This window comes from Vibrio lamellibrachiae (assembly GCF_050337265.1).
Lineage (GTDB): Bacteria > Pseudomonadota > Gammaproteobacteria > Enterobacterales > Vibrionaceae > Vibrio > Vibrio kyushuensis.
Genome location: NZ_JAKJSU010000013.1, coordinates 1 through 57671, shown reverse-complemented (window position 1 = coordinate 57671; position 57671 = coordinate 1). Strand labels below are relative to the sequence as shown.

46 protein-coding genes (1 of these 46 running past the window's edge) are annotated in these 57671 nt (G+C 41.4%); 14 read left to right on the top strand and 32 right to left on the bottom strand.

From position 1 onward, the window contains the following. The 3 genes from L4C54_RS20155 to metA form a co-directional block, all read right to left on the bottom strand. Nucleotides 1–411, bottom strand: partial view of a putative bifunctional diguanylate cyclase/phosphodiesterase gene (locus L4C54_RS20155; RefSeq protein WP_428809563.1) — the 5' portion only. The gene continues 1494 nt to the left of window position 1, outside the view; only the first 411 of its 1905 coding nucleotides appear in the window; the start codon lies at nt 409–411; its stop codon lies beyond the left edge, outside the window. 506 nt (nt 412–917) lie between these two features. Continuing rightward, a complete protein-coding gene (gene pilW, locus L4C54_RS20150; RefSeq protein WP_428809562.1) occupies nt 918–1643 on the bottom strand; it encodes a type IV pilus biogenesis/stability protein PilW in 726 nt (241 codons plus the stop codon). 180 nt (nt 1644–1823) lie between these two features. Continuing rightward, a complete protein-coding gene (gene metA, locus L4C54_RS20145; protein ID WP_428803384.1) occupies nt 1824–2765 on the bottom strand; it encodes a homoserine O-succinyltransferase MetA in 942 nt (313 codons plus the stop codon). A 131-nt stretch (nt 2766–2896) separates the two neighbouring features. Between metA and L4C54_RS20140 the strand changes: the two genes are divergently transcribed. Next, nucleotides 2897–3289 carry an ATP-binding protein gene (locus L4C54_RS20140; protein ID WP_428809561.1) on the top strand — a complete coding sequence of 131 codons (393 nt, stop codon included), beginning with the start codon at nt 2897–2899 and terminating at the stop codon, nt 3287–3289. Next, the gene (locus L4C54_RS20135) at nt 3268–3690 is read left to right on the top strand and encodes a DUF3859 domain-containing protein (RefSeq protein WP_428809560.1); all 423 of its coding nucleotides are present in this window, start codon (nt 3268–3270) and stop codon (nt 3688–3690) included. The genes L4C54_RS20140 and L4C54_RS20135 overlap by 22 nt, the downstream gene beginning before the upstream one ends. A 3-nt stretch (nt 3691–3693) precedes the next feature. Here L4C54_RS20135 and L4C54_RS20130 read toward each other — a convergent pair whose 3' ends face one another. From L4C54_RS20130 to L4C54_RS20010, 25 genes are all read right to left on the bottom strand, one after another. Next, nucleotides 3694–5205 carry an EAL domain-containing protein gene (locus L4C54_RS20130; protein WP_428809559.1) on the bottom strand — a complete coding sequence of 504 codons (1512 nt, stop codon included), beginning with the start codon at nt 5203–5205 and terminating at the stop codon, nt 3694–3696. 316 nt (nt 5206–5521) lie between these two features. Beyond that, nucleotides 5522–7048 carry a tripartite tricarboxylate transporter permease gene (locus L4C54_RS20125; protein ID WP_428803388.1) on the bottom strand — a complete coding sequence of 509 codons (1527 nt, stop codon included), beginning with the start codon at nt 7046–7048 and terminating at the stop codon, nt 5522–5524. A 14-nt stretch (nt 7049–7062) separates the two neighbouring features. Then, nucleotides 7063–7560 (bottom strand): tripartite tricarboxylate transporter TctB family protein, encoded by a 498-nt coding sequence (locus L4C54_RS20120; protein ID WP_428803389.1) that lies wholly within the window; start codon nt 7558–7560, stop codon nt 7063–7065. A 286-nt stretch (nt 7561–7846) separates the two neighbouring features. Beyond that, on the bottom strand, nt 7847–8818 hold the full coding sequence (locus tag L4C54_RS20115) for a tripartite tricarboxylate transporter substrate binding protein (protein WP_428803390.1): 972 nt from the start codon (nt 8816–8818) through the stop codon (nt 7847–7849). A 281-nt stretch (nt 8819–9099) separates the two neighbouring features. Beyond that, a complete protein-coding gene (locus L4C54_RS20110; protein ID WP_428809558.1) occupies nt 9100–9837 on the bottom strand; it encodes a protein kinase domain-containing protein in 738 nt (245 codons plus the stop codon). A 10-nt stretch (nt 9838–9847) separates the two neighbouring features. Beyond that, nucleotides 9848–13231, bottom strand: coding sequence for a type VI secretion system membrane subunit TssM (gene tssM, locus L4C54_RS20105; RefSeq protein WP_428809557.1), 3384 nt, complete (start codon nt 13229–13231; stop codon nt 9848–9850). Between the two features lie 25 nt (nt 13232–13256). After that, nucleotides 13257–14477 (bottom strand): type IVB secretion system protein IcmH/DotU, encoded by a 1221-nt coding sequence (gene icmH, locus L4C54_RS20100; protein WP_428809556.1) that lies wholly within the window; start codon nt 14475–14477, stop codon nt 13257–13259. 4 nt (nt 14478–14481) lie between these two features. Further along, nucleotides 14482–15813, bottom strand: coding sequence for a type VI secretion system baseplate subunit TssK (tssK, locus tag L4C54_RS20095; RefSeq protein WP_428809555.1), 1332 nt, complete (start codon nt 15811–15813; stop codon nt 14482–14484). Between the two features lie 86 nt (nt 15814–15899). Then, nucleotides 15900–16382 (bottom strand): type VI secretion system lipoprotein TssJ, encoded by a 483-nt coding sequence (gene tssJ / locus L4C54_RS20090; protein ID WP_428809554.1) that lies wholly within the window; start codon nt 16380–16382, stop codon nt 15900–15902. Next, nucleotides 16379–17347: an FHA domain-containing protein gene (locus tag L4C54_RS20085; protein ID WP_428809553.1), complete on the bottom strand. Its 969-nt coding sequence runs from the start codon at nt 17345–17347 to the stop codon at nt 16379–16381. Before L4C54_RS20085 ends, tssJ begins: the two co-directional genes overlap by 4 nt. 88 nt (nt 17348–17435) lie before the next feature. Further along, complete coding sequence (locus L4C54_RS20080; protein WP_428809552.1) at nt 17436–18173, bottom strand: ABC transporter substrate-binding protein; 738 nt, start codon at nt 18171–18173, stop codon at nt 17436–17438. After that, nucleotides 18163–19173 (bottom strand): ABC transporter substrate binding protein, encoded by a 1011-nt coding sequence (locus tag L4C54_RS20075; protein ID WP_428809551.1) that lies wholly within the window; start codon nt 19171–19173, stop codon nt 18163–18165. Before L4C54_RS20075 ends, L4C54_RS20080 begins: the two co-directional genes overlap by 11 nt. Beyond that, on the bottom strand, nt 19170–21725 hold the full coding sequence (locus L4C54_RS20070; RefSeq protein ID WP_428809550.1) for an MFS transporter: 2556 nt from the start codon (nt 21723–21725) through the stop codon (nt 19170–19172). The genes L4C54_RS20075 and L4C54_RS20070 overlap by 4 nt, the downstream gene beginning before the upstream one ends. A gap of 63 nt (nt 21726–21788) precedes the next feature. Next, nucleotides 21789–24407: a type VI secretion system ATPase TssH gene (gene tssH / locus L4C54_RS20065; protein ID WP_428809549.1), complete on the bottom strand. Its 2619-nt coding sequence runs from the start codon at nt 24405–24407 to the stop codon at nt 21789–21791. Between the two features lie 33 nt (nt 24408–24440). Then, complete coding sequence (locus tag L4C54_RS20060; protein WP_428809548.1) at nt 24441–25373, bottom strand: type VI secretion system baseplate subunit TssG; 933 nt, start codon at nt 25371–25373, stop codon at nt 24441–24443. A gap of 61 nt (nt 25374–25434) precedes the next feature. After that, nucleotides 25435–27186: a type VI secretion system baseplate subunit TssF gene (tssF, locus tag L4C54_RS20055; RefSeq protein ID WP_428809547.1), complete on the bottom strand. Its 1752-nt coding sequence runs from the start codon at nt 27184–27186 to the stop codon at nt 25435–25437. Then, nucleotides 27179–27601: a type VI secretion system baseplate subunit TssE gene (gene tssE / locus L4C54_RS20050; protein ID WP_428803403.1), complete on the bottom strand. Its 423-nt coding sequence runs from the start codon at nt 27599–27601 to the stop codon at nt 27179–27181. The genes tssF and tssE overlap by 8 nt, the downstream gene beginning before the upstream one ends. Continuing rightward, on the bottom strand, nt 27601–28995 hold the full coding sequence (locus L4C54_RS20045) for a type VI secretion system contractile sheath domain-containing protein (protein ID WP_428809546.1): 1395 nt from the start codon (nt 28993–28995) through the stop codon (nt 27601–27603). Before L4C54_RS20045 ends, tssE begins: the two co-directional genes overlap by 1 nt. 39 nt (nt 28996–29034) lie before the next feature. Continuing rightward, complete coding sequence (gene tssC, locus L4C54_RS20040; RefSeq protein ID WP_428803405.1) at nt 29035–30513, bottom strand: type VI secretion system contractile sheath large subunit; 1479 nt, start codon at nt 30511–30513, stop codon at nt 29035–29037. Then, nucleotides 30513–31016 carry a type VI secretion system contractile sheath small subunit gene (tssB, locus tag L4C54_RS20035; protein WP_428803406.1) on the bottom strand — a complete coding sequence of 168 codons (504 nt, stop codon included), beginning with the start codon at nt 31014–31016 and terminating at the stop codon, nt 30513–30515. The genes tssC and tssB overlap by 1 nt, the downstream gene beginning before the upstream one ends. A gap of 16 nt (nt 31017–31032) precedes the next feature. Then, nucleotides 31033–31554: a type VI secretion system tube protein Hcp gene (locus L4C54_RS20030; protein WP_248010241.1), complete on the bottom strand. Its 522-nt coding sequence runs from the start codon at nt 31552–31554 to the stop codon at nt 31033–31035. Nucleotides 31555–31584: 30 nt separating this feature from the next. Then, on the bottom strand, nt 31585–33030 hold the full coding sequence (locus L4C54_RS20025) for a type VI secretion system protein TssA (protein ID WP_428809545.1): 1446 nt from the start codon (nt 33028–33030) through the stop codon (nt 31585–31587). A 207-nt stretch (nt 33031–33237) separates the two neighbouring features. Then, nucleotides 33238–33537: a PAAR domain-containing protein gene (locus L4C54_RS20020; protein ID WP_428803408.1), complete on the bottom strand. Its 300-nt coding sequence runs from the start codon at nt 33535–33537 to the stop codon at nt 33238–33240. Between the two features lie 2 nt (nt 33538–33539). Beyond that, a complete protein-coding gene (locus L4C54_RS20015; RefSeq protein ID WP_428809544.1) occupies nt 33540–34100 on the bottom strand; it encodes a DUF6931 family protein in 561 nt (186 codons plus the stop codon). Beyond that, nucleotides 34100–36079 carry a type VI secretion system Vgr family protein gene (locus L4C54_RS20010; RefSeq protein WP_428809543.1) on the bottom strand — a complete coding sequence of 660 codons (1980 nt, stop codon included), beginning with the start codon at nt 36077–36079 and terminating at the stop codon, nt 34100–34102. The genes L4C54_RS20015 and L4C54_RS20010 overlap by 1 nt, the downstream gene beginning before the upstream one ends. 380 nt (nt 36080–36459) lie before the next feature. Here L4C54_RS20010 and L4C54_RS20005 point away from each other — a divergent pair, with 380 nt between their 5' ends. The 9 genes from L4C54_RS20005 to L4C54_RS19965 all read left to right on the top strand — a co-directional run bounded on the left by L4C54_RS20005 (nt 36460) and on the right by L4C54_RS19965 (nt 50873). Further along, nucleotides 36460–39642 carry an HD domain-containing phosphohydrolase gene (locus tag L4C54_RS20005; protein ID WP_428809542.1) on the top strand — a complete coding sequence of 1061 codons (3183 nt, stop codon included), beginning with the start codon at nt 36460–36462 and terminating at the stop codon, nt 39640–39642. A gap of 376 nt (nt 39643–40018) precedes the next feature. Beyond that, complete coding sequence (locus tag L4C54_RS20000) at nt 40019–40717, top strand: GntR family transcriptional regulator (RefSeq protein ID WP_428809541.1); 699 nt, start codon at nt 40019–40021, stop codon at nt 40715–40717. Between the two features lie 33 nt (nt 40718–40750). Beyond that, nucleotides 40751–41647: a methylisocitrate lyase gene (gene prpB / locus L4C54_RS19995; protein ID WP_428809540.1), complete on the top strand. Its 897-nt coding sequence runs from the start codon at nt 40751–40753 to the stop codon at nt 41645–41647. 117 nt (nt 41648–41764) lie between these two features. Next, on the top strand, nt 41765–42910 hold the full coding sequence (gene prpC / locus L4C54_RS19990; RefSeq protein WP_428809539.1) for a bifunctional 2-methylcitrate synthase/citrate synthase: 1146 nt from the start codon (nt 41765–41767) through the stop codon (nt 42908–42910). Nucleotides 42911–43047: 137 nt separating this feature from the next. Then, nucleotides 43048–45663 (top strand): Fe/S-dependent 2-methylisocitrate dehydratase AcnD, encoded by a 2616-nt coding sequence (acnD, locus tag L4C54_RS19985; protein WP_428809538.1) that lies wholly within the window; start codon nt 43048–43050, stop codon nt 45661–45663. 9 nt (nt 45664–45672) lie between these two features. Continuing rightward, nucleotides 45673–46851, top strand: a complete 1179-nt coding sequence (gene prpF, locus L4C54_RS19980) for a 2-methylaconitate cis-trans isomerase PrpF (protein ID WP_428809537.1) — start codon at nt 45673–45675, stop codon at nt 46849–46851. 38 nt (nt 46852–46889) lie between these two features. After that, a complete protein-coding gene (locus L4C54_RS19975; RefSeq protein ID WP_428809536.1) occupies nt 46890–48806 on the top strand; it encodes a propionyl-CoA synthetase in 1917 nt (638 codons plus the stop codon). Nucleotides 48807–48915: 109 nt separating this feature from the next. After that, a complete protein-coding gene (locus L4C54_RS19970) occupies nt 48916–49389 on the top strand; it encodes a GNAT family N-acetyltransferase (RefSeq protein ID WP_428809535.1) in 474 nt (157 codons plus the stop codon). A gap of 68 nt (nt 49390–49457) precedes the next feature. Continuing rightward, nucleotides 49458–50873 (top strand): NUDIX domain-containing protein, encoded by a 1416-nt coding sequence (locus L4C54_RS19965; protein WP_428809534.1) that lies wholly within the window; start codon nt 49458–49460, stop codon nt 50871–50873. 99 nt (nt 50874–50972) lie between these two features. Here the strand turns inward: L4C54_RS19965 and L4C54_RS19960 are convergent, their stop codons facing one another. Then, nucleotides 50973–51785 carry a Cof-type HAD-IIB family hydrolase gene (locus L4C54_RS19960; protein WP_428809533.1) on the bottom strand — a complete coding sequence of 271 codons (813 nt, stop codon included), beginning with the start codon at nt 51783–51785 and terminating at the stop codon, nt 50973–50975. A gap of 210 nt (nt 51786–51995) precedes the next feature. Between L4C54_RS19960 and queE the strand changes: the two genes are divergently transcribed. Both queE and queC read left to right on the top strand, forming a co-directional pair. After that, nucleotides 51996–52646 carry a 7-carboxy-7-deazaguanine synthase QueE gene (queE, locus tag L4C54_RS19955; protein ID WP_428809532.1) on the top strand — a complete coding sequence of 217 codons (651 nt, stop codon included), beginning with the start codon at nt 51996–51998 and terminating at the stop codon, nt 52644–52646. 79 nt (nt 52647–52725) lie between these two features. After that, nucleotides 52726–53415 carry a 7-cyano-7-deazaguanine synthase QueC gene (gene queC / locus L4C54_RS19950; RefSeq protein WP_428809531.1) on the top strand — a complete coding sequence of 230 codons (690 nt, stop codon included), beginning with the start codon at nt 52726–52728 and terminating at the stop codon, nt 53413–53415. Between the two features lie 75 nt (nt 53416–53490). Here queC and L4C54_RS19945 read toward each other — a convergent pair whose 3' ends face one another. From L4C54_RS19945 to L4C54_RS19935, 3 genes are all read right to left on the bottom strand, one after another. Further along, complete coding sequence (locus L4C54_RS19945; protein ID WP_428803423.1) at nt 53491–53856, bottom strand: DUF2750 domain-containing protein; 366 nt, start codon at nt 53854–53856, stop codon at nt 53491–53493. A gap of 140 nt (nt 53857–53996) precedes the next feature. Next, nucleotides 53997–54608, bottom strand: a complete 612-nt coding sequence (locus L4C54_RS19940) for an OmpA family protein (RefSeq protein WP_428809530.1) — start codon at nt 54606–54608, stop codon at nt 53997–53999. A 1-nt stretch (nt 54609) separates the two neighbouring features. Further along, nucleotides 54610–55878, bottom strand: coding sequence for a TolC family outer membrane protein (locus tag L4C54_RS19935; protein WP_428803430.1), 1269 nt, complete (start codon nt 55876–55878; stop codon nt 54610–54612). A gap of 401 nt (nt 55879–56279) precedes the next feature. Here L4C54_RS19935 and L4C54_RS19930 point away from each other — a divergent pair. After that, nucleotides 56280–57671: VCBS domain-containing protein (locus L4C54_RS19930; protein WP_428809529.1), on the top strand; the 1392-nt coding region annotated here is incomplete at its 3' end.

The window sequence follows — 57671 nt, the reverse complement described above, 5'->3', positions numbered from 1 at the left end:
ACGAGTGAATGAATCGTTAAAGCTAATGGTACTTCCATCAGCATCAAATAAAATAGAGTTATCGGAGTGCTCGCTAAAAGCTAGTACCTCAGCAAGCATTGCTTTCTCGCCATTTTCTAAATCTATACCCGAGAAATTAAACAAGATTTTCTTAACTTTGTTTTTTGGAGAGAGGTGCCACCAAGTTTGTATAGATTCGCCTTTTTCGAATAAAGAGCGATAGTACAGTAACGTAGCTGAAACAGCCTCTGACATTTCGCCTTTAAGATCTCTAGAGTAAAGTTCTTCACGGCAGTCGGACTCCCAAACGTCTAAAGCTGAGTCATTAGCCCAGATTACACGCCCATCGCTTATGCTGTATATCCAAATAGGTGTATGTAATTTTTGAGGTAGCTGAGGTAATGAAATCACGATGGTCTGCCTGACGTACTTTCAGCAAAGTATTACGACTACAGCACTTTGCTAATTTTTATTAATTGGAAAGAAAGGTATAAATATAACCAAGATCTATAGGTGCTTTAGTGCTTATGATTAGTGTTATATCACTCAGTAACAAAGAACTTTTTGGCCATATCTATGGTAGAGATTATCAATTTATATCGTTTAAAATAAGGTGCAGTTTGATTTTTTAGCCGGTGTATATGTAACGTGATATTTCACTTATAAGATGCCTCTTTGATTGAACATTCAAAGAGTTCTTGAGACGCTCTCGGTGCATTGTGTAGTACGGTAGCGTTTTATTAATAGTAAGTTGTTGTTCGTATACTGGATATCAGAGTTCTAAGCCACTCGTACGCGAGTGGCTTATGAAAGAAAGGTAGTTGAAGCTGAGTTGCTATTGAGTATGGTGCTCTTTGATAAATGCGAGTACATCGCTTCTATATCCTAGTAATACCTGAAATTCAAATTGCGTAATTTTATGATTCTCGTTCGATTATCTGCGCTAGTTGACGTTGGTACTTTTCAACCAATGCCGCATTTCCTGCTTTAGTTTCGAGCTGTACAAGTAATGACAAAGATGGCTGCCGTAAACCGTAACGTTGGTGGAACTTCATTAATCTTATTCGCGCATCAGTAAATTCGTTTTGTTCGATTTCGATTTTGGCTAACTGTAGTGTTGATCTTACTCGGTTCGGGTCGTGATCAAGTGTTCGCTCAAAATAACCTTTAGCTTTAGCGATATCTCCTGCCTTTAAAGAACAAAGAGCGGCGTTTTCATAACTGCCAGAAATCAGGTAGTAGTATGGCTGCTTTATGGCTCGATTAAAGTAGTCATCGGCTTGTTTGAAGCTTCCTTGTTTGCACAAAAAAGTACCGTAGTTATTGAGTATATTGCCGTTGTTCGGTTCTAGGCGAAGCGCACGCTTGTAAGTTTTTTCTGCGGCTTGTGGCTCACCGACTGATTCATAATAGTGCGCCATGCTTAATTGCGAGCGATAGTAGTTGGGTGCGTGTTGAAGTGCTTTTTCAAAATTCTCTCGAGCTTTGATCATATTACCTTGCTCTAGGTAACCTAATCCTAAAGCTACGCGTGTCTCAGCCATTTCAATGGTTGATGCTTTGGTAGGCGGTTCACCACCATCAGTCACTGTAATACAGCCTGCTAGTGACAGCAGTGATATCGCAGAAAATACCTTCTTCATTGAGCGCTCCTTATTAGCAAGCTCATAATATTCCGAATACTTCTACGATGATTGGTTAATAAAAAACAATGCGATCAAGTTTGCAATCATAAAAAAACGGCCACATTCGTGACCGTTTTGTCCATTAGTTACTAACTAAATACTTAATAAGTAACAGCAGGTTACAAGATAAATCTAAGACTAATCATCTTTGGTAAAGTGGTCTTCACTAAACTTATCAAGATCGTAAGGTGTTTGTTGGTAAACACAATAATTAAGCCAATTTGAAAACAACAAATGACCATGACTTCGCCAACTCGCACAGGGTTTATTATCCGCATTATTATTCGGATAGTAGTTAATTGGCATCGCTGGTTCCATGCCTTCTCCTAGATCACGAATGTACTCATGATGCAGTGTTAAAGCATCGTATTCAGGGTGACCAGTAACAAAAACATTTCTCTTATCTTTTGTTGCTGCCAAATAAACGCCTGCAATGTCAGAGCTTGCAAGAATATCTAGGTCGGTATGTTCTTCTAAAAATTCTGTCGAAAAGTCCGCATAGCGAGAGTGAGGGGCTAAGAAAGTGTCGTCAAAACCACGTAAAACAGGATGATAAGGTTGATGAATTTCATGGTGATAAACACCCGATAATTTATCTTTCCGGGTTCGTTTAGGTAAGTCGTAGAGTAGTTTTAGTCCAGCTTGCGCAGCCCAGCATACGTATAACGTTGATGTTACATGGCTTTTTGCCCAGCTCATTATCGTTTTAAGATGATCCCAATAAATCACATCTTCAAACTGTACGAGACCAAGAGGAGCACCGGTAATAATCAGCCCATCGAAGTTACGGTTTTTTACCATCTCAAATTGACGATAGAAATTATCAAGGTGCTCGGTCGGCGTATTTTTACTTGGGCGGTCATCAATGCGCAACAGCTCTACATCAACTTGAAGTGGACTGTTTGATAATAGGCGCAAGAATTGAGTTTCAGTCTCAATTTTCTTAGGCATAAGATTTAAGATCAACACCTTTAGAGGACGGATCTCCTGAGTAGAGGCGCGAGATTCCGGCATGATAAAGATGTTTTCTTCTCTTAAAACATCGGATGCAGGCAGTTGATCGGGGATCTTAATCGGCACAGCTTTTCTCCCTTAGCTATTGTTTTAGACGTCTATACATCCAAACTTAGCGCAATCGGAATGAGATGTCGATAGCAAATTCAATCTAAATTGCGTTACTATTCATACTTGCTCGCTATGAAATATTAATCATGACTCAGACGTTGACTCTTATCCGTGGCTTACCTGGCTCAGGGAAATCTACACTTGCACACTCAATGAATATTCCACACTTTGAAGCAGACATGTACTTTGTAAACGCTAAAGGTGAATACCGTTATGATGCAGAGCTGATTTCAAAAGCGCATCAGTGGTGCTTTAACCAAGTTGAACAGGCTGTGCTAAATGGTGAAAGTGTCGTTGTATCCAATACGTTTGTACGCCGTTGGGAGATTCAACCGTATTACAAATTGGCCATTCAGCATGGGATTAAGTTTGAAGTGGTTGAATGTACGGGAGCGTATGAGAATATTCATGGTGTGGACAAAAAGACAATTCTTAAAATGAACAAACGGTGGCAGCAATGGCAAAACGATCGCCAGTAATCGAAATAACGTCCTATGGAATCTATACTCAATGGGATTCTCGCTCAAAACACTTACCAAAAATCCAAGAGTTTACAACCGATGTGCCTGCTGAAATTGATGTTGAGTTTGGCCTTATTATCAATATCAAAAAAGCCAAAGGTGAAAAGTTTTCATTCTGCATAGATCACCCGGGCATATTGAGCAAAAAAGGAGAGCCTCTAGAGCCGTTCACCGGTGAAGAGTATATCAATAGTAACGACTATGACTTTTACCTAGGTGATACCGTCTGGGAGCCTTTGGAAGATAAACTGGGTAAGTGGCGCATGACTATCGAATTACAAGGCCGTGTAGTCGCAGAGAAAACGTTCCACTTGACGGCAAAAGACGAGCAACAGTTTTGGAAACATCGCGGATTTTAAGGACTAACTTGCCTTCTCTTCAAACAAGCGTTTAAGTTTAGGCAAAGGTAGTGGTTTATAGAAGTAGTAGCCCTGTAGAACAGCAACATTTTGATCAATCAAATAGTTTACTTGATGTATTGATTCAACTCCTTCAGCAACGATGGTTACTCCAAGTCTATGGCCCAAATCGATAATGGCGTTTAATACTGGTGCACTAACTGATTCGATGCCAATGGTATCAATAAAGCACTTATCCACTTTTAAGTAATCAAAATTAATGGATTGAAGAACAGAAAGTGAAGTGTGCCCTGTACCAAAGTCGTCGATAGACACCTTAATACCTTTTGTTCTTAACAGTTTAATAGTATCTCGGCCAGTTTCATCTAACATCTGCCTTTCAGTGACTTCTATTGTTAGTATGTATCCAATCTTAAGAAACTTCTCTCTGTATGAATCTAGTAAATCAATGCACTTGTGTTGGTGCAAGTAACTTGGTGGAACGTTAATCCCTAAGTGAATAAGCTTGTCACTTGGAAGTTCAGATAAGTCTTGCAACGCTGTTTCAATTACATAATCAGTGATTCTATTAATAAGACCTTGCTGCTCAGCAAGTGGAATGAATACGTCTGGTCGAATTAAGCCTAGCTTTGGGTGATTCCATCGAATTAGCGCCTCTACGCCGGCAATATTTTGATCGGCCGAATTAATGAGTGGCTGGTAGCATAGGAAAAACTCATGACGGACTAATCCTTTTTTTAGATCATCCACTAGAGTTGAACGCTTACGAAAACCTTTCATTGAGAGGAAGATAATCAAAGATACTAGCAGAGATACCGCAACGGCTCTGATACATGCAAGTACTAGATTATTGGCCACGTAAGAAGAGTTCGCTTCAACTAACACATCAAAATTAAATTGCTCAGATCGACTGTATGCGTGGGTATTCTTAGGGGAGAAAGAACTATGATGTGGATAAAACTTATTTCGGAACTTTAATGTTACTGAGCTAGATTGGCTATTTGCTACCGTTGTAAACTTTTCAAGTAGGTGATTTGTATTTACTATCGAGAAAATACCAGAATGTTTATCATTAACTTCAGTATTGACAACAAATAAGGTTCGCTGCGAGGGATCTTTATTTATATCAACGAACGCGGCACCATCATCGTTACCCTCTGCTTTTATAAATGGACTTAAATCAATATTAATAATACCGCGCTTAGAAGAGCAAACCGCAATATCATTTTTTACTACGATAAGTTCTCTTGATGTATTTTCAAACATCAGATTTTCCTGCATTTCGTTGCAATCAATTGGCTCGTTTATTGCGGCAAGATTATCGGATTGAAGATCGCTAATCGTACTTACTAATAACAGTTGGTAAGCCTTAGCGTTATCGTTCATTTCTTGTTGAATCGAGTTCATAGTAACAACGATAGACGTTGATGTAATAGCCACCAAAGGCAGGATAACAATAAGTAAAAAGTGCTTAAGCGGAGTGGGTATGACTAACGATGATAAATTAATGGTCATAACGCCTGCTGGACTGTGTGGTGAGAGAAGAATGCGTGTTACTAGGTGACAGTATAGTAAGAGAAATGACAGAAAATAATAGTAGGGAGAAATTATTCTGACACTATTCTCACTTTCGCTTTGAACTAAGATCTCATTTTTTAAGGTGTTAGTTAATTTTATGCAAAAATAGGTCGTAGCGAGTCAGGGTTAGGGTGATACAGGTGATGCAACTTGTTGATTAATAAATTGGTTATTTAAGATAACATGTAAATAAAAACAAAGGAGCGTATATGCTCCTTTGTTTTTATGCTTACTTGTTTTTATGAGTACTTATTTATTGTTCTACTTCTTTTGGTGTTGCTCTTAACTTATTAATGAAGCTGATAACTATTGGGCTAACAAGCACAAGAGCTGCAATTATAGTGAATGAGAGTGTAATAGGGCGCTCCCACAAGAAACTTAGCTCACCGTCACTGATCATTAGCGCTCGACGTAAATTCTCTTCCATTAGACCACCTAATATGAAGCCAAGTAGTAAGGGCGCTAGTGGAAAATTGGCCAATCGTAGTGCTATCGCTGCCATAGCGATGATTAGCATGATGAACACGTCCATGGTATTAAATGAAACTAAATAAACACCGGTGATTGAGAAAAACAGAATCATTGGAAGAAGAACCGTCCTTGGTACTGCCAATAACTTTGAAATATATGGAATCAGTGGAAGGTTCAAAATAACCAATACAATGTTACCAAAGTACATTGAAATTATAACTGACCAAAATACGTCTGGGTGATCAACAAATAAACGTGGACCAGGTTGGATACCATAAGAGATTAAAGCGCCAAGCATAATAGCGGTAGTACCTGAACCAGGAATACCAAGAGTCAGTAGCGGAACAAATGAACCACTTGACGCGGCGTTGTTTGCTGATTCTGGTGCAACTAAACCGCGAATGCTTCCTTTACCAAACTCTTCTTTCTTATCTTTTGGAGCGAAACTACGTTCCATTCCATAGCTTAGAAAGGCTGCGATTGTCGCGCCAGCACCGGGAAGAACACCTGTAAAGAAACCAAGAATAGAAGATCGGATTGAAACAGGAGCGACTTCTTTAAACTCTTCCTTAGTTATCTTCATGCTACCAATATCAGCCATGACCTTATTTTCTGCATCACTTGTGTCTTTTTGTGGCTTTAATATGCCCATTAAAGTTTCACCAAGAGCGAAAGTTGCCATTGCTAGAAGCAAGAAGCTAAAGCCATCCATCAAATCAGTTAAGCCGAAAGTAAATCGCTCTACACCGACGCCTTTATCAATACCAACCGTAGATAGCATTAAACCAAGAATGGTCATCATCCACGCTTTAATTACCTGACCTGGGCCAGCGAATGCGGCAACGGCAGATAAACCAAGTATCATCAGTGCAAAGTAATCAGAAGATTGAAAACTCAATGAGACACTAGCTAGTGCGGGTGCTGCGATTAAAAGCATGATTGCTGATAACGTGCCACCAGTGAATGAAGAGTAGGCAGCTAATGCTAATGCTTTTCCGGCTTGACCTTTTTGCGCCATTGGATAGCCATCAAATGCTGTCACCACGGTGGATGAACAACCCGGAGCGTTGATTAGTATCGATGAAGTAGAACCACCGAAAACCGCACCGTAATAAACACCGGCCATTAAGATTAAACCTGAAGAAGGGTCTAAGCCGTATGTAATAGGGATCATTAAAGCGATGGCTGAAATTGGTCCAAGACCGGGCAGCATTCCAATAAAAGTACCGACAAAACAACCAACTACCACCATCATGATGTTCATTGGCATTACTGCGGTAGAGAGTCCTTGTAAAATTCCGTCTAACATAATGTTAATCCTAATTACCAGATAATGAATAGCAGACCAGGCTCAAGATATACATCAAGAGCTTCTGTCAGAAGTAGATAAAAGGCGATTACAAAAGGAAAAGATGCGCCAAGTAATACTGATTTCCGACGTTCTCCGAGCAAGTAAAACCCTGCAAGCAGAAATAGGCTGGTTGCAAGAACAAACCCTAGGTAAGTTAGCCCAACGCCATAAAGAGCCATCAAGCATAAAAATGCGATAAGCAGTTTCCAGTCAAAATCAGAAACAGCGCCGCTATCTTGGTCTTTTTGTCCTGTAACTAAGAGGATCAACGAAAGTCCAATACCAGCAAATGTGAGTAGAGTGGGTAAGGTTCTAGCCGTGAAAGGTTCATATTCGTCCCCGGGGAAAAGGGGAATGAGAGTGCTTTGGTAACCATATACTAGGCAGACCAAAAGGAAAATAATCGCCCCGACTCTATCGCGACATAGTAAGTTTTCTTTACTGAAAAAATTAGTTGGCGAATCCGACATATCCAACTCCATTTGCTTGAGGAAATAAAAGGCCGCGTACGAGCAAGTTAATGAGTAGCTGTCAGCTATACTGAAGACCTAAACACTAACGAAAAAGTAAGCTGATTGCTGCTAGTCAATTGGGCTTACATGTTTAAATACATAAACAACAATGTAATAAACAAAGGAGTTTTGGGGTTCAACTCGTACACGGCAAAACTGGGTGTTATGAAGGGCTATAGCGAATATAGAGTCGCATGCAGCCCTTATATAGTAGTGCTAAATACTATTTTCTTAAGGAAAGCAGTTACTTCAGGAAACCAAGCTCTCGCATTAGGTCGCCCATCTGTTTCTCTTGATCTTCTAGGAATGAATAGAAGTCTTTGTCTGCTTTGTAGTTGTCAATCCAACCATTGCGGTCACGAACCACTTCCCATTGCTCTGTTTTGTACATCTTAGTTAGAGCCTTGTTCCATTCGTCGATCTTCTCTTGGCTAGCGCCTGGTGCTGCGAAGAAACCACGCCAGTTAGCAAATACAGTTTCGTTGCCATATTCTGTTAGCGTTGGAATGTTTGGAGCTGCAGCAAGACGCTCAGGAGCCGTCACTGCGATGATTTTAACTTGGCCAGACTTAGACATTTCTAATACTTCGCCTAAACCTGTAGATAGAAGCTGAGTTTCGCCAGATAACAATGCTGCCATTGCTTTACCGCCAGCATCGTAAGCGATGTAACGGACTTTCTTAGCATCAAAACCTTCACCTTTAAACGCAGCTGCGACAACGAGGTGATCCATACTACCGCGAGCAGAACCGCCGGCGATTTTAACTTTACGAGGGTTTGATTCGAATTCTTTAACGACGTCTTCCCATGTGTTGTATGGAGAATCAACCGAAGCAACGATAGCACCGTAATCGGCAATTGTGGCTGCAACAGGTGTTAGGTCACGGAAAGATTGTGGGAAAATACCAGTCAGTGAACGAACTACGATAGGTGTTGAGTTCACCATCAAAGTGTCTTCTTGACGCTCTGCTGTTTCGATAAGGTGTGCAATTGCTTTACCGCCACCGCCACCAGATAGGTTTTGGAAAGATACATTTTCAACAATGTCAGATTTAACTAGAACATCTCCTGTACCACGTGCAGTCATATCCCAACCACCACCAGCACCACCTGGGATGATGAAGTGGATTTTTTCCATATCAGCGGCCATAGCGCCAAAAGAAAATGATGCAGCGATGATCGATGCCGCTAGTGTTGGTTTTAATACCTTAAACATGTTTCACGTTCCTTATGTAGGTGCACGAATCGAATAGAGACGTACTTATCGTTATGTTTTTCTATATCGTTAGGAGGAATAACAATGTAGATGTGATTAAGGTTACGTGTATGTTAATTTTTTGTCTGCAATGTGTGGATAAAAAGAATATCGGTCATTTAGAGGGTTTTGTTCATAAAGTTCACGAAAAAAGGTGATCTGGCGCTTGGTTGGGTTTATTGGGAATTATATTTTTGGGGTGGCGTAGAGTGTTGACTATTAAACACAAAATGTAGTGCTTGTTAGCGTGTTAGGAAGTGGTAGCGACTCGGTAACGATTGAACCGGTACAGTAGAGTGCTCTAATAGTTTTGAAAGTGTTGCGCGAACTGAATACCAATCATCAGTCGTTGTGATGATCTCTGATGAATGAGGATGGTCCGGGTTGTAATGAGTTGTACTTTTTTGATGGGGGAGGTTAGAACGCGGTTTTGAAAACTCAGGGCTATAGAATTGGAAAGCGAGAGAGTGCTGTTCTGTTCCTATTACAGTGACTGAAGAAAAATCTAAAAGCATTACCTCTTGAGATTCCAATAGCAATATATTGCTTGGTTTGATATCGCAATGTACATAGCCATATTTGTGAATTGAATACACCGCTGATTCAAGTGAATTGAGTCTATCTGTTGAAATGCTCTCTCCTTCGGTGCTCGTATCGGCCATACCATTTAATTGCTCGGTTAATGTCTGGCCCGCGATGAAAGGGTAAATAATCCAATCAATTTGCTTGTGTCCATTGTATTCAAGTAGTAAAGGCCAATATTGAGATGGAAAGCGTGTTAGAAACTCTGCAGCCTGCTTTAAGCCATGTCGGCTAGAGACGCTTGACGCGAACTTGATGACCACGTCACCGTATTGCTTACAAGAGGCAAAATAAACGTGCTCTCGAAGAGCACGTATAAATTGATAGCCAGATTTTTCCAGCAAGTTGGCCGCACTGATGTAGCGCTCATCGACGAGGGTATTCTCCTTGGTCGACATTACCAATGTGCTAGATTCCACTAGGTAAAGAAAATCCAGCGAAGAAGCCCGGCACAAATGGGTTCACTTGTCCTTGGGTTCGTATTGCTATGGTTACTTTACTGTCACCATAATCAAATTGGATTTGGGTTTTTTGTGACGTAGCTGACTTCACTCTAGGTTCTATTAATCTGAACCAATTCCAGTTCCCGGAAAACTCTTCTTGAGCTACTGATTGAGCTTGCGCACTTAACTTAACACCGAGCGCATCTTCAAGTTGTTCTTCTCCTGCCCACGTTAATTGGCTCCAAAATGTTGGCCCGTGTCGATAGGTAAAAATTGTCTGTTGATTGGTAATGGAAAACTCAGTCAAATCAGGGGTCATGTCTACCGCTTTAATCTGAAATTGGACAGAAACCTTACTTGGATCGGATAGAAATAGTGCTTGCTGAATATCCTTAGCTTTACTGATCATTTGCCATAAATCTGGGTCAAGTGCCAAACCAGAGCTAGGTAATAGCCCCGGTAAGAATGGACTAGACCCTTCTGTCTCAGTAAACATTTTGAGTTTTGTTGCGTAGAAAGTATCAAAAATCCCATTACTCGAGAAAAAGGCAAATACATCGGCGACGCTCGCATCATTCGATGATTTTCGGCTAAATGGGTAGAACGACGCCAAAGTCTGTTCGTACGGTTGATAGACTTCAGATGCCCACGAACTATTCAGGTACTCATGAGTCAGAGATAACAGCATTTCGTTACTTTGTTGACTGATGCCATCAAGGATCTGTTTCATCAACTCAGGTTGATCTGTTGCGACGGTTGCTAATGAACCGATTGGATTATCAGCTTTTAATGAGGCCGACAAGGTTTGAAATGCGAGGCTTTGTGGTTCATTACTCTTATAGAACTTGTCTAGCCAGACTTGAGTCTCTGCAATCGAGGCTAATATAGAATCGATAGGTTTGTTATTGGCTTTATCAACGGTAATTAAACCATGTACAGCAGTGAAGCTCAGTGATATTTGACGAGCAGCCTCTTTCTTATCCGTATCCTGCTCTGGGATGACCGCTTCTTCGCCCTCTACTGCAACGGGTTCGATTTCAACGGAAGTATACTTAGCAAGCGTGGTGTAAAGCAGTGAAAGTGGGTTTTCACTTGGATTTGCCAAAACGGTAAGGGTCCGATGTAGCTCACTTGGGTTGCTTATCGGTTTTACGTCGATGTTTTGAACAACCGAACGCCAATAGTTAATGTAATCCTGCTGGTACATCTGCTTTAGGTCACGGCTAATACGATACATTTCCAGTGCACTTGGTGCCGCTCCCGCAATCCCTTGGTATGCCTGAATAGCCTCTTTAACTAACGGAGAGTCAACCGATAGATCAATCTCGTTAAACCCGGATGGTGTGTATAAATAGGGAACTAAATAACCCACGAACTGAGGCGGGAAGCTAAAGACTTGGTCAAAGTTACTTCCAAGCTCAGTGGTTATGTCAACACGCTTAGAGAACCGATCTAGATTGACGATGTGCTCATAAAGCAACATCTCGACCCCAGTTTGATTGATGACTTTCTTCGCCAAAGACTCAAGAGCCACATTAGGTTTTACTGGAATTAGATTTTGTTCAAATGCATCATTAAGTAGACGAGAAAGCTGGGCGGTATTAACACTATCGGCTTCACCTTGTTCTTGGAGTGTGTGAATAAAATAGCTTTTTAGCTCTTCGACGTTAGTTCGATTTGGATTGAACAGCAATCGATAGTTATTAAGTAATGTTAGAGTCTTAGCTTGGTCTTCTAGGTTAACGTATACGAACAGATCCTTTTCAAGCGTGTTTTCCATTGAAGGAATAAGAACTTGTTTTAATTCATTAAAGTAGGCCTGCTCGACCTCTTTTTCAATCGTCGGTGAGGGTAGGAATGGAAGATTATACCAAGGCTTTGGTTCTAAATAGAGAGCGTAGATTCGATACAGTGAATATAAGTTAGGAACGTTGTCTGACATATTTTCAATGTCATATGGAGACGCTGAAATCGCTTCTTTGTAACGCTCGAGTAGTTGATCTGCTCTTAACTCACGCTGGCTTTGATCGTCAAAGTTGAACTTAATCAAAGTTAGAGTTGCGACCAAAAGCCCTGCCCAAAATAAGCTATAGAAAGTTTGAGCAAAAAGGAGAGCATTTTCTCTACGCTTATTGACTCCAACAAGTTCCTGTTCGTTTAGCACAACATGCGTCATTAAATGTTGTGAAAAAAGCGTTTGGTTAACAGGGAGTTGAGGGTTGGAAAGGTACTCATCGTTACCAAGTGAGTGATTGACAACACTCGCTAAAATGTCTTTTTGATTCTGTTCTGTACCATTATGAGTGAAGTAGAAACCTCTAAATTGAAGGCCGTCACTTAATTGTTCACCTCGATAAAGCCTTTGTAAGAACGTCCACAAGTGCTGTTTCAGTAGACCAAACTGGAAAGGCGCAGAGACAATAGAGTTCCTGAAATCTTGATTGAGCTGATTACCCAGTGCGGTATTTACATTGCTAATCAGTTGAGTAGTTAAGTGATCAAACTCGTCTGAAAACCAGTAGGAATCGATGCCACCATGTTTTTGGTATGGGAAGGTAGCGCCAAGTACGTCATTACGTTTTGATTCGTCGAATGAAGAGAAAAACTGACAAAAATCGCTGATACTGCCCATGTTAGTAATGACATTATAAATTGGTAAGTTTAAACCGAACGTGTGATTAAAGGTCTGAATCGTGGATTTCAATTCATCAGCATTTTGAGTGACTTGCTCTTCGTTAGTCAGCAGTGAAGCAATATCTGTTGTTAACAGCAAACCATTAATGGCCTGACGAGGACGCCATTTATTTAAACATTTACAAAGGGTCTTAATGTATTCGGGGTGTTGATCGTCGCCAAGGCTAATTGACATTAGTATAGAGTGTTCGCTTTGCCAAAATAGGATAGGGAACTCTATGTCATTTCCAAAATCATCCAACTTGTACGCTTCATACCCCATTTGACTGATTATTCGTTTGTCTTGTTGAGGGTTTTGACTCAATAAAAAGTAGATGGGTAAGTCGTAACGGCTTAAACGTAACTTCTTTCGACTTTGTATTCTCATCATTCGGTGAAAGTGAGTGATGAGAAGCTTTTGGCGTTTTTTAAGTAAAATTCGTTGTTGGTTATCGTCAGCTGTTTTCTTTTTAGGCCGTGACATTAACCAGAAGGTGAATAAACCAAATAACAATGCGATGAGCATACTTACAGAGATAACAGCCACCAAGTGAGCAAGCCAACTAAAGGCCCACGCAGTGACGCCACTTATAACCAAGACAAGTAGCGATACGATAAGGGAGATGATCACTCGCTTTGACTTGCTATTTTTCTGCGATGATTTCGTATCAGGCATAATAGATAAACTTCATCCTTAATTGTTATTGTTCGTTCTTTACGATGATGGCGTTGATGTTGTCGTTACTTTGATACCATTTCTTTATTGATTTCGCTTGTGTCGACGATGTCGCACTGACGATCACTCGAAAATAGCTTTTATATTCGTCGATAGTTGGCTCAAAAGTGGAGACTGATAGCTGTTTAATAAATGCGGATGCATTAGCTTTCGATGAAAATGTTGCGAGTTGAACTAACCAAGGTATCTCGCTACTGGCACTCTTAAACACGTTATCTGTGGGTTCAACGCTTGTGGTTTTTCTGTTACTTGCGTTAATGGCTTTCATGTCACTAACACTGATGGCTTTAATGGAATATTCACTTTGCTTGTCAATATCCTCCTCAGTGCTGATATAAATAATATCGCTGGTTTGGCTCGACAAAATATAGCGTTGGCTGAAATCTCCAAGGTAGGAAAAATCACGAGCTCGCTGTGGGTGAGTCTCGTTATACCAATACTGAGTAAGCCCAACGGTTGTCAAAATAAGCATTAGATAGAAGACAGTAGAGATAACGTAGCGGCTTTTTCTTGCGGGTTTACGTATCTTGGGTAATGACACTTTTGTGTGACAGTATATATGGCTGGATTGACGGTACTGACTAATCAACTGCTCTAACTGATGAATTGATGTCTTGAGTTGGTCGCTGCCATGCTCTCTGAATTGACCTTTGAAACCAATGCTTAAAAAGATGTAGATTATCTCAAGCAAATCGATCATTTTATGTGGTTGTCGAATCGCTTTTTCAGTGACGTTGAAAAACAGCTCGCCACCATTTCGCATACCGAACAATTCACTTAACAGAGTTTTGTTTTCCCATCCTTTTTGCTCGCCCCAGTCAGTGTAGATTATCAACTCATCAATGACGACTGCGTAAAGAAAGCAGAGTTTATCAATGACTGCAATGGGATAGCTGAGTTGGCTCGCTTGTTCTTTAACGTTGTTGATGTCATGAATGATCTCTTCTCGCAGAGAGGTAAGATCATACGGCTCTGGCATCGTCGATATTTTAAGAACCGTCGCAAGAAGAGAGCTGCTGATATTCAACAGCTGATTTTCCGCCTTATCAAAGTTCTGCAAAAAGGCCGTTTGATTTGAATCTGAATGAATTGGAACGCGTTGTGTCGGCGTATCTATATCCTCAGGCTTTGAAAAAGTCTGATTCGATTTATCCCAAACAAGCGTATCTTCGTCTACAAATTCCATATCATTACCTTAATGCGTAGAGCACGACTTCAAGTTCAGATATTCGGGCGTCGACGTGCATCGCGAGTGCATCTCGGTTGTCTAACATTTCTGTCCAGGTTTTATCAAGGCTATCTATTTCAAAATAGGAAACACCCTGAATCGGTTTCAGTTCGCTAGGAGCGAGCGGTAAAGGCGTAATTGTGATTCCAGATAATGAGTTCCGAACAATATCAACAATGCGCGTATTACTACTTAATTTGGCTGATACAGGGAACAGCTCGTTAAGGTCGCTACTATTGATATTGGACTTAACACTGAGTACTAAACGGCGATTGGATACGGCAGATGTATCTTTAATGATGGTTCTTAGTAAGCGACGTTTTTCAAATAACGACATATCCCAGTGATATTCCAATACAGAGTCTTGCTGCACAAGGGTGAGCATATTTCTAAGATTGGAAAATAACGGATTGAAGCATTCGTAGAGATCGTTCTGACTTAGAGGCTTACAGGTATCGGGTAGTGCTGGCGTAAGAGCCAATACCTGAGCTTCAAATTGCTTTAGCTTACTGTATAGCTCATGAGTTTGTAGCTTAGGATTTGCAATTGTTAAGTCAAACCACGGAAGCCATGAATTCAGAACCTGTAGCCATAGGTAGTCTTGCATCATTGACTGAGCGCTTTTCTGCCCTTGTCCTGCTTGTATACGTTTAATTAAGTTATTTGCTCGGTTATTTGTTAAGGCGTGGATCTCTTTGATGCGCTCAATTAAAAGTAGAGATGCCCCGTAATGCAGGCTCGCTGGTATAAACGAGCGGTCGAGAACTACATCACCGGATTCACTGCATTCAAGTACTTTAGCAACAGGGATTAAGGTAAAGCCAGATACATCGTCACTGTTAAACTTTAAGCTGATGTTGAGTAATGCTACATCTATTTCGACATTTGCGTTTTCAGAGGTAGAGGTATCAAAGACATTGATCGCTTGAGTTAGGTAACGGCTTTGGTCGCTGTTTTTCTGGCTGTAATCATTATTGCCTTGCAGTGAGATAGGCAATGCTAGATAAACGATGGTTTCAATTGTACCCTGCGGGATATCAATCACTATTTCGTTTAACAAATCGAAATGAGTACCATCAGGGAATAAACCGCTACAGTGTGATACTGATAGTTTACCTATTTTTAGTAGGTCATGGTTGATGCTTAACTCTGTCACACCATAAAATGGAGATATACCAGCAAGGGTTTCGACATTTTGGCGAATGTAGTTTTGTACATAACGATCCTGCTGCTGAAAGTGCTGAGGAGCGATAAACATTCCTTCTTGCCATACTACTTTTTTAAATGCGTCCACGCTATTTCCCTATGTCGTTGAGACAACTTATTTCTTTAAACTAACTGCTTCTTAGAGACTGTTTTTTTATTGATATTCATAGACTGTTACCACCATCCTGTATCAGGAGTAATAACCTCAAATTCTGCTTTGTTTCCCGATAAGTTCAGCTGTAAATATTGCTCTTCATCGGCAGGTAGTACGCTGACTACTTTAGGTTCGCTTTGTTGATAATCAGCAAACTCCACTAGCACGGCGAGAAACAATGTATTTTTGTTGATATCAATATCGATGGTGCTGGTACTCGTTGGCATTACAATTGGGAGCACTTGTTTTGAAATAAGGCTCGCTGATAGCACTTGTTCATCTTGGTTATAGAGTTCAATAAATTGAGCTTGTAAGAACGCCTGTTTTTCGTTTAGTTGATAAAGCCTAACCACGACTGGGTTGCCTTTACTGGAATTCGATGGATTGATCGTGTCATCTGCTCTTATTGCGAAACTATGCGATGTGTAAGTTGGAACTGGATCGGAAGAGCAGCCAAACATAAATATTGCTAAGAGTGCTAATGCTAACCACTGCGCTTTCAATTCTCTTCTCCCTGTTTTTGCATGTTCTCCATAAAGAGGGCTTTGAATTGACGTCGAAACTCACCGTTATCTTTTCTATGCTCAAAGTGCTTCGTGTATATACGCCAGTACTTTTTTTCTTTACTCGAGAACAATCCACCAGAGATATAATTATTAAACTGATGCTCTAACTGTTGAGGAGCAAACTCATTAAGGAACTGATCAACGGTTTTTTCTAAAGCTTCAAAAAGAATGTCATGTTGCAGAGGCGGGTTCTGCAAGTATTGTTGATTCTTTTCTGTTAACGAAACAAGTTTATTCAGTGTTTCCTCTAACTGCGTCGATTGGTCGCCACTACTAATTGGCAGATACTCTAAATCAGATGTTGAAGACTGGATCTCTTCTTGGCTCACCTCATGAATTTCGACATTTGCTTGAACATCAATGTGAGGTTCAATTTCAGCGGACGTGAAGTCTTCAAAAGGGTCAGAAGAAAACGGGTCGTCGCTCATTACATTCGTTTGGGAGAAACTGGCGTTACGCTGTTTTGCTGGAGGCTCACTTACTTGATCCAGAAAGTCGACATTATCATCTTTTAGATTCAGCGAAAATGCAGGCTCATTTAAATTGAAATCATCTGTTTGAGGTTGTTTTAAATCGTTATTACTTCTCATTAAGGTGCTTATCAACATAGTGTATTTTTCAATAACAAGGATGTCACCATCGTTAAGTGGATACTCCTTACCTGAAACTAATAGCTTGTCGTTCAGTGAAGATTGATTTTTACCTAGATTTGAAACGACATAACCTTTGTCGCCTAGAGAAATGCGACCGTGTACGCGAGAGATTCGCTTACTTTGGTCTGGCAAAGCAATATCACAAGAAGGAGAGCGGCCAAACTCACCTCCATTTTCAGGTAAGTAGACAACTCGTGATGTGACTACTTCATCTTCAGGAATAGAAATTAAATGAACACTAATAGTCATTAGTACTGTCTCTCATTCATATTGTCTCTCACTAATTACGGCCTCGCGTTGCCTGCTACTATTCTTTGCAGTTCTGTCTTTTGATTTGCTACTCTGCACACTTCGCAACGGCAAGGTTAAATTTATCTAGAAAACCGCTGTACTTACTTAAAAATCGATTTGAAAAATAGACGCCCATGGGTTTCGTCTCTAGCAATTCTGATTGAAAGTAATCAGTGGGTAATTGCGCTGTTTTTATCTCAGAATCAAAAACAAGCTTATCTTCTAAAGCTATATCGATTTCTCGGCTTTTTAGTAGCTTTAATAATACTTTAGCATCACGTGGCTGCTTTACGACGTTATATCCATTACGTTTTAGCCAAAACCACTTGTTTGACCCAAATTTTGCTGAAAATTTAAGGTTTAACTTCGAAAGCTCATCGATTTTTGCTGGGACACCAGGTCCGAAGTACCAATATAGTTTTTGCTCAGAAATCGCGTTTGAAAGAGTCGCATATTCGTCTCGTTCTTGAGTGTTTGTTGCGACGAAGAAACCATGCTGTGTTCCACTATGTACCTTTAGTTGAGCCTCTGACCACGAAGTCATTGTAATTTGGTAAGGCTGGCTCATTTTTCCCAGTGCGCATTTTACTTTACCAAGTGCTAAACCTTGCATTTGCCCATTTTTATACTCTTGGTATGGTGGCCAGTCCTGAGTTGTTAACAACAAGCGAGTAGGGCCAAAGTTATTTTGACCGAGGCTACTTTGGCTAGTCACACCTTCAGCGCTTAAATTATTTATCCCTAAAATATATAAGGATATCAATAAGGCAAACCTATTTATCATCACTGTTATTCCCTATAAGTTCAGATATTTTTAACACCGATACCGGAGGGTAATAGTCTAATTGTTTAGCTGCTCCAATGTTAACAATATATGAGTACTGACTTAATGGCTCAATAGGAATATCACTGATATTTCTGATATTAATGCTTGAAGTGAGAACTTGTTCGGCTTTGTAGGCGGTAAATTGACCAACATTATAGTAACGACTGACAATCCCGATTAACGCTTGGGAGTTTCGAATAGGTGTTTCAGTAGAAGAAAACGTCGGGATCTTATGACTATGCATAGTATTCACGATTCGTTTTGCTGACGAAATGATAAATGAGTCGGGCGGCAAATACGCAAGGTCGATACCATCGTTATCCATTTTGATTACGATATCGTCAATTGAACCTAAGCTAGGTTGCCCTTGATTAATGGTTAATGGATACAAAACAACACGCTTATTATATTGTTCAGATAACGCCAACATTTTTTCGGCGGTGACAACAGAGTTGTTTTCGAGTGGATTATAAATAATTCCAATTGCTTCTATTCCATCAAGTTTGCTGATGGATTTAAACTGTACGTCATGAGGGACAATGTGGCTTACGCCAGTGAAGTTTCTAGAAACCGATTTCTCAGAAACAATCTTTGAACCAATAGGGTCACTCACGATGCTAAATACCGCGGGAATATTACCTGAGCGGAATTTAGATGGAGATTCGATAGTGCCAAGAAGTGACAGCGTTACGGTTGTACCGAAGGTATAAACAAGATCCGCATCGAGTTTGTCGATAGAGCGAATATTTTCAGACAGCGCTGCTTTGTCACGATTGGCATCAAGAATTGTATACTCGACATCGACTTTACTAGATAGGTACTCCATAAAGCCTCTCTCAGCATCAGTCACGCCTCGCCATAGCAACATGACTACATGGCTCTTCTCTGAGGCTGAAACAATAGGAGAATATAGCGATGGCAGCACGATTAATACTATGGCTAACAGAGGTCGAATCATTGTGATGCCTCCAGCTGCTGTTTGTCTGACTTGGTAAACAGCGTATAGAGGCTAAGTAATACGATGGAACTTGTGAGTAGAGTCAAACCAAAGATCAGTATGGTCGTTTCAAAACCGAATAAGCTAAGAATAAAGCCTGCCAATATTGGCCCCGCCACATTGCCAATTCGTTCAATTAACCTGAAAATCCCGATTGTTTTTCCCTTGTCTATTCCTTGATGGCGAAGCAGCTCTATTACGAGTGGGATTTGAGGTGATACACAGATGCCATGAGCGACACCGATGAAAATTACGATCATTAAGAGACCATACGTCCCCGGCAGTATTAGAATATTGATTAGAGCGACCGCAGAAAGCAGACCTCCACAGACGATAAACACCATTTTGTTGCGATACTTATCAACGAGGGCTGCGCTAAGAGGGGAGATGACAATAAGTGAAAGCCCATAAGTCATCATAATTCGCCCTGAAACAGAGCTGCTTTCTCCCAAAAATTGTAAATAGACAGGGCAGATATAATAAAGAAAACCAGTCAAAACAATCTTTGCGGGGATTGCACTGAAAAGGCAGATAAGAGCGAAGTATTTATTACCTAACAGAACTTTAAAGTCAGATAAACGAACCGGTTTACTGCTGTTTTGAGATTCTCTTTGAGTGAAAAAGAACCAGACCAACAACGCACTCATTAGAGCAAGCATCGCGGCACATAAAAAGGTGGTAGAGAAACCTAACTTGTCAGCCATTATTCCGCCAATAGCTGCACCACACAGTGAACCAGAGAAGAATGCAGACAGGAAGGTTGCCATGCCCTTAGTTCTGTTTCCATCGTGTGTTGTATCGGTGACATAACCTTGCGCTGAAATAAAGACAATCCCGTACCCAACGGCTGTTATTGCTCTTGCAAACAGTAGTGTCAGCATATTAGGGACAAAAGCAGTAAGAGAAAGGCCGACAGCTGTGATGATAGCGCCAGTAATTAATGATTTTCGTCGACCTACTTTATCAGACCAGTAGCCAGCAAATGGAAGAGAAAGTGCCCAACAGAGCATAAACAAAGATATTGGTATACTGGTCTCTAGGCTTTTAGGTATCCAATCTAGGTTATTGGGTAAGCTAGAGACAAAATTTGGAAAAAACGCGAGTGAAGAGGCTTCTGCGAACACCAGTAAAAAGAGTGGTAGTCGTATAAAACGATAATCGAGAGCAAACAGATTTTTGTTTGGCTGATTTGGGTTGAGCTTTATAACACTGTTATTCAATTTCTTAAGTAACAACCCTATTTCGTCTTTTGAAATAATGGTTGCTAAGTGATTTACAATGTCACGGTTGACGGCCATGAAAACCTGCTTAAGCTGTTGCCAAGGCGCTAATATTAGAAAATGACAAGTAAAAAGGATGATCTCTATAACAACCAAGCAGGAAGCAATTAATACTGTCACCATATCCATAAAGCTTTCTTTAAGTAAGTTCAGGATTATGTTGTCATCAGTCACGACTTTTACGTATACATTATCGATGCTGTTAATTGGTGAAGTGTGTACGCTACCTTCACCGACAGAGTGCTCAGGATATTGATACGCACCTTGGCCATTGTTAATTAAAGATATTGAGAGAATTTCTCGATGACTATGGGTATAGATTGAAAATTCTTCTTCAAGACCGTTTAGCCTATTAAGTGGAATGTCATTGTTTACTAGGCGTTCGATGACACTAGAGAGGGTGTCGCCAATGAGGTTTGACTTTTGTTCTAGTTTGCTTTCATAGACTGATGAAAAAGAGTTCATGGATTGATAGGAGAGCCCTACATTAGCAACCACCGTTAAGCCTACGGTGATACTGATGATGACGATAGGAAAGTGTTTCGCTGTCCATCTTGCCCATTGTGAACGAGCCGCACTTGCATTAATGATCTGATGTGCTTTGGTAATGCTTACTAATGTTTGCGAGCTAGTCTCTTTATCATCGGATGACAGAGCAGACCGAGCTTGGCTCACCTTTTTCAAAAATACATCTAATAAGTTTCTAACCGCTATAAAGCCAAGACCTGCTGTTATGAAAAGCCAGAATGCAGCAATGAATATTTGCTCTTTTAGTAGAGACGTTTTAATCAAATTGAGTGGAGCAGTGTCGTAATGAAGTGACAATTCGCCTTCTTTAACATTGAAGGTGTTATAGATATCAAGCTTTAACTGACGTTCTGTTCGTTCGATCTTCGTTCCTGCACCGAAAAGTGTGTCACCTGACTCTGAAGTCACCGATATATGAGAAATTCCTTCAACCAGTTGAATTCTTCTCTCTAGCAGGTTTTGAATGTTGGTAATCGACGCGAGAGGTAAACCAAGGCTGATTGCTTGGTTTATGTCATTATGAGTTTCCTCAAGCACGATTTGGTAGGTTGAGTCTGAAGTCTCATTCAGTCTCTTTTCAAAGTTGAGATAGTTTAGCGTGGTGTTTAAGACGATAGAAAAGAGCAACACTGAAGTGATAGCAAAAATAAGCTTCACTTTGAGTGTTAGTCCCGTTTCTGTTGCATGCTTCTTTTCTACCGTCATTTACTGCTAATTCCCTATGCAATACTAAGTTTAGTTCTTGTTTGTTGGAGTTAATGTCTTTAACTAATTAATTGTTAATGTAAAACCTTCAGGGGAGCTACTGCCAATAACAGCGACTTCTGAAATTGGTTCATTTCTGCTTAATCGAGATATGCACTCTTCAGCCAGTTTTGGCATCAATGAGCGGTTAATGATCTGTTCGACTGCACGACCGCCTGTTGTTGGATCACTGTTACGATTGACAACGAACTCAATAAAGCTCTCATCCCAGTTAAAGGTTGCTTGGTACTGTTCTGCGAGTTTTTTCTTAATTCGGTTCAACGAGATTTCAGTGATTTTAGACAGCTCATCATCGTTTAGAGGGTAGTACGGAACAATAGTTGTACGCCCAAGGAACGCAGGCTTGAAGTACTGTTGTAAATCAGGTCTTATCGATTCTAACAACTCCGTGTTGTCGATGCGTTCTTCTGACTTCGCAACAACATCACATATTGCTTGGTCGGCGGCGTTTGATGTCATGATGATTATTGTATTTTTAAAATCGATTGAACGGCCTTCACTGTCTTTGATGCTGCCTTTATCAAAAATTTGATAGAACATATCGTGGACACCAGGGTGTGCCTTTTCCATTTCATCGAGCAGGAGAACAGAATAAGGATTACGGCGGATCGCTTCTGTTAACACGCCACCTTCACCAAAGCCCACATAACCCGCAGGAGAGCCCAGTAGCATTGAGATCTTATGCTCTTCTTTAAACTCCGTCATGTTGATAACGGTAAGGTCATTGCTTCCTCCGTACAGTTGCTCTGCAAGTGCCATGGCGGTTTCAGTTTTACCTACACCACTTGGGCCACACATCAAGAAGACACCAATAGGTTTACGGTTATCGGTTAGTCCGGCGCGAGAGATCCGAATGGCTTTTGCCAGTTCTTGCTTAGCAACATTTTGACCAATAACACGCTTATCAAGCTCTTTTTCCAATGTAAGGAGTTTCGCTATCTCATCACTCATCATGTTTCCTACTGGAATTCCGGTCCAGTTAGCGATGATTTGTGCAATGGTATTGTCATCAACCATGGCATTGACGAGAGGCTCTTCACCTTGAACTTCATTGAGTTGATTTAATAATGACGTTAATGCAGCTTGTTTGTCTGAATCAACGTCACCAGTGAGCTGTTGTTCTGTGATCTCTTGTTGGACAAGCTTAATTTGATCAACTAGAACCACTTCTTTTTCCCAACGCTCTTGATAGGCTGCCAGTGATTGTTCGTTTTCAACGATCAATTTGCCAATTTCAACGATAGCTTCTTCACTATTTCCAAATAGAGCTTGTTCTTTTTCTAGCGCTGCTTTTTCGTTGGATTGATATTTTATCGTTTGCTCTAGGCTTTCGATTACTTCTGGTTTTGCTCCTTGTGTTAGAGCAATTCGTGCACTGGCGGTATCAAGCAAACTGATCGCTTTGTCAGGCAGTTGGCGACTTGGTAGGTAACGAATAGATAAGTGAACAGAGGCTTCGATTGCCGATTCCGCTATAAATGCGCCATGGTGGTTTTGTAGAGAAGCTGCCACGCCACGAAGCATCTGCATAGCATCTTCTGCATTTGGCTCTTCGATTGTCACGATTTGGAATCGACGTGTTAATGCAGGATCTTTTTCGAAGTACTTTTTATATTCTGCCCAAGTAGTTGCCGCAATCGTTTTGAACTCTCCGCGAGCTAGGGCCGGTTTTAGTAGGTTAGCCGCATCATTTTGACCTGCTGCGCCGCCAGCGCCTATAAGAGTATGTGCTTCATCAATGAAAACGATAATAGGCACATCAGAGTTTTTAACTTCATTGATGACATCTTTTAGGCGGTTTTCAAATTCACCTTTTACACTGGCACCTGCTTGTAGCAATCCTAAATCAAGTGAATGAATCTGAACGCCTTGCAGCGCCATAGGTACTTCATCAGCGGCAATTCTCAGTGCTAAACCTTCAACAACAGCTGTTTTACCAACGCCCGGTTCACCAACCATGATTGGATTGTTTTGGCGCTTACGGCAAAGAATATCAATGGCTTTTCGAACTTCGGCATTTCGGCCTGAGATTGGATCTATCTTTCCGTCAATGGCTTGTTGAGTAAGGTTGATTGTGTATTTACTTAACGCATCATTACCCGATGGCGTTGTGTCGACTTGCCCCGCAGCAGCTGAACTGCCGCCAGAAGATGCACGTGCAATAGGGGTTTTACTGATTAAACCTTGCAATGATTCAATCGATATTGCTTCTAATGATTTCAGCTCCAGTGTTTTAACGCCCATTACATTTTGCTGTAACAAAGCCTGTACTAAATGGAGACTGACAATTTCGCCATGACCATAGTTTACTGAAGCAATCATCCACGCATCTTTAACCAATTCAGTTAATGCATGACTTAGCGTTGGTTGTCCTTCACTGCCTTTGGTCAGCAGTGTGATCTTCATGGTGAGTTCTTTAACCAGTTCTTCTTGAGGCACCTTTTGTGAATCAAACAGGTTATTCAAATTACTATCTTTTTGAGATAACAATTGAAGTAACCAGTGCTCAACTTCAATTGCTGGTACTCCTTGGTTCATTGCTGCGCCAGCTGAGGTTTCTAGTGCTTGCTTAAGGTGTGTAGAGAGCTTCCCTACTAGGTTGGTTAAGGTCACTTGTGTCATACTTTCTTCCTTGTACCGAATGGGACTATTCGATTAACTGTTAAGTAAAATATTCACGACTTCAGCAGGGTTACGTTCAGGAGCAAGGCAGGTTGCCTCTCCAAGTCGAGCTGAATTTGCAAAATTGCTAGATAACATTGGTTGGGCTAAATAAGCCCGCTTTACACTTAAATAAATAGAAATTGGTGTGCTATCACGTAGGTAGTGCTGTGATAGTTCACGAATTTGTATAGATAAATTTGTATCGTTTAGCACGTGTCGATACTGGTTTCTGTCTTCCATTAATACAAAAACATCAATTCGATTAAACTGAGCGTTGCATGTTTGACCAAGTAAAAAACCTTGTCCTAAGCGACTATTATAACTTTGGTCAACACCGAGCTTCGTTAACGAGTCGTTTGGTAACTTCTGTCTTACGCTATGACGGGCTTTTACCTTAAAACTATAAGGGAAAAAGTCGCTAAGTATCCGTGTAAGTGTAGGAAGGTGGCGACTGTGCTGATTAAAGAGCGTGCTGTACTGGAAGTACTGCTGATGCTTTGTCGTCAAGTTAGACAATTGATAAAGAAGCTCTGATCGTTTGTGAGAGAGTTCTTTATCAAACAGTTGAGAGCGTTTCATTGTGACGCGATATAAGATTTCATAATGCCGCTGGTTAAACACGTCTAAAAAATCTTTTAATGCATGATCTTCTCTATGTAATGCGGATAGAAGTTCTTCATATAAGTAGTTTGGTATTACGCCTTTTACACCTGCGAGTGCAGGCTTAGTCAACCGAAGCTTCGCGACATTGCTCTTTAATGAGAAATACTGAATTTCATTGGCATCACCAGCAGGCATCACCTCTGCTTTTAGCTCCAACCGAATTTTGTTTGGATGAGCGGAAACAAACTGTGAAAGGTGACGCATCGCCTGCGAAAACTCCCACTGCTGAGGATTGTCTGCAAGATCGTTAATCAATGCCATTGACACCTCATGAAGCCAGTTTTCGTCATAGAGTGTTCTTTTAGCGTGTTATTTGTTATTGCTACAAACATAATTGGCTCCCATGAACTTTTGTGTATTTCTTGACGACACCATCACGGCCAAAGATTCGGATATTCAACTGAATATAACGGTCGAAACTACAAAACTGTTGGAAGAAACGATTGAGTACGTCGCTAAAAACATGAAATGGGGCGTTAGTATCCAGCTCTATATCGATTTCTGTTCCTGGTGAAAAAGTGTTCTTACCCAGAATACGAATAGCGGCGACTTGGGAGTTAAATGTCACGGTACGAATGGTTTGAATATCACTGTCTGACACCTGATTACGACAGCATAGTTGCAGCATTTGCTTTAGTGATTCACTGGCTGTTTCTGAGTGCAGTAATGATGAAAAATTACAGTTAAGCATCCCAATAAACTGCCAATGTAAATTCTGGTCATACTCTCTTGCGATAGGCGCCGAAGGGGGGTAAATAGGGGAGAACTCACCCGGTAAATCAATACTTTCTTTACACTCCATAACACTATCGATACCACAAGCTAGCTTTCCATTAGTACACAATAAACGTGTGCCAAAGAGCTTGCTAAACTCAGAACTAGAGGTATCCCCAATCGATACCATCAGTTTATGTTCACCAAAAGCATCTCGACTGGCTTGCCAATAATCTTGTTGTTTATCTGTGTTGTAACGATTTTTAAATAGTGGAAGTAATGGGATCTCACCGTTAGAAGTGATCTCATAAATATCTTTTATTTCGTAGATTTCTGTAGATTTATTGATGTGCGAATTGGTATTAATTGGTGCCGTTAGTGTTCTTTGGTCATAACGAATGGGTTCACCAACCTCGTCAAAAAGGTTAATCGCTGGGACAACGTTGAGCTTAAAAACGGATACGTTAAATAGTCGCACAAACTCAGAAGGCAAAGAGGACAAAAATAGATTAACGACAACTTCTGAAGAGGCATGATTAGTGAGCGACTTTCCAAATCCTTTTAAACGAAAAAATTGACGCTTCTCTTTAAAGAAAAAATATTCGCTCATTAACTGATACCCAGAAAACTGATTACCGTGTTGAGGAAGGAATGTGAATGAGAGATCGCTGATTCGGTTCTTTAAATTGTTTACTTCAATTGGGGAGTGCTGTTCACAATCAGTATCAGAAATAGAGATAGCACGTGTCTGACTTAGTAACAGCTCAACAAGAGAATCGGCGTTGTTTTCAAAGCCTTGAACAAAAAAGTCGAGATCTTCAATATCTAGGTGACGAAAGTGGACATCCGGATCACCTGTAGATAGCGTTATCTGAATAGCTGCAGAAGACTGTTCAGCACTTTTAGGCCGATTAAAGTTAAATGGCGCACTTAACGCTCGAATATCTGTAATGCTAAAGGGGGTTATTGTCAATTCATCCACAGTTCTAAACTGGCACTCTTGCTCTTTTACATCGCCTGAAAACTGAGACCCTTTAGGTAAAGTGGCGCTTTCAATAGGGCCTTCAATGTCTTCAAGCTTCAAATATGCAATGCTTGGAATCGTTTGTATGTATGACGGAAATAGTACCGCTAACAAACCTTCAACAACTTCAGGGAGCTGTTCTGATAATTGCTTTTCAACAGTGGCATTTAGTAGTGCTACGCCGTCTAATAAACGGGCAATACTAGGGTCTTCAATCTTACCTTGATGTATGTTGAGACTTTCAGCGTGGTTTGGGTGTTTTTCACCAAATTGGCCAAGTGATCGACGAACAAAAGCGAGTTCTTGTTCAAAGTATCGTAGAAGTGGATCACTCATAGCTGTCCTCACTTAAAGAGGTAGATAGATCATTTAGGGCAATTTTTGAATCAAATACCAACTCTGTTTCTCCTTGGCTTGTATTAACTTTTGCTGCAATGTTGAAGGCAAGAGCATTCTCGCTTGCTTTACGCTCAACCAGTTCGACGACAACGTCGTATAAGCGCGGTTCGAACTGAGCCACCCAAGTTTCGATGCGCATGGCAAGTTGAGTCTGGTCAAGGCTTGCGCTTAATAGCTGGATATCCTCAATTCCAAAACGATGGTTGGAACGATTGAGTTCAGTAAAACGATTGTCAATATCAATAAGGGAGGCTTCAGACTCAAGTAACTTAGTTAAGTGATACTTGATATCTTCGACTTCGTTGAAAGCGTTGGACGGATTCTGACTAATGAAACTACGCCATAGACTCATTACGCCACCTCATCTAAATCGGTGGTCAATATTACTTCACCACTGAAATGGTCATATTGATACTGTGGAACAATACGCAATGTGCAGGTGTAATGCCCACCATGAGATTTGGATTCGTTGATTTTGATTTTTGCAAAGCTCAAAGGGTATTTAGCAAGTGTTTCTTCATTAGCAAACGAGACATTACTAGAGAATTTTTCTATCCATTGAGTAAGAAATACTTCACATTCTGCAGCAGTACTAAAGCTACCGATCATTTCTCTAACTTGTACCTTTAGGTAGTGAGCTATACGGCATGACATCAAAGTCGTTTGAATTTGAGTCAGCACTTTTTCATTGTCACTGTCCCCAAACGTCCAGATCGAGTTGTTTCCATTGAAATAGAACTTGTCACATAGAGGACTTTTGGTGAGAGGTATGAATCCTTGTTGGGCATAAAAAGAAGATATCTGACCGAATAACATCACACTCGTAATAGGATTATTTAAATAGTAGCTCGTCGTCGTGATGCTTGGTGTGTTGACAACGGACCCTTGGTATCGGTCATTCCACCGAGATTTGAGAAACCCGAACCAATTTACACGGTGATGTTCTTTCATTATGGTCGCTGCAAACGCAAAAATCGCGTTCCCCCATAATCCATTTCCAGACTCATTAAAAATAAAGCCAGCTTTACAGTTTTTGTAGCTTTCACGCATGCGAATTGAAGGCATAACTAAACCAATAAATCGTGAGCAGGTTTTTTCTTTAAGTTGTTGCCATGCTTGGAAGTCCGGTCCGGAAAGGATTTTTTCTATTCTATTGATGTCCGAGAGCCAGTCTGCTTTTGAACTTACAAAGAAGTTTTCATCTGGGGCTAAGAGAATAGGGCACAGGGTTGCCTCGCCAAGTTTTCCAAGTAGCTCTAGCGTAAAGACATCATCAAAATCGGCATCAAAGTCGATATCCATACTGACAGGGTGAGTAAACAGTAATGTACCAAATGGTTGCCCACCTAGAGTATTCAATTCTTGATTGCCAATGAGGTTATATAAGTGGCTACTTTTGGTGCTGTAAGCTTGATTTACATCAGAAGAGACTTCTTGCCAATTCATGTTAAGCAAGCGAATTTTGGTTCGCTGTTTGTTGACAGGGAGTTGTACTAAGCCTTCAAGACCAAGCCAGCTGCTATTTAAGCTTTCAAACTCTTTGTCATGTAAAATGAGGTTGAGCTGTTCAGATAGTTGCTCGTCAATATTTACTATCAATCGAGTTAGTGCGCTACAGAGCATCTCGGGCTTTTTTAGTATATTTTGATCGAGCTCAGATAGTAAAGACAACGCTTTTTCCATAAAGGCGTTGTCTTTATTATCTAGTTGATTAAAGGTGTTTTGCCAATCTGTATTTAACTGCATACAAATAAGTGGCCGAATTGCTTCGGCCACATCCTTTGATTAACCTGGGATTTTCGCAACCATACGTACAGAGGTTGTTAGCTCTTCAAGCTGTAACCAAGGACGTAAGTGTGCAACTGCTGAGTACGAACCTGGGCGACCAGGTTGCTCAACAACTTCAATGCGAGATTCACACAAAGGTGTTTTCCCACGTTGCTCATTACCAATAGCACCAGAGTTGGTGTATTGATCAATCCACAATTGAAGTTCTCTTTGAATATCAGGTGCTTCTAGGTTTGAACCTAATTTGTCACGGCCCATCATTTTCAAATAGTGAGCGATTCGGCTACTCGCCATGATGTACGGTAAACGTGCTGAAATAGCCGCGTTTGCAGTCGCATCAGGATCAGTAAACGTTTTAGGTTTCTGAGTCGTTTGACCGCCGATAAAGACGCCATAATTGGAGTTTTTATAATGAACGAGGGGCAAGAAACCTAAGTCACTTAACTCTTTTTCACGTTCATCGGTTAGGTTAACTTCAGTCGGACATTGTTGAAGAATGTCACCCGCTTCAGATTTATAAGTCAGGTTAGGGAGGTCTTCGACCTTACCACCATTATCCAAGCCGCGAATCGAAGTACACCAACCTGTTGCTGTATACGCTTGAGTCATTTTAAGACCCAAATCGTACGCTGCATTAGACCAAACTAACTGATCATTCCCGGTTGGTTTCGGGTTACCATCCATATCGGTATTTAGCTCTTCGTACTCAAAGACATCAGTACCCAAGCCTTTTCCGCCATAAGGAAGTCTTGCTAACGTTCTTGGAAGAGTCAGTGTCACATAACGAGCGTCATCACTTTCTCTGAATGAATTCCATGCTGCATAGGCAGGGGAATCAAAACCGGCTGCAACAGGTTTTCCTTCGCTGAACGTTGTAAAGTCATTGAATTCGAACATCTCAGCATTCGCTGAAGCAACGAATGGCGCGTGACAAGCTGCCGCAACTTCACCCATGTATCTTAGTAGTGCGACGTCCTCATCTTTAGCGCTAAATTCGTAGTCACCGATGAATGCACCATAAGGTTCACCACCAGCGGTACCATATTCGCCTTGATAGACGGCATTGAAGAGTGGACTTCTGTCGATTGCAGGCGCATCTTCAAACTGGTCAAGAAGCTCTTCTTGTGTGAAATCGACCATTTTGATTTTTAGGTCTCTTCCAAGCTCACTCTCTTTAACCAATTTTTGGACACCGCGCCATGAACCTTCTAGCTTTTGAAACTCATCTTTTTGCATGACAGCAGAGAGCTGTTTAGATAATTTCTTATCAATTTCACTGATAGCATTTTCAATGGTCTTAGTGACATTCTTATCCCACGTAACCGTTCCTGATAATGCTTGCTCTGCTAGAACAGAAAATAGTTCTTTAGTTGTGTCAGCAGGCGTTTGAGTTGTCGCTTCAATTGCTCTGTCTAAAAAACTTAGTGAACCTTCAGCAGCTTCGGGTTGCGCTTGATTCTCAGTTTCAGTACTCATTATTCTGCTCCCTCACTGTTGATACCAAGCTCGCCTGATAACGCGTTGATTGTGTCTGCACTTTGAAGTACTTCTTTAAGAAGCTTTTCTAAATCACGTGAACGATCTGCTTTTGATAATAGGACTTTAAGTTGGTTACGTGTTTCAACCAGCTTCTTCAAAGGTTCAACTTGGTCAATGATCGCTTCAGGTTCAAAGTCTTTCATTGAGTTAAATTTTAGGTCTGCTGCAAATTCGCTATCGTCATCGGCCAAAACATTATCGACTTTTAATGAAAGCTCTGGACCGACGCGTTTCATTACGTTGTCGAAATTGTCTTTATCAACATTGTAAAATTCACGATCTTCTACATCAGATTTATCTTGTTTATGACCAGAGTAATCTCCAATCACACCGACAACAAAAGGAAGTTCTTTTGTTTCTACTGCGCCGTTAGTCTCAACATCGTAAGTGATACTTACTCGGTTTTTACTGACGCGTTTATGTTGGGAATTTAATGCCACGATAGCGCTCCTTTAATTAGCTAGCTGTAGAAGTGACTTTAGCTTGAGTAGCATCAAAGCCAACTTCAGGGCCTTTATCAATTTTGCCACCTTCACCTTCAATGTAGTAAGCCTTTGAAATTTGGGTGTAAGTTAAGCTGAACGATTCGTTAGGAAGTGAACCGTCTGTCGCTGACATATTGTAGCTAGACATACGAGCAGCACTTAATGTGACGATTAGGTAAGGATCTGCACCAGAACCTTCACGGTTAGGTTTCGTCATGATGACTTCGATTGTTTTACCTTCACCACCTGGTGCGTATAAGAATGTCGTTAAGAATGGGCTCGCACCATCACAAACACGGTTGATGTTAATTTCACCCAGTGCCACCATTCCTTTGTCAGCATTGTTAGCGTTACCTACATCGATACCGACTCCACGTACTGCACTCCAAGACAGGCTATCGATTGCAAAGAAGCCATCTTTGCCACCAATTTTGTCAACTGTTGCAGCACCTTTAGGGTTAGTGCCATCGATTCTCATAAAAATAGAAGCCATTGTTTTCTCCTTTGCGTTATCGCATTTTGGTTACCACTCAAAGCTAGTGACGGTGCCACTATCTTGAGAGGTTTCTGGTCCAGTATTAGTTTGTGTGTTTGTTGGTGTTGCTGTATTCGCAGCAGAATCATTCGCGTTTACGCTTGGATTGTTGCTGCTTAATGAACCCCCGTTGGAAGTAGGGAGCGCATTTGGTGTAAATGTAGAAGGGGAATGGTTGGACACTCCCGCTAAATCTGTTTTCTCTAAATTGTCCATGCCGGTAAGCTGGTTAATATGCTGCAGCATTTGGCTATCTCTGCCCACCATCTCTTCAAGAAGTTCGGGTAAGCTTAAGTAGCCCCAACGGATGGCTCGTTCTAATAAAAAAGAGATTGGGCTATGAGGTTCAGCCTGTTTAAAATAATCGGCGATCTTACGTAATTCATGAAACGCTTGATCTCTGCTAGTCACTGACAAGTTGCCACTATTACCCAATATTTGCCCTGAGTTCGGTGGTTGATGTACATCACTTGTGGTAATGATCGGGTTAGCAGGGAGGCTCTGTGAATCATTGGTTGCTTGAGTCGCTTCACTCGAGCCGGCTTGAGTGGTATGCGCTACTTCATTGAGAGGTGAGGCGTTACCTGTAGATGCCTCGTTCGTTGCTTCCGTTGCGATTGCATAGTTGTCGTCTAGTGGCCAATGACTAAACTTTTCACCAACTAAGTATTTAATAGCATTAATAAAATCAGCGATATTGCTTTTTATGAATTTGAAACTTACAGCACTAACAGCAACTTTTTGGCACTGTTCATTAATGAATTGTTCAGTATTCGAGAGTTGCTGATAGGCATGTGAGAGATTATTTAGAGAGTCAGCAACCTCAGAGGAAAATTGATTCAGAGCGGATTGCTTTATGTCTGAAAGTGTTCCATTTCGCTCTGAAATTAAGTAATCAGAGAATGACACATCTCCAACGAGAGGAAGCATTTGTAGTGGCATAAAGATCGCGGTTGAGTCTGGGCTTTCCCCTATGAGCTGAAGCAGTGGTTTTAAACGAAACTCCGTTACTTCTTTAGCAATAGCTTGTTCATCGGTCGCCTTTCGCTTCTCCTCTGGGAGCAGAGGGTTCATGTCAGCCCAATGCTCTTCAACCAAAGTATTCAGCACTTGCGTAGCAAGAGAAAAGTTTGCAAAAGGTTCGCGAGTAAATAACTGGCTAGTGATGTACCAACCTAAAATTTCGAGATCTTTAGTCTGTTTAGTTAGAGCATCTTGAGTCGATGTTCTTAACGTATCCCAATGTGCATCATTAATTTCGAGAAGTTCTTGGTTACTGGAAGCATCGGGTGTCTCGCTGAGTTGTCGAAAAGATGACTGCGCAGAGTTATAGGCATTTCTTAAACCGCGATATGCGGTTCTGTCCAATTTTAGATATGTACCACAGGGCTTGTCGTCCGAGATCGGTGCCAACAAGCTATTCACATCAACCATACGCATTCCATTGCTTTTTTTTGTAAAGGGGTTAATTATTAAGTTTGTTATTTGTTAATAAATGTAACAGTTTACTAATATCGCTAAGTCTAGGTTTAATTTATTGAAACATCTATTAAAAATAGATTTTAAATCAAAAGTTTGAGCTTCATCTAAGAAATTAAACATAAAGCTGTAGTTATTAGCATTCTTGCACTGAATGTAAAGTTAGCCACCAATCAGTACGGTTGGCATTCCCAAAACGATAGTTCCTCCGTGTGAGGTTGTATCCCCCATTCTAGCGGCTGGCTTATTGGTAATTAAAACGGTTGCACTGCCTTTAATAATCGAATCTGGCGGACCGACACATACACACATGTCGCCCATTGTTGCCGCAGGCATATTTCCAATCAAAACTGTTGGTGCTCCGGGACCAGTGATTGGCCCGCCAACATGAGGAATAGGTGGAACTGCAGGGGTTTGCATTGGACAAACGTGCATGTCCGTCAAGCGAGCGGCTAATGTCATGGTTAGGCATTTCCTTTTGCAATATTGATGGCAGCTTCGATTGCGTTAGCATAGTAACGGTCACTGTGTTGCCACTCAGGAAGAGCAGCAGCATGATTTACAGAACCGGCGACCGCTTTAGAGTAGAGTAGGGCATCAGGCATTACTTGAGGAAGATCGGGACCTACAATGCTTCCTGAGCCATTCCAAAATACCGCTTGGGCCAACCAAGACGGACCACAGTTGACATTTAAACGGTTGGCAAACAGTTCTGCTTTTCTTCTTAGCTCTTCTGATGGTGATTGCGCCCATTGTTTTGCTGTGTTGATGCATTGAATTTGACTAGAGTTCCAATCTTCATTTCTATGTTCTAAGCAGTGTGCGGCCCACCAAATCGCTTCTCTAATAGGCAAGGCATGTGCGAAGAACTGACACAAATCGGTATACTGTTCATGGGTTGTAAGAATATCGATAGTTTCTGAAATTGAACTATCTTCAGTCAATAACGCTAATGCTTCATCTGAAGCTTTAAAGCGTTGGATGACTTGTAAGCCAGTTTTATAAGGGATTTTTTTATAGTTCATTAGTTCACCTTCACTATCGCGCCTTTAAGCTCGCCCATTACGCCGCCGTCAAATGTTCCCTTTAATCCCGATTTAAACTCTGCGCTAAGCTGTCCTTCGGCACTGAGTGTTGTGTCGGCTTTAATGGCAACACTTAGACCTTTAATCGAGTTGGAACTGGTTGCTTCGAGTGCTGTAGTCACCCCTGAAATTTTATTGGCTGATGTCGCCTTACTAGTAACATTCACGCCTTCAAGTGTTAATCCACTGCTTGCTTTGATATCTATGTTGGTGGCTTCTATAGAGATAGCTGAAGATGTCATTGATATCTTGCTAGAGCCCACAACGAGATCAAGAGAGTCACTTGCTTCGAGTGTTATTGATTTAGCCTTCTCAGACAGGGCTTTTGTTACTTCAAGAGTATAATTATCTTCAGTGGTAACAGTGACTTGTTTGGTAACCGTTTGGGCGAGTTCACCTTTAATTGTTTCCGTTTGATTCTCTTCAACTTCATAAGTTAAATCTTTGGCGGCATGCATGTAGACCAATTCGTTGTCTTTCTTATCATCAAAATAGAGCTCATTGGCTAGCCCTTCAAGCTGGGTTTTTATACCTGACTTTGTGGTGTTTTCTTCTTTGTATGGGGGGCTGTTTTTACTGTTATATACACTACCAGTAATGATTGGTTGGTCGGGGTCACCATCAATAAACGACACTAATACTTCGTGACCCACTCTAGGAACAAATTGACTACCATATCCTGACCCAGCGAGCATCTGTGCAACTCGGACATAACAACTGGTTTTATCACCACTTGTTTCTGTATCCCAATGAAACTGAATCCTTACGCGGCCTTGATCGTCTTGATTAATTTCACCAGCGGTCGAACCTGCTACAAGCGCACTTTGAAGGCCAAGAATCTTCTTCTTACTAATTGGTGTAGGGTAGTGAGGTGTATCTTTTGCAATGAGGGTCGCAGAAGAGGTTACTTCATCTTGTGAATAGTAAGTGTCGAGTGAAATAACACTATACTCACCAAGAAGAGACGAATCCAAATGGCTATTTAGACTAAACCAACTGCCTAGTTCAAAACTATCATGATCAGCAAGCATTTCGACCAACTGGAAGTTCTGTTCAATTTGCTCTATTCGCCTTTTAGCAAGGTTACTGGCGAGATCGGTTTTATCTCCAAGAATTCCCAGTGGAGGGTATTGGACTGAGGTTAGCTTAGTGTTGTTCGCTATCGTATGACTTGATTTTGTTGCCTTACTAGTGACGAGCTTAGTCTGACTATCGTCATAAGCTGTTAATTCGATACTGGCACCATGAAATTGAGACGTTGGCTGCCAAAGTTTAATTAAAGGGTTACTACCAGTCGGTGTTTCAACCATATCGAATTTACTAATGCTTGCTTGTTCAAATGGTGTTTGAGCATCTTGAATAGCTAACGTGTGGCCTGAACTTGAGTAGGTGAAGTAATAGTGAAGACCCTCTTCAGCTAATAGTCGAGTTACAAAATCGAAGTCAGATTCATCGTATTGAAGGCAATACTCTCTTTTGGTATTGGGTAAACTGCCAAACTTAACGTCACTACTGAATCCAGATTGTGAAAAAACATCAGAAACAATATCTTTTGTAGATTGATTTTGATAGACCCGAAAGTTATGCGTATGTTTTAGAAGCCAGAACCAAGGTCTCAAGATGATTTGGTAAGAAGAGTACTGTAGCTTGTCATCCATTCCAATATGCTGGATGTGGGTAATGACGCCATTAACAACTTTGGTCAGTTTCAAGCTACCAGACTGGCTAACATAATGGTTAACCGTGAGGTTTTGACCCAGCTGGCTATCGACGGTAAACGATTTAGACACCAACGTTATCGATATTTTAAATGGATCAGACAGTGCTTCTTCTATTTTACTCGTCGTAATAACGTGTTCTTGTCCTTTGTAGTCAACGGCAGAAATTGAGCTTGCCGAAGCACTGAATTGTTCAGCCATGATCTTTCCTTAATCCTGATTTTACCCGTACAAAAGAGATGTTAACGACAATGTAGTGAATGTGTTGTTTGTTAATAGTTCATTAAAAACATGGTGTTTGCAAGTAAAGACTGGTACGAGCTTTCGATTGTTTCATCGATAAACAACTAAGTCTGACTGTTAATTGTGCATATATTGTTTGTAATTTATGCGCGCCTTATGTTGGGTGTGTGGAGTGGGTTAAATAGCATTCTGTCTTGTAAATGATATACACCTAACTTATTTGGTTTTTGTATGACTGTTGACTGAGCCAATTTAGAGATTACTATGATGGTAGTTGAATAGCCAAAGAGTGCTTAAGCGCCGCTGTTATTCAAGCCGACACCATGGAGGGTCAAGAAATGAAATCGTCACAACATCAGGCTAGAAAGTATTCAATTCGGTTTACTGTTGGGAGCATGTTTATACTCGCAACATTATTAACGTCATTTTTTGCTATTACTATTCAATATCATTTTTCCCGACAAATGTCAGAAGAGCTTGTGCTATCGAAACTCTCGATGACGTCGACTCAGGTTAGTGAGCATATTCAAAAGATCGATTCCAGTGCTTCTAATGTTGCTCGATTATTGAAAAATATTTCATTGGTCACTGAATATCAGTTCAGTGAAGAGGAAGTGACGACGATTTTTACACAAGCGCTTATAGATAACCCAATGTTTTATAGTATTTACTGGGGTAACAGCAGTGACGATTTTTTCCAGATTATCAATCTAGATTCTTCGCCGGTCGTACGCGAGAAAATTAATGCCGCAGAATCAGACCGTTGGGTCATCATTCGTGTAGGAGGGTCTAAACAGAACCGGATAAGGAAAACGTATTATTACACGAACGACTTTGTTGAGACTAATGTTGTAATTGAAAGTAGCAATTACTATCCAACCCAAAGACCGTGGTATGACGAGGCTTCGACAGTAGAGGTATTTAAAACCGAACCTTATCTGTTTCAACATCTAAAAATTGCCGGTCAAACCTATGCTGTTAAAACGCTTAATGCCGTGATTGGTATTGATATTGTGTTGTCGTCGGTCAGTGAGCTTATCTCTCCTACAGCGCTTGGTTTAACGAACTCTACGGGGGTTGAATCATTTATATTCAATCCACATGGTGAAATTATTGCTTCCAGCGTAGCGCTAAAAGAGGTTGTTGAAATTCCATCCTCACAACCACTCAAGTTAGATAACACTAATAAAGCAATATTAAAAAATGCACGCTCACTACTAGTCTCTAACCAAAGTAATTGGGGGCCTTTGGATTACGCATATGCAGGGCAACCGAAAGGCTACTTAGTGGATCTGTTGAAAATAGTTAGTGAAATGACGGGTCTTCAGTTTGAATACGTAAACGGATTCAGTTGGTTGGAGTTAGTTGATAAGTATCATCAAGGAGAGTTAGATATTCTACAGTCAGTCCCCATGATTGATCGCAATGACGAGATTCTCAGCGTTCCACTGTTATCTGTCCCATTAGGCGTGGCTTCTTTAGAGGCCAAAGATGAAACAACAGACAAAAAGTTATTGGATCTACCGGTTGCGGTTGTTGAGGGGCGCAATACAGACACGCTATTAAACCAAGGGCTAGAAACAAAGTTTCATTATGCTAGTAGTATTGACGAGGCAATGAACTTGTTAGAGCAGGGCAAAGTAGCTTCAGTGATTGATGTTTTTTCTGTCCTGCAAAAGTATAAAGTTGAGCACTATTTAAATGATATTCATGTGACTCAATTTGAATCAGGTCGGCCCTACAACTATTACCTCACCATGAAAAACAGCGATCGTCAGCTCTCTAATCTTATAGACCTTGCTATTAGTAACGTGACAAAAGAGCAACGACAAGCATTGGATAACAAATGGTTAAATAGACAAAATATTACCGATACATTTGTACCTTACGCAGAAGTTGTAGATTTGACACAAAAACCATCGATGCAAAATCAAATGATCGAGCACAACATTAATGGTGAAAACAAATATGTATATATCACAGCAATAGGGGACTCTATCGCAGCGAATGAGTACTTTGCTGTTGTTGTTCCTGAGCAGGTTATATTTGAAAAAGTAATTCCGAAGGTACTTGTTACCCTTGGCATGAGTGTAATGGTCCTACTTGGTGTCCTGCCTTTAGCTTGGGTATTTGGAAATCCAATAGTTAAACCGGTTGGATTACTAACGAAAGAAACAAGAAAGGTCTCTTTGCGTCAGTTCGACAAAGTTCATCACGTTCAATCTCGAATTAAAGAGGTATCAGAACTTTCTGATTCAATGGTAGAGATGGTTGAAGAAATTAAAAACCATCAGAAATCTCAAGAAGAGTTGGTTGAAGCATTTATTCGATTAATTGCTCAAGCTATCGATGAAAAATCTCCTTATACCGCAGGTCACTGTAATCGAGTGCCTGAGATTGGAATGCTATTAGCCACGGCGGCAGAAAATGCCCAATACGGTAAGTTTAAAAATTTCAAATTTTCCAACGACCATGAGCGAAGAGAGTTCCAAATAGCGGCATGGCTGCACGATTGTGGCAAGATCACGACGCCTGAACATATCGTTGATAAGGGCACTAAACTTGAAGCAAATTACAATCGGATCCATGAGATCAGAACTCGATTTGAAGTTCTCTTACGTGACGCTGAAATTAGCCATTTAAAGCGCGTATATATTGAAGGTGTAAGCGAAGCGCTGTCGAAAGAGCAACTAGTAGTAAGTAAACAACAGCTTAAGGAAGAGTTCGAATTTATTGCTAACTCAAATGTTGGTGGTGAATATATGGCAGACTCTAAACTAGAGCGTATTCAGGATATTGCGAAGCGAACCTGGCAACGTAACTTTGATGACTCTTTAGGGCTCTCGCCTTTTGAAGAATTGGCGAGGGATGAAGAATTCTTCAAACAAAGTTTACCTGTCACTGAACAACTGCTTAGTGATAAACAAGAGCACATTATTAAACGCATTCGTCCGCTGGAGTTTGATCCCAAGTTAGGTATTAAGCTTAACATTCCTAAGAATCAATATAACTTGGGTGAGGTTTATAACTTGTCGGTAAGAGCGGGCACGTTAACGGCTGAAGATAGATTCAAAATCAATGAGCATATGACGAGTGGTATAAAAATGCTCAATAACATCCCATTCCCACCAGAATTAAGTCGCGTCCCTCGCTATGCTTCAACACACCATGAAACCCTTAAAGGCACGGGCTACCCACGACAGTTAACCAAAGATCAACTGTCTATACCGGAAAGAATCTTGTCTATAGCAGATGTATTTGAGGCTCTGACCGCAGCTGATAGGCCTTATAAAAAGGCCAAACCCGTGAGTGTAGCTATAGATATAATGTACAAAATGGCAATGGATGAGCATTTAGATATCGATCTGTTCATATTGTTTTTGGAAAGTGGTGTCTACATGGAATATGCCAAACGTTATCTACCAGAAGCTCAAATTGATAACGTAGACGTTCAAAAATACCAGCCATCAGAATCTGTGAATAAACAAAAGGTAACCAAAGGTCAGGCAGAGCCTGCTTAGCTAAAGCTTATAAAGATTCGTGAGGGCAGTTTCGCCCTCACATCTTCTTGCCAACATAGTCTAATTATCTTCTCTACGGCTTACACTTCTTCCTCGCAAACTGTCGACACTTCACTAGATGTTGAATTCTTGCATCCTTTTTCATCTATTTCTCGTATTGGTATGGGTTATTCTCTTATCTAGTTGTTTTGTATGTATTAATTTTAAATTATTTAGCTGTTTTACCTAAGGTCGAAATAACACGATTAATTATACCTTAGTCTAAATTGTCGACAATCCACTTGATTAACCGTCTTCTTATGGTCTATTTTATAATCAGGTTGTTAGATTGTTGACACTTAATCACTGTCAGGATTATTAAGCGAGTGTTTAGGATATGGTTACGACGAGTACTGAAGGTTTTGTTCGTGTGAGTGAAAAAGAGAATACAAAATCAGAAAGTCTTACCGAGTACTTGATTGAAGCCATTGTTGGTGGCGACATAGGGCCTGGTTGCAAAATATCTGAGCCGGAACTGGCCAAACGTTTTGAGGTAAGCCGTGGTCCTCTCAGAGAAGCGATTATGAGAGTGGAAGCTTTAGGTCTCATTGAGCGAATTCCCCATGTCGGCGCCAGAGTTATTACCTTTTCAGAAGAGAAGCTGTTAGAGCTCTATGAGGTAAGAGAGTCACTTGAGGGGATGGCAGCAAGGTTGGCTGCAAGACACATAACGGAAGATGAACTCATCAAATTAGAAGAGGTGCTATCAACTCATTCTAAGCATATCGATCAAGTGTCAGGGGCATCGTATTTTCATCAACACGGTGATTTCGACTTTCACTATCGCATTATTAAAGCCAGCCGAAACAGTAAGTTGATCTCACTGCTTTGTGACGAACTTTATCACTTGTTGCGAATGTATCGTTATCAATCGCCAAGAGCTCAATCAAGGCCAATCGAGGCGCTTGAAGAGCACAAATATATATTGCAGGCCATTCATAATCGAGATGAAGAGTTGGCCGAGATGTTGATGAGAAGACACATTTCAGGAAGCAGAATGCTGATTGAAAAACAGATTCAGTTAACAGCGAATTAATTGCTAAATAACGAGTTAATAGGGAGCTAGAGAATGAAAAATTCACCAGGGACGAAGTTTAGGCTTGCCGTAGCAAACAATGATCCTTTACAGATAGTTGGAACGGTAAACCCTTACTGCGCAATGATGGCAAAAAATGCAGGCCATCAAGCGATCTATTTGTCAGGAGGTGGAATTGCAAACGCTTCTTACGGATTGCCAGATCTGGGTATCACAACACTGAACGATGTTTTGGTCGATGTGGAGCGCGTGACTAATGCATGTGACTTACCACTACTTGTGGATATTGATACCGGCTTTGGCGGGGCGTTTAATATTTCACGCACAATAAAGTCGATGGAAAAAGCAGGTGCAGCCGCCATTCACATGGAAGACCAAGTTGCACAAAAGCGATGTGGTCATCGTCCAAATAAAGCCATTGTTAGCCAGCAAGAGATGGTAGACCGAATCAAAGCGGCAACCGACGCTCGTGTTGATCCAAGCTTTGTCATTATGGCGCGTACGGACGCTCTAGCCGTTGAAGGTATTGACAGTGCGATAGAACGCGCAATCGCCTGTGTAGAAGCCGGAGCCGATATGATATTTCCAGAAGCGATGAGTGAATTAGAACAGTATGTCCAATTCTCATCAGCTTTGAAATCGGCAACCGGAAAGCACGTGCCTATCCTAGCCAACATCACTGAATTTGGTCAAACCCCACTCTATAATTGTGAAGAATTATCCCGATCAAATGTGGATATGGTGCTCTATCCATTAAGTGCATTTAGAGCGATGAATAAAGCGGCTGAGATGGTTTATACCCATTTGTTGGCGGAAGGTAATCAGGAAGCATTAATCGATTCAATGCAGACACGGAAAGAGCTTTATCAACATCTGAATTACCACGACTATGAAAACAAACTAGACCAACTGTTTTCAGGAAAAGAATAAATTTAACCTAATCCAATAACGTGAAACCGTTAGCTTGCAAGAATGTACCGAAGAGTACTTATTTAGCTAAGCATACTTGCTAAAAACGGGCGAGCTAACCCAGAAAAGGAGTTCAATATGTCTTCATCAGCGGATAAAAAAGCAGCAATAGGTGGCGCAGGGCTAAGAGGTCAAAGTGCAGGAACCACTGCGTTATGTACTGTAGGCCAAACGGGTACAGGGTTAACCTACCGAGGTTATGACATAACCGATTTAGCAAATAATGCTGAGTTCGAAGAAGTCGCTCATTTATTGTTACGAGGTCACTTGCCGAACCAAAAAGAGCTTGATGATTACAAAACCCTTCTTATTAGTCTAAGAGGTCTATCTGAACCGCTTAAACAGGCGTTAGAGTTATTACCCGCGACCGCACACCCAATGGATGTTATGAGAACTGGCTGTTCTGTATTGGGTAATCTAGAGCAGGAGATGGATTTTTCTGAGCAGCAACCTGCGACAGAGCGCATGCTTGCATTATTTCCTGCCATCATCTGTTACTGGTACCGTTTTAGCCATGACGGTGTACGAATTGAGACTAAAAATGAGAGTGAAGGGTGCATTGGTGGTTACTTTCTGAAGATGTTAACGGACAAATCACCGAGCGAACTGCACAAAAAGGTCATGCACTGTTCCCTTATTTTATATGCTGAACATGAATTCAACGCATCGACATTTTCCGGTCGTGTGTGTGCTTCCACCTTATCTGATATTCACTCTTGCGTTACCGCTGCTATCGGTACATTACGTGGACCGTTACATGGTGGTGCAAATGAAGCTGCAATGGCGATGATAAAAGATTGGAAAACGGCCGACGAAGCCGAAGAAAATATCATGAAAATGTTGGCGAACAAAGACAAAATAATGGGTTTTGGGCACGCTGTTTATAGAGAATGTGACCCTCGAAACGCGCTGATAAAACGCTGGTCAAAAGAGCTATCTGAGGCTGCCGGTGATACACAACTGTATGTAGTTTCTGAGCGTGTTGAATCGGTAATGAAAAGAGAGAAAGGTTTATTCTGTAACGCTGATTTCTTTCATGCATCCGCTTATCATTTCATGGGCATACCGACTAAATTATTTACACCGATATTCGTCATGAGCCGACTAACGGGTTGGGCTGCGCACATCTATGAACAGAGAGCGAACAATCGAATCATACGTCCAAGCGCTGATTACGATGGCCCTGAACATCAAGACTGGCTGCCAATTGGTCAGCGTCGTTAGCTGATTAACCGTCGCTAGGAAAAAGTCGCTAGTTAAATTAGGCCAATGTACAGCAGGTACAAACAGAACTTAACTTCACTTAAATAAGAAAGCTGGGTTCTGTTTGACGGATGTAAATCAATTTATGGACGAATGTTATGCCAGACTCAAACGCTATGGTAAATCAACGTTATCGTAAGCCGCTCCCCAATACAGATCTTGATTATTTTGATGTACGAGAAGCGGTCAACTCAATCTCTTCAGGGGCGTATGAGAAACTCCCTTATACGTCTCGAATTCTTGCAGAGCAGTTAGTAAGACGCTGTGAACCAAACACACTAAACGACAGCTTGAATCAACTAATAGAACGAAAGTCTGATTTGGACTTTCCTTGGTATCCGGCAAGAGTCGTGTGTCACGATATTCTTGGTCAAACCGCGCTTGTTGATCTTGCAGGGCTACGAGACGCAATTGCCGATCAAGGTGGCAACCCCGCCAAAGTGAACCCTGTTGTAGAGACGCAGCTAATTGTCGACCATTCGTTAGCGGTTGAACACTCGGGCTTTGACACTGATGCGTTTGCAAAAAACCGAAGTATCGAAGAGAGACGAAACGAAGACCGTTTTCACTTTATTGAATGGTGTAAGACTGCGTTTGAAAATGTCAGTGTGATTCCTGCAGGTAACGGAATCATGCACCAGATTAATCTAGAGAAAATGTCTCCGGTTGTTCAAGCTAAAGACGGAATTGCCTTTCCTGATACTTGCGTAGGAACAGATAGTCATACCCCACACGTGGACGCTTTAGGCGTGCTGGCAATTGGCGTAGGCGGTCTAGAAGCTGAGACCGTAATGTTAGGACGACCATCAATGATGCGCTTGCCCGATATTGTGGGTGTTAAGTTAACGGGTCAACGCGCACCGGGTATTACTGCAACAGACATAGTGCTAGCAATTACAGAGTATTTAAGGGGTAACGATGTTGTTTCAAGTTACTTAGAATTTTTTGGTGATGGTGCGCGTGATCTTTCCATCGGCGACCGAGCGACCATTTCGAATATGACTCCGGAGTATGGCGCAACTGCTGGGATGTTTTATATCGATGAACAAACAATAAAATACTTAACACTCACGGGACGAAAGCCTGAACAGGTCGCTTTAGTTGAGCAGTACGCAAAGCTGAATGGTTTGTGGGCAGATGACCTTAAAACAGCGGAGTATAAGCGAGTTTTAGAGTTCGATTTATCAACAGTTCAGAGAAACATGGCAGGCCCATCGAACCCGCACCGACGTTTACCTACGTCTGAATTAGTCGAGCGTGGTATTGCCAGCAACGAGCAAGATCTTCAAAACGAAACAAATCCTGACCAAATGCCGGATGGAGCTGTAATTATTGCAGCAATTACATCGTGTACCAATACCAGTAACCCGCGAAATGTTGTCGCGGCGGCTCTTATGGCAAAAAAGGCCAATCAATTAGGCCTCGTTCGTAAACCTTGGGTCAAAACGTCATTTGCTCCTGGGTCTAAGGTAGCCAAGCTGTATCTTGAGGAAGCAGGGCTATTATCTGAGATGGAAACGCTAGGGTTTGGCATTGTTGGTTATGCATGTACAACCTGTAATGGCATGAGTGGAAAGTTAGATAGCAATATTCAGCAAGAGATCATCGAGCGGGATTTGTATACAACCGCAGTTCTATCAGGTAATCGAAATTTTGATGGCCGAATTCATCCTTATGCGAAACAAGCATTTTTGGCATCACCACCCTTGGTCGTTGCTTATGCATTAGCGGGTACGATTCGCTTTGATATTGAAAATGAGAGCTTGGGTACTGACAGTAATGGCAAGAAGATCTATCTAAGCGACTTATGGCCAAGTGATGAAGACATAGATGCAATTGTTAATCGCCACGTGAAGCCGTCGCAGTTTAACCAAGTGTATATTCAAATGTTCAAGTTAGATGATCAAGAAAAGAACAACAACCCACTTTATGACTGGCGTGAAAAGAGCACGTATATTCGTCGTCCACCATATTGGGAAGGTGCACTCGCAGGGGAAAGGACTCTAAGCCAAATGAGGCCACTTGCCATTCTAGGTGACAACATTACGACTGATCACCTGTCGCCTTCCAACGCAATTCTCGCATCGAGTGCGGCAGGGGAATACCTAGCCAAAATGGACGTGCCGGAAGAGGACTTTAACTCATACGCAACGCATAGGGGCGATCATCTCACTGCTCAACGAGCGACGTTTGCTAACCCAAAACTTTTTAATGAAATGGTGAAAGAGAATGACCGTGTCGTACAAGGGTCATTAGCGCGAGTGGAACCAGAAGGTAAGGTCACTCGAATGTGGGAAGCTATAGAAACCTATATGGAACGCAAGCAACCACTGATTATTATCGCCGGGGCTGATTACGGGCAAGGGTCATCACGAGACTGGGCAGCCAAAGGCGTTCGACTTGCTGGTGTCGAGGTGATCGTTGCTGAAGGATTTGAACGAATTCACCGAACGAACTTAGTTGGTATGGGCGTATTGCCGCTGCAATTTAAGAACGGTGACAATCGGAATACTCTGAAACTGATGGGTACAGAGCAATATGATGTTGTGGGTGATATTGAGTCAGGGGTTGATTTGGCGTTAGTTATTACTCGTGATAATGGGGAAAAACTCAGTGCAGAAGTCACTTGTCGATTAGACACCGAAGACGAAGTCCGTGTTTATCAAGCGGGCGGAGTTCTGCAGCGATTTGCAATTGATTTTCTAGCGCAATAGGAGAAGGACATGATATTAAAACAGATCAAAGTTCCGGCGACCTATATGCGCGGTGGCACGAGCAAAGGGGTATTTTTCAGCCTTGATGACTTACCCAAAATAGCTCAAGTCGCGGGAGAGGAGCGAGACAAGCTTCTGCTTCGAATGATTGGCAGCCCGGATCCTTACGGCAAACAGACCGATGGAATGGGAGGCGCGACCTCAAGTACCAGTAAGACGGTTATTTTGTCTAAGAGCAGTCAGCCAGAACACGATGTCGATTATCTATTTGGCCAAGTATCAATTGATAAGCCCTTTATTGATTGGAGTGGAAACTGCGGAAACTTATCTGCGGCGGTTGGGCCTTTTGCTATCCACTCGGGTTTAGTGAGTCCAGAACGAATTCCAGATGATGGCGTTGTCGCAGTGAGGGTCTGGCAGGCAAATATTGGCAAAACAATCATTGTGCATGTACCAATACAAGGTGGAGAAGTTCAAGAACTTGGCGATTTTGAACTTGATGGCGTGACTTTCCCTGCTGCAGAAATTCAAGTGGATTTTATCGATCCCGCGGATGGCGACGGCTCGATGTTTCCAACAGGAAACCTTGTCGATGAGCTAAGCGTTCCTAATTTGGGACCATTAAGCGTGACGTTGATTAATGCAGGAATACCAACGATATTTGTTAATGCAGAATCGCTTGGTTATCAAGGTGTTGAGCTACAAGATGATATCAATGGGGATGAAAAAGTATTGGCGATGTTTGAGTCTATACGGGCTCATGGCGCAGTGAGAATGGGATTGATTGAATCGATAGAAGAGGCTGTGTCACGGCAACATACACCGAAAGTGGCGTTTGTCTCTAGACCGAAAACGTATGTTAGTTCCAGTGGAAAAAATGTTGAGGCTGAAGACATTGATGTTGTGGTAAGAGCGCTTTCAATGGGTAAGCTTCACCACGCAATGATGGGCACAGCCGCCGTTGCCATCGCGTCTGCTGCTTGCGTTCCTGAAACATTGGTTAATCTAGCCGCTGGTGGCGGAGAGAAAGAGTCTGTTACTTTTGGTCATCCGTCTGGAACATTAAAGGTTGGCGCTAAAGCAAATAGAACAGAGAAGGGTTGGGTAGTTGAGAGGGCAACAATGAGTCGTAGTGCCCGTGTTTTAATGGAAGGGGTCGTTCGAATTCCTTTCAATGTTTCTAAATAGCGGAATAGCGAAAACATAATTCATGGAGGAAGCACACGATGTCTATTAATAAATCAGTGGCTACGAATCAAACGGTATCTGCATATCAACAAGAGTATCAATGGTCGGTAAACGAACCTGAATCATTCTGGGCGGCACAGTCTGAAAAAATTGATTGGTTTAAAAAGCCACAAAGCATTTTGCAAACCGATGAGAATGGAATTGAACGATGGTTCTCTGATGGTGAACTCAATACGTGTTGGCTTGCACTTGATTACCATTGTGAGAATGGCCGATCAAATAAAACCGCGTTGTTGTATGACTCACCAGTGACAGAGACCAAACGCAGCTACACCTATTTAGAATTGCGAGACCAAGTTGCAAAAGTAGCTGGGATGTTGGCAGGTTTAGGGGTTAAGAAAGGGGATAGAGTTGTCATCTACATGCCAATGATCCCAGAAGCGGCAATGGCGATGTTAGCCTGTGCTCGGTTAGGCGCGGTTCATTCAGTCGTCTTTGGCGGTTTCGCTCCTAGTGAGTTAGCGGTTCGTATTGAAGATGCAGAGCCTAAAGTCGTGATTACCGCTTCATGCGGAATTGAAATAAATAAAGTCCTTCCATATAAGCCTTTGGTGGATAAAGCGATAATGGATAGTCGTTGGAAGCCAGAAAAAGTGGTGCTACTCCAGCGAGAGCAATGCGTTGCGGATATCAACTCAGAGCGAGATGTTGATTGGGATAGTGGTGTTGAGAGTGCAACCCCTCACTCTTGTGTTCCAGTATTGGCGACCGACCCGCTGTATATACTCTATACCTCTGGAACAACGGGCAAACCTAAAGGGGTTGTTCGGGACAACGGCGGACATGCCGTTGCAATGAAGTATTCGATGAATACGGTCTATGATATGCCCCAAGATGGCGTGTTCTGGGCTGCATCGGATGTGGGTTGGGTTGTTGGGCACTCTTACATTGTTTATGGGCCACTTATTCACGGCTGTACTTCGATTCTCTTTGAAGGAAAACCTGTAAGAACACCAGACTCTGGCGCTTTTTGGCGAGTCTGTGAAGAGTATAAAGTTGATGTGTTATTTTCGGCACCCACTGCCTTTCGAGCGATTAAAAAAGAGGACTCTGAAGGAGAATTACTCTCTCAGTATGATCTATCAAGGCTCAAAACCATTTTTATGGCCGGGGAGCGATTAGATCCGCCGACTCTGGATTGGGTTTGTTCTAAAACCAAAAAACCTGTGGTAGATCACTGGTGGCAAACTGAAACAGGTTGGTCAATAGCAAGCAATCCAATTGGTCTAGAGGTTATGCCAATCAAATCAGGCTCAGCGACTAAACCAGTTCCCGGGTTTCAAGTTGAAGTAATCAATGAATTGGGTGACTCACTAGAAGCAAACCAGCAAGGTTTTGTTGCTTTAAAAAGGCCATTGCCTCCCGGCTGTTTACCGACGGTGTGGAGAAATCATGATCGATTTGAGTCTGGTTACCTTAGTCAGTTCCCCGGATATTACGTGTCAGGTGATGGGGGATACTTAGATGAGGATGGTTATCTATTTATCATGGGCCGTATCGACGATGTCATTAATGTTGCAGGACACAGGCTATCGACGGGCGAGATGGAAGAGATTGTAGGTGCTCATCCTGCGGTGGCTGAATGTGCAGTCGTGGGTGTTCATGACGAGTTAAAAGGGCAACTTCCTTTAGGCTTAGTTGTATTGAAAGATGGCGTTAAAGTTGATAACCGTGAGCTTGAGGGAGAACTGGTTGGTAAAGTTCGTAATGAAATAGGTGCGGTTGCGTGCTTTAAGCATGCACTGGTTGTAGAGCGTCTTCCAAAAACACGTTCAGGAAAGATATTGCGCCGAGTAATTCGACAAATAGCAGATGGCGAACAATATGTTATCCCTACGACAATAGATGACCCGAGTAGCCTTAGTGAAATTGAACGAGTGCTAGACGAATCCTAAGCGGAATTTACCAAAAATAATAACCAAGCCCCGATAATAAGGGGCTTTTTTGTGCGAGATTCTATACAATCTGAAATTATACGTACTTTATTTGTGTCGCAAAAATATTATGCTACCAATTACTATCTCCGCAGCTCAGATGGCAGACATTGAATCGTTAAACGATCTTATGTTTGAACTTCACAATGAACATCATCTTGCGTGTCCTGAGTTTTTTAAAACCGCACACGAGATAGAACAAGAAAAAAGCATAGCACGCTACCTTGATGATCCTGAATGTTTGGTTTTTGTCGCCAAAGCAGATGAAAAGATTGTGGGTTTCATCACAGGCCATTTTTGTGAGTTAGTTTCTAGCGTCAGTAAGCCGGTTCAAATGGGCAGTATTGACGAGCTTTATGTTGATTCTAAATATCGTCACCAAAATATTGCAAATCGACTCTGCACGACACTCAATCAACGTTTTAAAGAGTACGGTGTGGTTCAGGTTTTTGTGGAAGTTTGGGAGTTTAACTCAGCGGCACAAAAATTTTATCAGCAACTTGATTTTGAGCATCATATTCATTGGTTACGCAAAACTATATGAACAGCTTGCCTATCTTTCTCAGCTTAGTTTATGTCTCAGTTTAATTTTTTATATGGAAGGTTTTTAACGTGATAAAGCGGATGTTATTGCTTGTATTAACGGGTTTCTCTTTACTAGTTTCGTCGCAGTCATTGGCATCGGAAATGCCGGAATCAATTAGAGGTGCTCTGTGCATAGTAAAAGCTGACGATAAAATCGTCCTTGTTCATGAGATTTTGACTAAGAAAATATCACTCCCTGGTGGCACAATCGACCCGAGAGAAGAACCAAGCTTAACGGCTCAACGTGAAACGTGGGAAGAAACAGGATTAGTAGTGAGTGTTGGCGATGTTTTAGGTTACACCGATACTGCTGTGATTTATGACTGTGTTTCAGATTCCGAAGTGATTGCCTACGAATATAATAATGATCTTGATGGTAATGCGATGCCGATTTGGTTCGCGCCTCACTATGGCGTTGAAGTATCAAGTGCAATGTTACTTTCACCAGAAAAACTTCCTTATGAGCGTTATCGATACCCAGAGCAGTGGGATGCGATCAAAGCTTTATATGTCAATGCAACTGACCAGTCTGCGACCTACGTTAGTGAGTTGATTGAAGCCGCACCAGTTCTAAATCAAGCTCAGTTAAATTGGATTTTAAGTATGCAGCAGTCAGTTTCCTCAATGCCTGATGTTGTTTCGAATAGTGTTGATGCCATTAATATGGTGTTAAGCCAATTGATTAAACCATGGGTGCTACTGGTGGTTTTTCCACTACTTTACTGGCGTTTTGGTAAAGAGTTTAGCTACAAAGCATTTTTTGCTATCACCGTAACATCACTCTTAAGCTTAGTGGCCCAGCAAGGTTTTTCGATTCCTCGCCCACACGCTTATATCCCTGCTATTGATATGATGCATAGCTATGGGTTCAGCTTTCCAAGCCTTCCTATTGCGGTATGGTTTTGCGTCGTGACTTTGATACTTCGAGAGCTCGATAATGAAGAGAGGAAGCCGTTAATGATAGGCTTTATCGGCTTTGTTTTCGTCCTTGTTTTGTCGAAATTTTATAGCGGCACAGCCTTTTTATGGGATATGGGAATTGGTGCAATACTCGGTGTTCTAGTTGCATGGCATATCATTCGTTTGGAAGCCAAGCCTGATGTTGATGTTCAGTCATTACTTTGTTCGCGAGCTTTATGGGTTGCGTTAACGATAGGCACTGTCGCATTGACCGTTATTTGGCCACTGCCTGTATTTACCGAGTGGTTGGCGATATTAGTCACTACGACAGGGTTGGTGATGACTCTAGATAGAGACCAACAAACAATGTCGTTAAGCAAAGTCATTTCAATGATTGTTGTTCTACTGATATTGAATTTTACTCTGCTGTTTGCTGCAACTTTTGTTTCTTATAGCAGTATGTTTTCTCTTATTCTTGAGTCGCTGAGATTTCCAGTGCTGATGCTCGCCTACGTTGGTGCGGTGCGAAAACTTAGTCATTAAAAATTGCCAGTAACCAGATATTGTAATCAATAAAAAACGCCTTACGAAAGTAGGGCGTTTTTGTTATTGGCAGGCGTTTATGTAGCTAGTTACCAACAGTTAACAAGGAGTTAGAATGAACTTGTTGATGACATCGGCAACACCGTCATTATCGTTGCTTGGTGCAATATAGTCAGCCAGTGCTTTCGTTTCATCCATCGCATTTTCCATAGCTACGCCAAGACCGGCAAACTTAATCATGTGGTTATCATTTTCTGCATCTCCAACACAAATGATCTCACTTGAATCAATGTTCAAGTGTTTTGCGATAGCTTCAATTCCTAAGCCCTTGTTACTCCCTAAACTCAAAAATTCTAGAAAGAATGGAGCACTTTGTACAATGGTATAATCGTCATAGAAACTAGAAGGGATATCACTAATTGCTTGTGTTAGCTTATTTGCTTCACCGACAATCATCACTTTTATAATTGGGTGATTGTCTTCTAGTGTATCAAAGTCCATTTCTGTAATCGTTAGACCGTTAATCGTCGCCTCTAACTGAGTATATTCACTATTTACAGGAGTAATGAGGCCATGCACTTCGCTAAAAGCGTGTACATTCAAATTTAGCTGTTCTGCCAGTTTCGCCACTTGTTTCGCTGATTTTCCACTGATGATATGTCTATGGATTACCTTTTGGCTACCTAGCTCTTTAACCATTGAACCATTGTAATAGAGGACAAATTCGTCAGTACCTTCAATATTGAGTTCCTGAAGTTTATCGGTCATGCCATCTATGGGTCTTCCTGAGGCTAATACTACTTTCACACCTTTATCACGAGCACTAGAGATAGCTTTCTTAGTCATCTCAGAAATTTGTTTTTCACTGTTCAGCAGTGTGCCGTCCATGTCTAACGCAATGAGTTTATACATAACTTACCTAAAAAATTACCACAATGAGCGCAGCTTAAATAAATTTACTCAGTTCTGCTAGTGATAGTTATATGACGGTTATTGTGAGGCTCGCTTTTTGGATATGGCTATTCGAATATAGGTATAATTTGACCTTAGAGACAGACTCCTTTAATGTCTCGGTCCTAGTTTAAAACACCTTGGGTTAGTAAGTTGTATAAGATTAATGAAATGTTTGAAACCATTCAGGGCGAAGGCTACTTTACAGGCGTTCCTTCAGTTTTTGTTCGTTTGCAACAGTGCCCAGTTGGCTGTGCATGGTGTGATACGAAACAAACATGGGAAGCTTTGGAGAAAGATGAGCGTCCATTAAATGAAATCTTAGTCAAAACTGAAGATAGCCCCTCTTGGTGTTCTGTTTCAGCCGCTGATATAGTTGAGATCTATCAGAAACAGGGGTTCAACGCCAAGCACGTTGTGATTACTGGTGGCGAACCGTGTATCTATGACCTAAGACCACTGACGCAAGCCTTTGAAGATATGGGCTGTCGTTGCCAAATAGAAACAAGTGGTACTTCGGAAGTGCAAGCATCAGAGCAAGCATGGGTCACCGTTTCACCAAAGGTGGCTATGAAAGGTAAGCTACCTGTCATTAATAGTGCTTTGGAACGAGCTAATGAAATTAAGCACCCTGTGGCTACTCAAAAAGATATTGACCACCTAGATGAACTGCTTAATCAAGCTAATATTGGTGAAGCGACCGTGATTGCTCTTCAGCCTATTAGTCAAAAGAGTCGAGCAACAGAGCTTTGTATTGAAACCTGCGTTAAACGAAATTGGCGTCTCTCTGTACAAACTCATAAATATTTAAGCATTGCCTAATTAACGCATAGCCTTCGACTAATATAGTAAACACAGCCAAAGAGTTTGTTCAGGCGTTAGGTTCAGTTGGAATTTAAAAATGAAAAAAGCAGTAGTAGTATTTAGTGGGGGACAAGACTCCACAACGTGTCTGGTTAAAGCTCTAAAAGAGTTTGATGAAGTTCATGCCATTACATTTGATTATGGTCAGAGGCACAGTTTAGAAATTGAAGTAGCGCAAGATTTAGCCAAAGAGCTAGGTGTTGCTGCTCATAAAGTAATGGATGTGACGTTACTCAATGAACTGGCGATCAGCTCATTAACTCGTGACGACATCCCTGTCTCGCATGAGCTTCAAGATAATGGTCTACCGAACTCATTTGTACCTGGGCGCAACATTCTGTTTCTTACGCTTGCCGGGATCTATGCTTATCAAATTGGAGCTGACACTGTTATTACCGGCGTTTGTGAAACTGATTTTTCTGGTTACCCAGATTGCCGTGATGAGTTTGTTAAGTCTATGAACAACGCATTAGTTCAAGGTATGGACAGAAACTTTGAAATTTCTACGCCTTTGATGTGGCTAAACAAAGCTGAAACATGGGCAATGGCAGACAAATATAAAGCATTGGATCTTATTCGAAACAAGACACTGACTTGCTACAACGGAGTATTAGGTGATGGCTGTGGTGATTGCCCATCTTGTGATTTAAGAAAGGCGGGGTTAGATGAGTATCTGCTCGATTCAGACAAAATAATGAAACAGTACGTCGAAAAAACATCTAGCTGATGAACTATTTGAATATGATTAAGTTTGTCGCATAAAAAACGTCGCAGAAGCGACGTTTTTTTGGAAACTTTTAACTTAGTTAGTGACTTTTTCTAAGTATAGTTTTGCTAAATCTGAAGGCTCAATTTCTTTCCCTTCAAGTACTTCATTCCAGTTAGCACCGATGAGTACGCCATCTTCTGCAAGAGTTAGTAGCCAGTCTTCAACAAAGATATCAAGCGGGATTTCTAGAACTTCAAAATCAGCCCACTCTTCAACATTATGGTGAGCAGCGTCTTCTTTAGCTGACCAAAATGGCATTACTTCACTTTGTTCAAACTCACTAGAATCACACGCTAACCAACCTTCGTCATTTTTTAAGCCCCAAACCAATTTGTTTTTGCATGTTTCTGCTACAAATAGTTCAAGGTTAGCTTGGATATCTGCGGTTAATTTAGTCATGTTAGTGTTCTCAATAGAATAGACGGGGCTAGATTACCATTTTCACTAATGAAACTCATTATAAAATAGGCACTAAATAAAAAAGGGTGCAAAGCACCCTAGTCGTGATAGTTCAATACTTAAAAAACCATCAATGCAGGCTATTTTTCGATCTTGTTAAAGATGGTCCACGCCTCTTTAACTGACCCCTTGTAGCCGACAACTGTCGCTTCTACTTTTCGGTTTAAGGCGTGACTCTGTTCATCATCGCCAAACGCAGACAAAGAGGTATCTCCATAGCCAACAATGGTGACTCTAGTGTGGCTCACGCCATTTGAAACTAGAGCATCTTTGATACTATTAGCTCGGTCTTTCGATAACGATAAATTGTATTCAGGACTTCCGACTTTACTCGCGTAACCCTGTAGCTCGATTGATATGGAAGGATATTCAGCCATAAACTCGGCCATGACTCTTATCTGGCCTAAGAAAACGGAGTTTAATTCAGATGAGTCGTTAGCAAACAAAATGTTTAGTTTCATTTGCTGCTCAGATTGAATATGGGTCTCACAACCATCATTATCAATTTCTGATGCTAGAGGTGTTTCAACACATAGGTCACGGGCATTGATGACACCGTCTTTATCATCATCCAACAAATCATCGACTTGTACCGGCTCTGGTGTATCAATATATTCATACTCATCACTAGCAATGACAGAGTTTGAAAGAAAAGGTGCGGCAATCAATAGTGCCAATAATCGCTTATTCATATTAATACTCCACCTTTTGATTCCATTCATCTGGTGTTGAAACCCTAAGAGCGGATAATAAATTTCCTGATGCATTCATTACGCGATATTTAGCGTATTGTTCATCATACTTAGCATCGATATAACCTTTTCTTGCTTCAAAAAGCTCATTTTCGGTATTCAATAGATCAAGTAACGTACGCTTTCCAAGACCGTATTGTTTTTCATAAGAGATAACGGTTTCAGAGGCTGAATCAACGTGGTCTGCTAAGAACTCTTTCTGTTGAACGGTTAAATCTAAAGCGCTCCAAGACAACCTTAAACCTTCCTCAACACTACGGTAAGTACGATCACGGAAATCTTTGGCTTTATTTAGCTGGTATGCGTAGCTTTCGATGCGATCTGAATCTGAACCACCGTTAAATAGGTTGTATCGCATACGAACCATAGCTGAGAACTCGTCGCTGCTGCCTACAGTACCGCCAGCATCGTCGTACCAAGTTTGTGAGGCTTCAAGTGATAGCGTCGGGTAATTAACACCCTTAGACTGCTTATATTGATACTTGGCTGAATCTACATCTGCTTGCGCAACTTTAATAACAGGGTGTTGATCAAATGCTGTGTCGACTGCGGCATCTATCGTTAGTGGAATAGCCACTTGATCGGCCATTGGGAACGCTAGACCAAGAGGGGATTGACCGACAATACGTTTAAACTGAGTATGCACGTCATATAGGTTATTTTGAGCAGCGAGTAAATTGCCGTGCGCTTTTGCTATTCGAGCTTCAACCTGTGACATGTCTGCTGTTGAACCAATACCGGACTCAACGCGACGTTTGATATCTTTGTAGATATTTTTGTGCGTTGCTAGGTTACTCTCAGAAAGGCTCAAAATTTCGTAAGCTTTAGTCGAATCGAGATAAATTTTCGTGACTTCTAGTGCCATGTCTTGCGCGTCTGAAAGTAGTTGAAAACGAATTGATTCGGCATCTGCAGCAGTACGATCCATATCATTAAGCGTAGATGAACCATCCCATAGCAATTGAGTGAGGGTTAGCGTGGCATCTTTTCGAGTTAAATCTGTATCGTTGCCGTTTCCTTCTGCGGGGTTGATACCTTCATATCCAATCCCTGCATCTAAATCGATACTAGGTAAATAAGCACCGCCTGAAGCATCAGACAAATAACGCTTACTCACAAATTCGTTATAAGCGGCTTTAATTTCAGGATTTGTTTTTAGCGTATGAGCAACGGCTTGTTCTAGAGTCTGGCTATAGCTTGGAAAACTCATGGCGATTAGAACACTAACAGTGCTTATTCTATTCCACTTCACTCTGTCTCTCCTTGGACAACAACATGTATGTCTTGGTTATATGGCGCGTCAATAAAATAGCATAAATTATTATAATGGCTAATGTTTTCGAGGAATTAATGTAAATAACATGTAAATCGTAAATTCTGTTTAAAAAGTAAGAATTAGCCAAATTGGTGGAATTAATTGATCTGCATCAAGTGATTTCTGTGATATTGGTTCAATTTCGATAGTGTGACCTCAGTCAATGTATGAATCAAATTTAGTTACAGAATTGTTCTATCATTGGTTTTGTTTGCTATGTATTAATGTTAATTTATATCAGTTGTGAATGGATCGGAGTTTGTCAATTTCTTGACTAAACCCGAAGAGAAAGTTGGATGGAGCAGAGGCTTAATATGGGAATCGGTACTTTTATTATTGGTAGCAACTTGGCTGCTGGACAAATTGTTGTTATCGACATTAATGGAAACCTGAAGATATTGAATGAAGGCGAACAACCTTTACCGGGTGAAGTCGTCATAAACAGCGATGGTACAGTTGAAAACCAAGCTGAACAGCCTCTGCAAGTCGAGATTGTTGGAGATAATGGTGAAAACCGAGATATCTCTGCTGAATTAGAAGATATTTTTGCTGCCTTAGAAGATGGGCAGGATCCAACTCAGTTAGGTGAAGAGTTTGCAACCGCAGCCGGTGGTAACTCAGGTTCTAGCTTAACTGCATCAGGTAGCGTGTCTCGTGATGGTAGTGAAACTATTGCGATAACAAATTTCGACACACAAGGACTAGAGTCTCTTGGCCTTTCTCAAACTCAAAGCCTGACTCTCCTTGAGCAATATCAAAACAATGCCCCGGTATTTATTGCTGCAGACGGCTCTGACCAAGGTACTAGCCTTTCAGTTACAACCGACGAAGATACGCCACTTTCTGGGCAATTTACGGCTTTGGATACGAATGGCGATAACCTTACTTACGCTGAAACAACAGCCCCTACTAATGGCACTGTAACCGTCAATCCAGACGGTTCTTGGGTATACACACCAAACGAAAACTATAATGGTCCAGACAGCTTTGCTGTAGAAGTAACCGATGGCCAAGGCGGCATTGATACGCTTGTCGTTGAGATCGGTGTAACGCCGGTGAATGATCCTGCTACTGTTTCAGATGGTACTGGTGAGGTAGTTGAAGATAGTGCTGAGCAATCCGTAGCGACAGGTAAATTATCAATCGTAGACGTCGATGATGGAGAGGCGTTTGTTCAACCCACTTCAGTGACCAATGACTACGGTACTTTCACTATTGATGCAGAAGGTAATTGGTCTTTTGCAATTAATAATGAAAGTGAAGTTGTTCAAGCCTTGCCTGAAGGGGCTGAGATTCCACTTTCATTTGAGGTTACGTCGCTTGATGGAACAGGTACAGGTGTTATAGATATTATTGTTCGAGGGACAAATGATGTCCCTTCGATAGATGTCACTGGCGAGCAAGATACATCAGTGACAGAAGCCGGTTTCAATGTTGAAGGCGATGCAGATGCAGGCGGAAAACTGACTGTTAGTGACGCCGATGCAGGAGAAAGTCTTTTTAATGTACCCGCTGATTTGTCTGGTACATACGGCACGTTTACATTTAAAGAAGATGGCAGCTGGACTTATGAGCTTGATAACGACAAAGCGGATGTTTTAATCGACGGTCAAGAATTCCAAGAAACATTGACCGTGACTTCTGCGGACGGAACAGCCAGTAAGACTATCACTGTGGATGTATTGGGT

Excerpts from the sequence above, each read along its gene's own strand:
- pilW (WP_428809562.1), bottom strand. The coding sequence starts at position 1,643 with ATGAAGAAGGTATTTTCTGCGATATCACTGCTGTCACTAGCAGGCTGT.
- L4C54_RS20140 (WP_428809561.1), top strand. The coding sequence starts at position 2,897 with ATGACTCAGACGTTGACTCTTATCCGTGGCTTACCTGGCTCAGGGAAA.
- L4C54_RS20135 (WP_428809560.1), top strand. The coding sequence starts at position 3,268 with ATGGCAAAACGATCGCCAGTAATCGAAATAACGTCCTATGGAATCTAT.
- L4C54_RS20130 (WP_428809559.1), bottom strand. The coding sequence starts at position 5,205 with ATGACCATTAATTTATCATCGTTAGTCATACCCACTCCGCTTAAGCAC.
- L4C54_RS20125 (WP_428803388.1), bottom strand. The coding sequence starts at position 7,048 with ATGTTAGACGGAATTTTACAAGGACTCTCTACCGCAGTAATGCCAATG.
- L4C54_RS20120 (WP_428803389.1), bottom strand. The coding sequence starts at position 7,560 with ATGTCGGATTCGCCAACTAATTTTTTCAGTAAAGAAAACTTACTATGT.
- L4C54_RS20115 (WP_428803390.1), bottom strand. The coding sequence starts at position 8,818 with ATGTTTAAGGTATTAAAACCAACACTAGCGGCATCGATCATCGCTGCA.
- L4C54_RS20110 (WP_428809558.1), bottom strand. The coding sequence starts at position 9,837 with ATGTCGACCAAGGAGAATACCCTCGTCGATGAGCGCTACATCAGTGCG.
- tssM (WP_428809557.1), bottom strand. The coding sequence starts at position 13,231 with ATGCCTGATACGAAATCATCGCAGAAAAATAGCAAGTCAAAGCGAGTG.
- icmH (WP_428809556.1), bottom strand. The coding sequence starts at position 14,477 with ATGGAATTTGTAGACGAAGATACGCTTGTTTGGGATAAATCGAATCAG.
- L4C54_RS20085 (WP_428809553.1), bottom strand. The coding sequence starts at position 17,347 with ATGACTATTAGTGTTCATTTAATTTCTATTCCTGAAGATGAAGTAGTC.
- L4C54_RS20080 (WP_428809552.1), bottom strand. The coding sequence starts at position 18,173 with ATGATAAATAGGTTTGCCTTATTGATATCCTTATATATTTTAGGGATA.
- L4C54_RS20075 (WP_428809551.1), bottom strand. The coding sequence starts at position 19,173 with ATGATTCGACCTCTGTTAGCCATAGTATTAATCGTGCTGCCATCGCTA.
- L4C54_RS20070 (WP_428809550.1), bottom strand. The coding sequence starts at position 21,725 with ATGACGGTAGAAAAGAAGCATGCAACAGAAACGGGACTAACACTCAAA.
- tssH (WP_428809549.1), bottom strand. The coding sequence starts at position 24,407 with ATGACACAAGTGACCTTAACCAACCTAGTAGGGAAGCTCTCTACACAC.
- L4C54_RS20060 (WP_428809548.1), bottom strand. The coding sequence starts at position 25,373 with ATGGCATTGATTAACGATCTTGCAGACAATCCTCAGCAGTGGGAGTTT.
- tssF (WP_428809547.1), bottom strand. The coding sequence starts at position 27,186 with ATGAGTGATCCACTTCTACGATACTTTGAACAAGAACTCGCTTTTGTT.
- tssE (WP_428803403.1), bottom strand. The coding sequence starts at position 27,601 with ATGAGTCTATGGCGTAGTTTCATTAGTCAGAATCCGTCCAACGCTTTC.
- L4C54_RS20045 (WP_428809546.1), bottom strand. The coding sequence starts at position 28,995 with ATGCAGTTAAATACAGATTGGCAAAACACCTTTAATCAACTAGATAAT.
- tssC (WP_428803405.1), bottom strand. The coding sequence starts at position 30,513 with ATGAGTACTGAAACTGAGAATCAAGCGCAACCCGAAGCTGCTGAAGGT.
- L4C54_RS20030 (WP_248010241.1), bottom strand. The coding sequence starts at position 31,554 with ATGGCTTCTATTTTTATGAGAATCGATGGCACTAACCCTAAAGGTGCT.
- L4C54_RS20025 (WP_428809545.1), bottom strand. The coding sequence starts at position 33,030 with ATGGTTGATGTGAATAGCTTGTTGGCACCGATCTCGGACGACAAGCCC.
- L4C54_RS20020 (WP_428803408.1), bottom strand. The coding sequence starts at position 33,537 with ATGACATTAGCCGCTCGCTTGACGGACATGCACGTTTGTCCAATGCAA.
- L4C54_RS20015 (WP_428809544.1), bottom strand. The coding sequence starts at position 34,100 with ATGAACTATAAAAAAATCCCTTATAAAACTGGCTTACAAGTCATCCAA.
- L4C54_RS20010 (WP_428809543.1), bottom strand. The coding sequence starts at position 36,079 with ATGGCTGAACAATTCAGTGCTTCGGCAAGCTCAATTTCTGCCGTTGAC.
- L4C54_RS20005 (WP_428809542.1), top strand. The coding sequence starts at position 36,460 with ATGAAATCGTCACAACATCAGGCTAGAAAGTATTCAATTCGGTTTACT.
- L4C54_RS20000 (WP_428809541.1), top strand. The coding sequence starts at position 40,019 with ATGGTTACGACGAGTACTGAAGGTTTTGTTCGTGTGAGTGAAAAAGAG.
- prpB (WP_428809540.1), top strand. The coding sequence starts at position 40,751 with ATGAAAAATTCACCAGGGACGAAGTTTAGGCTTGCCGTAGCAAACAAT.
- prpC (WP_428809539.1), top strand. The coding sequence starts at position 41,765 with ATGTCTTCATCAGCGGATAAAAAAGCAGCAATAGGTGGCGCAGGGCTA.
- acnD (WP_428809538.1), top strand. The coding sequence starts at position 43,048 with ATGCCAGACTCAAACGCTATGGTAAATCAACGTTATCGTAAGCCGCTC.
- prpF (WP_428809537.1), top strand. The coding sequence starts at position 45,673 with ATGATATTAAAACAGATCAAAGTTCCGGCGACCTATATGCGCGGTGGC.
- L4C54_RS19975 (WP_428809536.1), top strand. The coding sequence starts at position 46,890 with ATGTCTATTAATAAATCAGTGGCTACGAATCAAACGGTATCTGCATAT.
- L4C54_RS19970 (WP_428809535.1), top strand. The coding sequence starts at position 48,916 with ATGCTACCAATTACTATCTCCGCAGCTCAGATGGCAGACATTGAATCG.
- L4C54_RS19960 (WP_428809533.1), bottom strand. The coding sequence starts at position 51,785 with ATGTATAAACTCATTGCGTTAGACATGGACGGCACACTGCTGAACAGT.
- queE (WP_428809532.1), top strand. The coding sequence starts at position 51,996 with ATGTTTGAAACCATTCAGGGCGAAGGCTACTTTACAGGCGTTCCTTCA.
- queC (WP_428809531.1), top strand. The coding sequence starts at position 52,726 with ATGAAAAAAGCAGTAGTAGTATTTAGTGGGGGACAAGACTCCACAACG.
- L4C54_RS19945 (WP_428803423.1), bottom strand. The coding sequence starts at position 53,856 with ATGACTAAATTAACCGCAGATATCCAAGCTAACCTTGAACTATTTGTA.
- L4C54_RS19940 (WP_428809530.1), bottom strand. The coding sequence starts at position 54,608 with ATGAATAAGCGATTATTGGCACTATTGATTGCCGCACCTTTTCTTTCA.
- L4C54_RS19935 (WP_428803430.1), bottom strand. The coding sequence starts at position 55,878 with ATGAGTTTTCCAAGCTATAGCCAGACTCTAGAACAAGCCGTTGCTCAT.